Here is a 57,671-nt window from a genome sequence, read left to right on the forward strand (position 1 = left end):
TCCAAATGATGTTTCTTTTTGTAACCCTTCTGGTCCTTTTACTTGTGATCCACAGTCAAAACATCTTTCTGGTACCCGTTTCAATTTTACGACAGGGGTTTTCATTATTAACGAACTGCAATACCATTTGAACCCAGCACCAGCGGATAAAAAAAATGATAGTAAATCTTATGGCTACCCTGGAACTTATAAATTAGGCGCTTATTTTGATAGTGCTGGCTTTCCTGATCAAAGATATAATGCACAAAGATTATTATTAGCCGCATCAGATACAGATCAGACAAAATATATGCATAATAACAGCTGGTCTGTTTACGGAATCGCAGATCAAATGATTTGGCGTAACCATGATAAAAAACACTCTATAGGTTTGTTTGGGCGTATTCAAACCTCACCAGGAGATCGAAGCCCAGTTAACCTTGGTGGTGACGGAGGTATTGTTTATAAAGGTATTTTTGGCAGAGAAGACGATTCTCTTGGTTTAGGGTGGGGATTTGGTCGAATGAGTGACCGTGCAAGACAATATGACAGAGATTATCGCCGTTTAAATGACCCAACCTGGCGCATACGAAAAACTGAGCATCACATAGAGCTTGCCTGGCAAATCCAAGCAACTCCTTGGTGGGAAATAAAACCTGACTTTCAATATATTTTCAACCCTGGTGGAGGTTTAAATCTAGAGGAAGGATCATATAAACGTATCCAAAATGAAGCCGTTTTCGGATTAAGATCAACGATTAATTTTTAAACAAAATCTTCTATGTTTTTTCAGAAGAAGAATTTTTTATATATAAAAAATTACTTTATTTTAATAGACTACACCATCAGTAATTTTTTTTGTTTGTAAGAAATACAAAATTTCATAAAAAACCGTGCTTTTCAGTAAAAGAGCACGGTTTTTAACTTATAAATTAATATTTTACCTAAAAATTAATTCATCTTTGATTCAAGGCTGTCAGCTAACTGAGTAACCAATAAACAACATGAAGCTGCACCAGCATCTAGCACGCCTTTAGAGCGCTCACCTAAACGGCTAGCACGACCAATCTTAGCAACAAGATCCTTAGTTGAATCACGACCTTTGGCGGCGGCATTTTTCATAATAGTTAATGCTTCTTTAAAGCTTTTACCATCTTTGACAGCTTGTTCAAAACTTTCAACGGCAGGAAAAAGTGTATCAACCAAACATTTATCACCTTTTTGAGCTGGGCTGATATCTTGTAACTCACTTATTCCATTAGCCAACATAGCTTGAACATCTTCTTTGGTTAGCTCAGTTTTACCTTGAATGCTATCTGACCAACCCGTAAAGATACAGCCATATAAAGGCCCCATAGAACCACCAATTCCTTCCATTAAGGAATCACTTAGTTCTGCCAAAGCTTCAGATAATGTTAATTCTTTGCCATCAATACGTTTCTTACAAATATTGAATCCTTTAGCCATATTAATTCCATGATCTCCGTCCCCAATAGCACCATCGATCTCACTTAAGTAATCACGATTACTAACAATTACATTGATCAAATCATCAACAATATCAACACCATTTTTAATAACAACAACTTCAGACATTTTATTAACCTTGAACCATACCAAGAGAATGAACAGGAGCATCAACAAGTTTCTTCAACTCGTCATCTAGTTTCATCATAGAAAGCGTAACACCCATCATTTCAAGGGAGGTGAAATAATTTCCAACATAACTACGATGAACTTTTACGCCTTTTTCTTTTAAAATACGATCAACTTCAGCATAATAAATATAAAGTTCCATTGTAGGGGTCGCACCCAAACCAGAAACTAATACTACAACTTCAGAACCTGCTTCAAAAATACCTTCTTTTAAAATAGGCTCTAACATTGTATGAGCCATTTCTTTAGCAGGTTGTAATGGAACAACATTAATTCCTGGTTCGCCATGATGCCCAATTCCAACTTCCATCATACCGTTATCAATATTGAAGTTTGGATGACCCACAGCAGGAATAATACAAGAACTTAAGCCAACACCAATAGAACGACAATTATCAATTGCTTTTTGTGCTGCAGCAATAACACCGTCAAGATCATAGCCAGCCGCAGCAGCTGCACCGCCTACTTTCCACATGAGGATTTCGCCAGCAACACCGCGACGTTTCTCTCTTTCCGTAATCGGAGCAGAAGCAACATCATCATTTGCAACAACGGTTTTAACCGTAATACCAGCAGCAGCAGCTTTTTTAACTGCCATTTTAACATTCATGTTATCGCCAGCATAGTTTCCATAAAGACAGGCAACACCTGCACCACCATCAGACGCTTTCATTGCTTCAAGGAAAGCACCTGCTGTTGGTGAAGAAAAAATTTCACCAATAGCCACAGCATCGACCATGTTTTTACCAACGTAACCCAAGAATGCTGGTTCATGACCCGAACCACCCCCTGTTACAATCCCAACTTTTCCTTTTTGAGGGATGGTAGGGTATTTCAATACTCTTTCGTGATCTGTTTTTACAAAAAGCTCTGGATGAGCCGCAACATATCCCTCAATAGCATCTTCTACGACTAAATCTGGATTATTAATTATTCTATTTAACTTCATTTCATTCACTCTGGCTTAATTAACAGATATATGATCTTACTGAACTGTAAAACCACCATCAATGACTAAATTGGCACCGTTAATAATAGATGCCTCGCTGCTGGCAAGATAAACGGCTGCTGCTGCGATTTGTTCTGGTTCAGCAAAACGACGAGATGGGATTTTTGCTTTAAATTCATCCCCAATTTTTCCTGCCCATGCTTTTTTTCCAAGCTCGGTTAAAACAACAGTAGGAGAAATAGAATTCACATTAATATTTGATGGCCCCCATTCTAATGATAATACTTGGGTAAGACCAATAACTCCAGCTTTGCTCGCACAATATGCAATATGATTAGGCAATGCAACGACACCTGCCTGAGAAGCAAGATTGATAATAGAGCCATGTTTTTGTTTTAACATTACATTACCAACAGCTTGACATACCAAAAATGTTCCTTTTAAATTAATATTAAGTGTTGCATCCCACATTTCTTCACTGATATTTTCAGCTGCATCTAATAATGCAACCCCAGCACAATTAACCAAAATATCAATGCGACCATAATGATCAACAACCGCTTTGATTGCTTTGTTAATATGATCTTTACTTGTGACATCAGTTTGAATACCAATTGCTTTATCAGCACCAAAATCTTTGGCTATTTGCGCGATATTATCCGCACGATCTAACAACGCAACTTTAACACCTTTTTCAAGATATGCTTTGGCAATTTCATTACCAATTCCAGCACCACCACCCGTAATTACAGCATTTTTTCCAGATAAATCAAACATTTTTAAGACACTCCTTATTAAATATAAACGTAATCACAGCGCTTCTTTAATTGCCAATGATGCTTCGTGATCCACAGTATCTTTGCTGGGTTGTTTGACATTAACAAAAATCATCAAGACAGCCGCAACAAAATAAAGGCCAGTATAAATATAAATCACACCAGCATTATCAACATAATCAATAAATAAAGTTACGATGAAATAACCGAAGAAATAGCTCATTCCTGCACCAAAGTTAAGAATAGACATTGCAGCCCCTTTATCATTAGGTGCTAACATTGGCATAATTGCAGATAAAGGAACGAATGCAGCAAGGAAACAACCATATACACTTGCAATCAACGTAATGGTTAAAACAGAAGCATGCGATGTAATTGCGTAATAGAAAAGGAAAGTTGTAATACCACAACCAACACAACCAAACCACATCACAACATTACGCCACCCCAATTTATCTCCAATAATACCCCATAATAAGTTGAATATAACATTCACTGTCCATAACCAAAAAACAACTGATAACCAAACATGCTTGTCATAATGTTCAGCAATTAACAGGGCTGGAATAAATACAGGAAAACCATATGCTGCACTGGTATTAATCATACGAACAATACCACCCATTGCAACTTTTGGTTTTTTAACAAGAATAGTTAACCCATTTAATAAATATGAAAAAGAAGCATGATTAGATTTCGTACTTTTGCTATCTCCACCACTAAGAGCAAGCGCGATAACTGCACCCAAAGTAACGAAAATAAGTGCTGTCCACAAAAGATGTAAATGTTCCATGTGGAAAGTATTCAACATAAGATCTGAATATCCCGTTCCAATAACCGCAACACCACCTGAATACATAAACCAGAAAATTCCAACTGCAGAACCAAGTTTTTCAGCAGGAGCTTCATAAGCAACCCAAACTAAAAACCCATAAGCAAATAACGGATAAGCTAAACCACGAATAGCATAAGTAGGAATAATCCAGTATAAACTATGACTGGGCATCCCAAATACTAAAAATAAAAATGAACCAATATAAAATAAAATTAGCCCGATAAACATGACACGTCTGACGCCATAAATCTCTGCCATAACACCAGAAAACCAAGATGAAATCGCAACCATCAGTCCATAAACGGTATAAATCAGTCCTGTTTCCGCTTTGGTCATATGACCATATTGTTGTAAATATTCTGGCAGCCAGTTTAATTCTAAACCTTCACCTGCCATGAAAATCAAGACCCCAAAATAACCAAGCATTAATTTTGGTGAAACAAAAATTTTATTAATTATATTGCCCATACACTTTGACCTTTATCTGCAAAAGCCCAGCCATAAGCCAGGCTTTGCATCCACCAAAACAATTATTTTAAATTAGGATCCAAAACAACTTTTAACGATCCAACACCTTTTTTCATGATGTCAAAAGCTTCCATATATTTTTCTAGTGGGAAAACATGAGTAACCACACCTTCGGTTGGGAAGTCACCATTTTGAATACCTTTGATCGTCATCGGATAGCAATATGGGCCTAAGTGAGATCCCAATACGTCTAACTCTTTACGATCACTGATGATGCTCCAATCCACAGCAACAGGATCTTTAAACACAGAAAATTCAACGAAACGACCCAATTTACGGATCATTGCCAATCCTTGCTCTACCGATTTACCTGCACCAGTTGCCTCAATATAAATGTCACAACCATAACCTTCGGTCATATCTTTAATTTTTTGAACAACATCTTCTTTGGCTGGATTCATTACAATATCAGCACCGAATTGTTTCGCAATTGCAAGACGTTCTTCACTTAGATCAAGCACAACTAATTTATCAGGGCCTGACTTCTTAATCGCACCAATCATACCTAAACCAAGAGTTCCTGCGCCAGAAAGAACCACAAAATCTCCTAGTTTTACGTTAGCACGTTGCACAGCATGTAATGAACAAGCATAAGGCTCGATCAAAATAGCTTTTTTCATTGGAATATCATCAGGAACATGAAAGTTAATGGCCTCTTTAGGTAATTTGATATATTCAGCCATACCGCCATTAACATTATTTTGGAAGCCGTAAAGGTCATGTTTTTCACACATCCAATACTCACCGCGGTTACAAAAACGACAATCCCAACAAGGAACAATTTGTTCAGAAATAATACGATCATTTAACTTAAAGTCTTTGATACCTTCGCCATATGCGACAACATGACCAATAAATTCATGACCAGGTATCATTGGTGCTTTGATATAAGCGGGTTGTTTTTCATCCCCCCAAAAACTTGGAGCACCTTCAAACGATTTAACGTCACCAGCACAAATACCACATGCTTCGACTTTAACTAATATTTCATTAGGCCCGATTTCTGGTACAGGCACTTCTTCAAAACGATAATCATGAGGGGCATAAGCAACAATTGCACGCATTGTTTTAGGGATGTTGTCCAATTTAGCTACTGGGCCAATTTTACTTTCTGTCATCGCTATTACTCTTTCTTGAACGATTTTAACTTTAATTCCAACTTTGCATCATTGAGTAATTTAGTTTTTAATACAAATAAAATACATGTGATTTGACTTTTAAGACTATTGGAACAACAAGGGTAAATAGGAGATGTTTTCATTGACTTAAGATATTGATTACGTAAAATTCCTATATTTTCTATGTGTTATATTTAAATTCTTCGTGATAATTTTTGAAAACGCGTTTAAACATTTTAACTTGTTAAAACTTTTAACCTAAGGAAAAAAAAAATGTTACCTATTGCAATTGGTTGTGATGACGCTGCAGTTAGTTTAAAAAATACTTTGGTAGAATGGTTAGAATCTATCGGTATAAAAGTTGTAGATTACAGCACTGATGCAAGTCGTGAATCTAATTTATATCCTGATATTGCATGGTCTGTTGGACAAGCTATCAAAGAGGGCAAACATGAACGTGGAATTTTAGTCTGTGGAACAGGCATTGGCATGGCAATTACAGCGAATAAAATTCCTGGCATTCGTGCGGCACAATGCCATGATACATTTTCCGCCGAACGAGCAAGAAAAAGCAATAATGCACAAATTATTACATTAGGGGAAAGAGTTGTAGGTCCTGAATTAGCAAAAATGGTAGTTAAAGCATGGTTGGATTCTGAATTCTCTGGTGGTAGCTCTGCACCAAAAGTAGACCGTATTAATTATTACGAAAAAAAAGCAATATCTTCATAATTTAATTTTCTTCATAGTCAATCCTTAGCCATTCTTATTTAAGTTTAAGAATGGCTAAGATATTTTCATTATCAAGAATCTTCTTTTGCATAAAAAGAAAGCTGGCATCGTATATCATTACTATATGCCGCAATACGATGATATTGCTTTGGCTTGATCAAAGGGGGCTGTTGTAGAGTAGAGTATTTAATACGATTCGTAACAGTTCCATCCCCTAACATAAATTCCATTGTTAAATCGCCTGACAAGATCTGTAACTTAGCCCACGTTCCAGATTTAGTATTATGTCGATTTTTGAAGGCTTCTGGTAAGGTATCTGCTGTCCAAACAGAAAGCATTTTATAACATACTAAATTTTCATCTTGATTACTCATCATTAGCCCCTATTAAAAATGAATATCACGTCATTTTGACCACTATTTTCAAAAGAATAATTGTTCCTCTTTCTGAAAATGTTATAGTAAACTTAACAGATCTATACGATATATAAATCCGTTATTGTTCTTTTTAAAGAATATATAAATATCAAGACTATCCAGAAAGATTGTTGAACACGAAATAAACTATATACACATAGAGCTATGTTGAAAAATTAAATATAGTCAATTTGTTAGGGTAATAACCTAATAATTATCATAGGAGGCGGGAATGCATATTCTCAAACTTAAAAACTGGTTAAAAGTTTGTGCGATTAGTGCAGTAATGATTTTAATAAAACCAATGCTGGACGACCCCGAATTCTTGATTAATTTGTTTATGACTTGGGAATAATTGAAGTTAATTTACAAACATAGGCAAAACATAATGTATTACATAGTTTTAAAAGTTAAAATAAATTATGAAATAATTTGTGCATATATGTTTTGAAAGCAAGAATTATTTTACCATACATAACCACTATGAAAAATCTCTTAAATTTATTGAATATAAATAACTGATAAAACTAATTTTAAATATCGATTATCTTTTTGCTTGGAAATAATCACTTTTTTGTGATTGTTCAATAAATATAGATGGTGCTATCGCTAGAACATAGATATTTTTCTCTTCTTTTAGGAGGTTTTTATGGCAAAAGCTCTTGTTTTAGAAAGCAAAGGCAACCTAAGTATTCGTGACATTGATTTGCCCAGCCACGTTGGGCCTAATGATGTTAAAATCAAAATTAATACTGTTGGTGTATGTGGCAGTGATGTTCATTATTATACACATGGTAAAATTGGGCCTTTTGTTGTTAATGAACCTATGGTACTTGGTCATGAAGCTTCGGGAACAATTATTGAGATTGGTAAAAATGTTACCACTCTTAAAATTGGCGACCGTGTATGTATGGAACCTGGTATTCCCAATCCTTTGTCAAAAGCTGCAAAATTAGGCATATATAATGTTGATCCAGATGTATCTTTTTGGGCGACCCCTCCTATTCATGGATGTTTAACAGAAACTGTTGTTCATCCAGCCGCATTTACTTTTAAACTACCAGACAATGTTTCTTTTGAAGAAGGTGCTTTTGTAGAACCTTTTGCAATTGGTGTTCATGCTTGTGTTAAGGCTAAAATTAAACCTGGTGACATTTGTTTAGTTGTTGGGTGTGGACCTATTGGAATTTTAACCGCAATAGGCGCGCTCGCTTCTGGTGCTAGCAAAGTATTTATTTCAGACGTTGCAGCGCCTAAACTTGAAATTGCTGGACAGTATGAGGGAATTATCCCTGTTAATATTACTAAAGAATCTTTGGAAGATAAAATCACTGCTGAATGTGGTAAAGGTTGGGGTGTTGATGTGACTTTTGAAGCATCAGGCCACCCATCAGCATACGATACCGTTCTTGCTTGCACCAGACCTGGCGGAACCATTGTATTTGTTGGTATGCCTGTAGATAAAGTTCCTTTTGATTTCGTTACTGCACAAAGTAAAGAAATTCATATGGAAACAATATTCCGTTATGCACATGTTTATGATCGTGCAGTCAATTTGATTGCATCTGGAAAAGTAAACTTAAAACCACTTATGTCTGGTATTTACCCATTATCAAAAGCAATTGAAGCCTTTGAACGTGCAGCATCTGCACAACCAACTGATGTCAAGTTGATGATCAAAGTTGCTGAATAAGTAACTTTCTCTTTTGCTTCGATAAACAGCCCGTTATAATTTTATTATACGGGCTTTTTCCTCCCTTTTTACCCAATATTTTTTGTGGACATCACAAATGAGCAATTCCCAAGCAAAATCCCGTATGGTCATCGGCATGCCTGTTTCCCTTTTTTGGGGATATATTGCCGTTGCCCTATTTATGGCTGGAGATGGCTTTGAACAAAGTTTCTTGGCCCATTATATTCATCATGACTTAGGTGTGGCTGAAGATAAGGGCAGCTTAATCTTTTCTATTTATGGATTAACAGCAGCTATTTCCAGTTGGTTATCAGGGGTTTTTGCAGAAACCTTTGGTGCTAAAAGAATCATGGTTATCGGCGTGATCATGTGGATTGTTCTGCATGCTGCCTTTATGCAGTTTGGTATTGTTCCTCAAAACTATTATGCTATTTTTATTTTTTATGGACTTAGAGGATTTGCTTATCCTTTATTCTTTTATGGTTTCTTTTATTGGGTAGTCAAAGAAACACCTGATAATCAACTTGCATCTGCCGTAGGTTGGATTTGGTCAATGTTTACAATTGGCTATGGAATTATAGGATATGGTATTCCTTATTTCTTTGTTGAAAAGATGGGAGCTGAGTTTACTCTTTGGCAAGCATTAATTTGGGCTTCTGCTGGTGCTGCAATTACAATTTTCTTTTTAAAAACGCCACCAGAAAATAAAACTGAGGTTCAACACACAGTAAAGCCATCTCTTGGCGAACGAATGAGTGATATTGTCAGTGATTTAACACTTGTTTTCCGCAGTAGAGATCTGGCTATTGCATTAGTAATCAGAGCCATCTGTAACTTCTCTTTATTTGGTGTCTTAACAGTAGTATTACCAAACTTTATGACCGCAAATGATGGTGGACAATTTACCTTACATCAATGGCAATTAATCAGTATTTTCATTTATCCTTTGCAACCTTTTAGTAACGTTTTATGGGGCATTATCGGGGATCGTATTGGTTGGTTAAAGCAAATGCGCTGGGCGGGTTTTGTTGGATGTGGAACCGCGACAATTCTACTATACTATATCCCCACATTATTCCCAGGTAATATTTATGCCAGTATTGCCGCAATGCTTTTCTTTGCACTTACTATTACCTCCTTTGTTCCTATGGGAGCCATTTTTCCAATGTTAGCCCCTGAAAGAAAAGGCGCTGCTGTTTCTATTCAAAATCTTGGAGGAGGGCTTAGCCAATTCCTGGGTAATGCGTTGGTATCTGTCATTTACTTTATTGGTTTTGGTAATTATGGTGTTTTCATTATCTATGGGCTTTTATATTATTTTGCCGCCATATTGACCTATTTCATCCGTTTGAAACAACCGGGTATTGATTACAAAATGACTTAAAACTTAAAAGGTTATTTATAGAAATATAAATAACCTTTTTTAATGATAAATTTGAATATGATTAATTAAAAATCACACTTGAGTAATTTTACGATACAGATGATGATTATATTTGATTCTTTTTTGCTTTATAGGTAACAATAGCACCAATAATAAAGGGGTAGGAATATCTTTATGGAAAACACTAAAATCGTTGCTTGTATTGATCAATCTACCTATTCTGCCTATGTTACAGATTATGCAGCTTGGATTGCTAATTCAATAAAGCAACCCTTGGAATTGCTGCATATTGGCGATTGCCCTGTACCGTCAAGTCAGATTGATGTTAATAAAAAAACACCTCGTAGAGTGCTTTTAAACACTTATTATGAACGTGCTTTGGCAACAGGAATAGACCCTTCCCTTGTCGAGATTCACGAGGAATATGGATATTTTAAAGATAAAATTATTGAGTATGAAGCCAATATAGAATTACTAATTCTGGGTCGCCGTGGAGAAGACACGCAAAAACATCAAGAGATTATTGGAAATAGTTTAACACAAATTATCCGCACACTTCACAAGCCCATTTTGACAATTGCTGAAGAATTTAAAGCACCACAAAATAGCATGTTGGCTTTTAGTGGCAGTAATATTTCTAAACGTTTGGTTCAATATTTAGCAGAAAAAAAACTGTTTTCATCTATTCCGTTGTATTTGGTTATGTCAGGAAAGCAAACTGAAGGACGCCAAGAAGAGCTCAACTGGGCACATAAAACCTTAGAACAAGCTGGATATAAAGTGATTTCCTCTTTTATCTTAGGAGGGGGAAATATTGAAGATACTGTTATTCGTACCGTACAAGAACAATGTATTGATATTTTATTTATGGGTGCATTTGAAAATCACTCTTTATATAATATGATTTTTGGCAGTAAAACAGTTGATTTACTAAAATATTTAAATATTCCTATCCTTCATATGCATTAAAGCTATATTTATCATGTTGCGTATTACTTAATAAGCAAACCACTTCTATAGTAATTCGCAACATGTTTAATAAAATCTTCCATATCTTTATTCTCTTGAACCAAACGATTAATAGAACGCCAGTCTGGTTTTTCTTTAAAATGAGCAGGAATTAAAATACTGCTTTCTGACGGATTTTCTGTAATTAAATTAATCACACCAATCCCATGCAAAGAACATAACATCCGTAATTCTTCCTCTGTATCTTTCCCCTCAATAGCAGCACAAACTAAATATCCATAATTTGCCCAACTAGAGTTACTAACACTTTGAAAAAAATCCGCTCTGAGTGTTGACATTGTAATTGTCTTTTTTACTTCAAACGCCCAAAGATGCAGCATATCTCCACCCCCTGCTTGCACACAGCTTTGAACAAAATAATCCCATTGATCAGGGATAGGTTGCATTGCCACAATATCAGGATGTAACCATTTATTCGCATGCTTTCCTTTACTATTCTTAGATCTTTTTTCATCTAAACGTTTGGTAATTAATCCCATTTGCTCCAAATATTGACACAACAAAGAGTACATTTCTTTTTCAGATAATATTACCGTTTTTGATTGTAACTCCTCCTCTTGTTCTTCAACATCTTGTTCAGGAAGAGTAAATTCAACATCCGTTAAACCAAAAGAAAACCAATACTTCCTTGGTCTTGGCTGATTTTGGATTTCTATTACTGGATATTTCGACAGCATTGTTGTTGCACGAGATCCAATTTCAGCAACAATTTGATTTACGAAAGCCGCATCTGTCACAAATTTTTGGCGGCTATTTTGACGTTTCAACGTATAAAATTCAGGATATTGTGCAATTAATGCTTCGGCGATTTCTCTGGCCGTAAAACGTTGATTAGGATGTGATTTTAAGAAAGTAACAATTTTTCTAACCTGAGAAGAATTTTCCATACCTAAATCTCACCTAATTATTTACAGCTATATTTGTTGAACCATACTCATTTTTTTATCTTCAAGACAAGTAATAAAATTACTTATTTTACCAATCAAAGCTACCGTAAAAAAGAACAACAGCACCAATTTTTTATATCAAATATTAGAATACTTTTTTTGTTAAACCACCATCAATTACTAAATTCGACCCTGTAATAAATTCAGCTTGTTGGCTGGCCAAGAATAAAACACTGGACGCAACGCTTTCTGCTGTAACCATTTTACCCATAGGATTTTTCTTTAAGCACTTTTGGAAAAATTCTGGGTTTTCTGTTTCAATTTTATTCCAAATTCCACCTTTGAAATAAACATTCCCAGGGGAAACCATATTCACACGCACATTGTCATTTGCTAATCTCAACGCCAGAGATTTTCCGTAATGATTTAATGCGGCTTTTAATGAACCATAAGGTTCAGAGAACCCATCTATTTCAACCGCAGAAACCGTAGAAATAATAATAATATTTCCACTTTTCTGTTTAGTTAGATAAGGAACGGTCGCATTCATCAAAGCAATATTACCAAACAAATCAATATCAGCAGCTTTTTTCCAAGTTTCCAAGTCAGGACCAGAGGCAAGAGCGCTGACATTAGAAACAACAATATCAATACCGCCCATTTCTTTATGCGCTTGATCAATCCAAGTTTTGATTTGCTTAGGGTCAGATATATCAACGACTGCTCCACGTGCTTTGTTACCCAAAGCCGCAACCGCTTCATCAATTCCTTTTTGTTGGCGTGCGCAAATATAAACTTCGGCACCCTCAGCAATAAATTGTTGTGCAATCGCAAACCCAATGCCTTTGGATCCACCGCTAATAACTGTTTTTTTATTTTTTAAACCTAGATCCACAATAAATATCCTTACTTATTTATTTAAACACACAAAATAAAATATTTTCATTAAATACACTTTAAAAACAAAGCGTTTTTCTTTACAAATAATATAACTCAAGAAAAATAACTTTTCTATTTGTCATTTAAAGCTTTTATCAATGTTCACACCCATTCATGTTGCACAAACTTTACTGAAAATCCGTCAAAACAACCCTTTGATTCATAATATTACCAATATGGTTGTTATGCAGTTCACCGCGAATATATTACTATCGCTGGGGGCTTCTCCTGCAATGATTAATGCCAAGGAAGAAGTGCAAGAGTTTGTGCAGAAGGCCAAAGCATTGGTTATCAATCTTGGAACCATATCGGCTCCACAAGCCCAAGCCATATTACTTGCAGTTAAAACAGCATCTGAACATCAGATTCCATGGGTCATGGACCCTGTTGGTGTTGGGGCTTGTACATATCGTTCACAAATAGCTGTCGAACTCCTAAACTACCACCCTACGACTATTCGTGGCAATGCTTCAGAAATTATTGCTTTGTATCATTATTATACAAAACAAGTAACACATCATACTGGACATGGAGTGGATAGTAAAGACCAGCCTGAGCACGCTTTAGATGCCGCTAAAAAACTAGCATTATCCTGTCAAACCATAGTATCCATCAGTGGACAAACAGATTATATCACCAACGGTCATCAAACGATTCAAGTTAAAAATGGTCACGTCATGCTGACCAAAGTCACTGGTGTTGGATGTAGTGCTTCGGCCATTACCGCTGCCTGTTTGGCAATAGAGCCTGATGCGCTGGCGGCCTCTGCACATGCCATGGTTTTAATTGGCACAGCAGGGGATATCGCCATGAAACAAGCCAAAGGACCAGGAAGTTTGCAAATCGCTTTACTTGATACGCTTTATCTTTTAAATGAAGAGCAACTGCTACATTATGCAAAAATTCAACTCGCAAAAGAAGGCTAATCTTCTTTACATTCACAAAGCGGTCAAATGTTATTTAGCACCCAAGCATTTTTAATCTTATTTTTACCATTGGTTTTGATTGCTTTTTATAATTGTGTAAAAATCAAAATTTTAAGGCAGTTGGTGTTAATTTCAGCTTCATTACTCTTTTATGGAATATGGAACTGGCATTTTGTACCTTTTCTAGTTTTGCTTACTTTTGTCAACTGGATTATTGCCTGTCAATATGGCAAGAATATACAAAAAGGCTGGCTAACGGGTGGGGTAATTTTAAACCTTGCGATGTTGGGATTCTTTAAATACGCCAATTTCTTTGCTGAAAATATCGATGATCTCTTTGGTATTCACCATACCACTTGGAATATCATCATGCCTTTAGGGATTTCCTTTTTTGTTTTTCAAAAAATTTCCTATTTAGTCGACCTTAGGCGTGGCGATAAGCATATTTATAATCTTATTGATTTTTTTGAATTTGTTACTTTCTTTCCTCAACTGATTTCTGGTCCTATCGTTCGTCATAACGAAATTATTCCTCAGTTTGAAAAGAATCCTATTAATCCTCAACTGTGGGAAAATATCAGTAAAGGTCTTTGCTTAATCCTGATTGGTTTGGTCAAAAAAGCAGGAATTGCCGAGAGTATTGCCATGACCTGCAATCCTTTATTTGATCAGGCAGCTTCGGGGCAAATCTTGAACATGACCGAAGGGTGGGTTGCAGCGATCGCTTATAGTTTACAAATCTTTTTTGATTTTTCAGGCTATTCCGATATGGCAATTGGCACCGCATTATTATTCGGATTGCAACTTCCTTATAATTTCAATGCCCCCTATCAATCACATAATTTACAAGAATTCTGGCGGCGTTGGCATATGACTTTATCACGTTTCCTAAGAGATTATCTTTATATTCCATTAGGGGGAAACCGATGTGGTCCTATTCGACAAAGTGCTAATCTTATTACCACGATGTTACTTGCTGGATTATGGCATGGTGCTGGGTGGAGTTTTGTCGCATGGGGAGGTATGCACGGCATTGGATTAACTATCAACCATGCATGGAAAAAAGTAGTACCTTTCAGTTTCCCTCGACACATTTCATGGATTATTACACTATTATTCTTATCATTTAGTTGGGTGCTCTTTCGTGCAGAAAATTTTTCAACAGCGTCCCATATCTGGCAATCTATGATTGGTATGAATGGATTTGGTACCTATAATATCCGTCATAATATCGTCTTTTATCTTGCTATCCTACTCGTATTATTTTGTCCCTCTAGTCAGAATTTAATCAATAATTACTTACGCCCTTCTAAATGGATTGCCATTATCGGAGGTATTGCTTCGGCTTATTTTATTCTTTTGATTGGGGGACGCATTCCTGATGCCTTCATCTACTTCCGTTTTTAATTCTTGGCGAAAATTTGCTTTGTTTTTCTTAGGTTTTACAATAGGGCCTATCTTTTTAATCTGGTTATTTATCATTATCGTTGATCCATGGGGGATGTTACCCTTTTCTCCTCCATTTCATCGAATTCCAATCTCAACCAATGCAAGATATAGCTTTCCTGCACTAGCAATAAACCAGGAATTTGATTCCGCAATTATTGGCACCTCTACCAGTCGCCCTTTACAACCTCAAATTCTTGATAAAGCTTTTAATACACATTTCGTCAATTTATCCATGAATGCCTCTACACCATGGGAGCAAGAAAAGATTTATAATCTTTTTTTAATGCATCATTCCCATCCAAAAATGGTTATATTTAATACTGACAATATTTGGTGTTTTGGAGATCCAGAATATGCAAGCAGGCCTTTGCCTCTTTGGATGTATGAAGGCTCACCATGGATAGGCTATTTAAAAATGGCTAACCAATACGCGCTTCAAGAAGCAGCTAATCAATTTGCTTGGCTTATTGGTTTTAAAAAACAACGTTATGGGTCAGATGGATATACCCCTTTATTACCAGCATCTTTTGTTTACGATCCTCAAAAAGTCAATAAAACCTTTTCTGAATGGGTTCAAGCTGACAACTCTTTACCTAATGGGAGGACCCCTGTTCAGCCTGCTTTGCCCAGATTACAACATATGATCAATAAACTTCCCAAAGAAACTGCTAAAATCATTATTATCCCTCCTTTCTCTGAAGAGTTTTACGGAAATTCAGGTGGATGGACAGATGTTAGTTGGAAAGCATGTAAAGCAAATTTAGGCAATCTTGCCAAAAAAACACCCAATATGATCGCTATAGATTTTGCCTTACCCAATCATTTTACACAAAAACGCACCAGCTTTTGGGATCCTATCCATTATCGTGACTTTACTGCAGAAATGGTCATGAATGGAATTCTTCAAGCCGTTTTACATCACCAAGAGCTTCCTAATAATGAAAGCAAAATTTTGGGACAGAGCCAACCCTAGTGATTTAACGCATCCAGCATATCAGGGATAGAAATAATATGTGATCCCCATGCTGGTGGCTTATTTTCAGCTTCAGAATTACTGCGTGTAATCACGCATTCATAAGATAAATCTGCAACCATAGCAATTTGTCGATAACACCATCTTAACAATGTATGAGGCATTAATTCTATAATTTTTGTACCTGGCTTACAAAAAACTGTATTCGCAAGGCCTGCACCATGAGCACCAATAATATATTCTGCATGAGCAAATAATAAGGCCTGTTCATCAAATGATAAATATTCTAACTGAATAATTGCAAAACCATTTTGTTCTAAAAAAGAAACAAGTTCATCTTCATTATGCAACTTACGATTACAAGCTTCCCTGCGATCAATATAAAAACGTTTTGGAAAAGAAATACCCTCTGTGTATAACGAAGAGGAAATTTCTCGAAAAAAAGAAATCACACCAGAATGCGTATATCCAGCAAATACACTCACCGCTTTCCAAGGGAAAATGACTTTTTCCACCTCAAAGGACTGTCCCCATTGTACTCTGACAATATCAATATTCCGATCCCCAAAAACTTGGTTAATCGCAAGCTTAAATGCACGGGATTCAACATCTGTTAAATGATAAGGGATCAGAATGCCATCCATCATTTCCGCTTCTGAGGAATTAATTTGAAAAAGCTTTCCTATATTCATAATCAAACAATGATAATAATTATCTTGATTAGAAGATAATAAGGACAGCCAACACCCTAACAACTTTTTTTTAGGTTTTAAAATCGCAATCTCTCTTTGTTTATTGGCGTATTTAAACAAGTCCAAGGCTGATTGCGCATGGTCAAAACTGTCCGCAACCATCCGTCCACTTTTCGTTTGCAATAGTCCGCTTTCAGAACTAATAACAGCATCTTTAAACAAAAAATTATAAGCGATATGTTTGCAGGGAAATTCGTTATCCCACTCATCTGGTAGCGAAAATTGTTGTAAACGACGATATGAAAACGAAAAATCTGGTTTTACCCATTCTTTATCATCATGAATTTCTCTGATCACTGTCACCTCTGAATCAAAATGAGGTGGATTCAATCGAAATATAGGTGAAAAAGGCAAGTAATCAGTCATATCATCGTCCAAAATTTAAATCCTAAATCAGACCTTCAGCTTTAAACGCTGCAATGACGCCTGAATCTTTTTCCATTCTCTCTTCAAATTTTTGCAAATTTGTCAAAGCCGATAAATCTATTTTCAAACGTTTCGCCCACGTTAATGTCATGAATAAATAAGGGTCAGCAACACTGCGAAAACCTGCAATCCACTCTTTACCATTTAATTGATCGTTCGCTTGTGTATATAATTTTTGTAAACGTGTACGTGCACCTTTATCCAAAGCAGCGATCACCGTCTCGTCAGAACTATATTTTTTTCCACCAAAAATCAGCGCAAAAGCAGGATGCACATCAGCATTTACAAATGCAAGCCAGCGCAGAGCTTCAGCTTTTTGTTTTAAACTGCCATCTCCTAATAATTTAGCTTCAGGAAAAGATTCCGCAATATAGCTTAAAATAGCAACATTTTGCGTTAAAACAAAATCTCCATCAACCAGAACGGGAATTTGCCCCATAGGATTCAACTTTAAAAATTCTGGATCTTGTAACAGTTCTGGGGTAACATTTTCAGCTTCAAATTTTGCTTTAGCCCAATATAAAGCAATATGACCAGAAGTAGAACATGCACCAGGTTTGGTATATAATTTCATTATCAGTTTTTCCTTTTTAAAAAAAGCCATCCCATCACTATAAAAAGGAATCTAACGGATTAACAAGTCATTTTTCTTGGAAAACGAACGCTTCATCAAAAATACACCTAAACCCGCAGAGGCTATAAATAAAATCGCACTCATAACAATTTGCCCTATATGGCCAATTCTGACCCCACCACCAAGCAACACGAAAACAATCGTTTGTGGCATACTTCCTAAAAAAGTTGCCCCTAAAAAAGGAAGCCAACCAATTCCAACTACACCCGCAGTAGTATTTAAAACAACAGACGAGCCAATAGGCATTAAACGACACATAAGCACCGCATTAAATGGGTTTTTACGAATAAAATTATTTATTTTTTTTAATTTAGAATGTGCCAAATATTTTGCGCCCCAATCTTTACCCAGCCACAAAGCCCAACTGTATGTTGTTATCGCCCCCACAATCGTAGCAATCGTAGCATATAAAAAACCCAGCCAAAATCCATAGACAACCCCAGCTGTTAAGCACACAACTTGCCGTGGAAACCCTATTGCACACATCAAAATCGCAATCAGCAAGAATATAATCTGTCCCTTGGCACCTCTTTGCAGCATATGATGGTCACTAAGAAAAAAATCCAACCCATGAAAATATCGTGCAAAAAAAGCAACCAGAGCAATTCCAACCACCATTAATACAGGTTTATAAAATTGTTTGATCAATGAAAGCTGTTTTGTTGACTGTAATTGACTATTCATGACCTATCTTTAAATTATTATTTAAAAAAGCTCGACTTGCTAAAAATTGTTTATAAGACTAAAAATCAAATAAGGATATTTTTTTATATAAACGATCTCTTATAACCCTTATGAAGATAATTCTCTAGCCATGCAATACAATAAATCCATATCAAACTGGTTATTTTTTATTTGTTTCATGCTGCTTTGCATGATTGCCCTTGGAGGATATACCCGTCTTACAGGATCAGGATTATCCATCATGGATTGGAAACCTGTTACGGGGATGTTGCCTCCATTAAGCCATTCTGAATGGGTAAGGCAATTTGAGCTCTATAAAACCATTCCGCAATATCAAATCCTAAATAATGGTTTTGGTCTAGATGGATTTAAACAGATTTTTTGGGCAGAATGGAGCCACCGTTTCCTGGGTAGGCTCATTGGATTTGTTATTCTTATCCCTTTGATTTACTTTATTATCAAAGGTGCAATCACTAAAAAACTAGCTCTATTAATGTGTCTTTTCATTGTTTTGGGTGGATTACAAGGGGGAATTGGTTGGTTTATGGTGCATTCTGGATTTGAAGCAAATAGCACCGCCGTTGAACCCGTTCGACTTGTATTACATTTATCCTGTGCTATTGCGCTATATATCGCTATTTTATGGACAGGTTTAAACGTAAGAAATCCAGAACCAGACCAAAGTCTAGATAAAATTACAACAAAATCTATTCGAACCTTATTATGGATTGATATCGTTTTAATTTGCTTCACAATTGTTGCTGGTGGATTTACCGCTGGAACACATGCTGGGCATTCTTTTAATACATTTCCACTAATGAATGGCCATCTGGTTCCAACTGATTATGCCTCTCTATCTCCATTTTTAGTTAATTTTATAGAGAATATTGCGGCTATTCAATTTAATCATCGCCTATTGGCAACGATAACTGTGATCATGATCTTTGTAACTTTGTTTATTGGCCTAAAGTCAGGATCTTCAAAATCTATTAAAGACTCGATTATGATGATGGGTTGGGCGGTTCTTATTCAATATGCTTTGGGTGTTACAACATTATTACTGGTTGTGCCTGTATGGGCGGGAACTGTACATCAAGCATTTGCAGTTATTCTATTGACAACCTTAATTATCGCCCTACATCGAACACGAGTATCAAAACAAATCTCGGCCTAATCACTCTATTCTTTTATCATAAAGGTAATCTTCATGACTGACCCTATTAATGCGCTTGCTATGACAGATGAGTTATTTTTCAATGGTTCATCCAGCCAACTGGATCGTGAGCAAACTGAAAAATCTGTTCATGACACATTAAACGGTATGGATGATGGGGAGTTATTTCTGGAATATTGTGAAAGTGAGATGATCTCTATTGATGATGGGACTATTCGCACGGCAACGACCGATATTACCTCAGGTTTTGGATTACGATCAGTTCTAGAGACAGAAACAGGCTTTGCACATTCAAATGAGCTTAATGATCAAGCCTTAAAACGTGCAGGTGAAACCGTCAGTCAACTTAAAATGGGACGCAGTGGCACAATGTCGGAAAATCCTATTGCAACAAACCAGCGTCTTTATCATCCAGAAAATCCTTTGCAACAAGGAAGCTTTTCTGCCAGAGCACATTTACTTCACGAAATTGATAATTATGCACGCAGCAAAGATAACCGTGTTGTGCAAGTCAGCGCCTCTATTTCTGGGGAATGGCAGGCTATTCAAATTATCCGTGCCAATCAATTTAGAACAGCTGATATTCGTCCGTTGGTGCGTTTAAATGTATCTGTAATTACCGAAGAAGATGGACGTAGAGAAATTGGCTCTTATGGGTGTGGTGGGCGTTATGGATATGATGATATTACTCAAGAATCCCTCTGGAAAGCAGCGGTTGATGAGGCTTTACGTCAATCCTTAGTTAATCAACAAAGCAAACCTGCCCCTGCTGGGGAAATGGACGTGGTTTTAGGCGCAGGATGGCCTGGTATTTTACTTCATGAAGCCATTGGTCATGGACTGGAAGGTGATTTTAACCGCAAAGGAACCTCTGCGTTTGCTGGTCTGATGGGACAACGGATTGCTGCTCCTGGTGTAACCGTTATTGATGATGGTACAATTAATCAACGTCGTGGTAGCCTCAGCATTGATGATGAAGGCACCCCAACCCAACGCACAACCTTGATCGAGGATGGTATTTTAACAGGTTTTATTTATGATCGTTTAAATGCTCGATTAATGAATAAACAATCTACTGGAAATGGTCGCAGGCAATCTTTTGCCTATACCCCTATTCCTCGAATGACAAATACATTTATGCTGGCTGGTGATGCATCACTTGATGATATGATTTCTAACACAAAACGTGGTATTTATGCGGTTAATTTTGGTGGTGGGCAAGTCGATATTACCTCTGGTAAATTTGTGTTCTCTACATCAGAAGCCTATCTCATCGAAAATGGTAAGGTAACTCATCCCGTTAAAGGGGCAACCTTGATTGGTAATGGCCCTGATGCCTTAACTAAAATTACCATGATTGGGAATAAGATGGAACTCGATAGAGGGGTTGGTACTTGTGGTAAAGCAGGACAAGGCGTTCCTGTTGGTGTTGGTCAACCTGCATTGAAAATGTCTGGCCTAACCGTTGGTGGAACTGATCTTTAACCGTCTTCTATAATCACAGCCTGTCCCCGTGTAAGGTCTAAAACACGATCATATAATGCTACATAAGTATCTTCGGGGACAGTAATTTTCATTTCTACTTCTGCACCAAACTCTTCACTAATAATTTGGGCATCATATTCGACTATCCGCGCTTTGAGTAAAGCATGATCGGAAAAAGAACATAAAATGCTTGCTGTTTTTTGTGGAATATATTCTGCACGGGGTGCTTGCCGCAAACATTCCGCCGCTGTGCCACCATAAGCACGAATTAATCCCCCAGCCCCCAGTTTTATCCCACCAAACCATCGAATCACTAAAATCAAAACCTGATCAAAATTTTGTTTTTCAATAATTTGTAAAATAGGACGACCTGCTGTTCCAGAGGGCTCTCCATCATCATCACTGCGATATTTCTGTCCAATTCGATATGCCCAACAATTATGTGTTGCCTCTGGCACCCTCAACTTTTGCAACCACTCCTGTGCTTGTTCTTCAGACGCAACAGGAACTACATGAGCAAGAAAGATACTTTTTTTAATCTCTTGCTCATATTGATAAGGTTCAATCAATCGATAAATCGTATTATCACTCATAATAATTTAGTAACATAGAACAAAGCAAAATAAAATGCGCTATGATATATCTATAAACTAGCTATGTCCTATGAATTGATAATATTTTTTAGTAGCTTTTCCCCAGCCAAAACATCACCTGGATATAATTGTGCATTATAAAAAGCTTGGCAAATCAGTTGATCAAAAAACTTTATACTTTCTTCTTCAGAGTGTTCTTGAGCATATATTCTTTTCATAAAGAGCTTTAATGTTTCTAACAGAATTGTATTTTCAGCTAAAGACTGATCTGCACTTTCTGCCCAAAATTCTGTCCTGCCTCACTCTCAGGGCTAGGTCCAAACAACCCACCGCCTCGTTCTTGTTGTTCATTAGTATATTGAGCAAGCTCTGTAATTTTAGTAAATTGTTTCATCTGACTTTCTATATATAGTTATATTATTGTCTATATAATACTAAATATAGATATTATTGTCTATATAGTAAAATTAAACTATAATATCAATTTTACAAAAATATACCTCTCTATTTAGTTATTTTATTAATGAACATTCCTTCAAATACCCCCACTTTTAAACAACTCATCCAATATCCAGGTCTGTTAGCAGCTATTTTTGGTCGTACTTTTTCCTCTCTTGCTTTGCAAACCTTATCCGTTGCTATGGGATGGCAAATCTATGACCTGACCCACAGTGCCGCCGCCCTTGGATTCGTTGGATTGGCAATGTTTTTTCCTTTGCTGATCTTGGTTTTACCAGCAGGACATATGTCGGATCGGTTTAATCGTAAAAATATTGTCGTGATCTGCCTCATTATCGAGGCACTCTGTGCCATAATTTTAGCATGGCAGTCTTTTCATAATAAATTAACCCCGACTTTAATGTATATAATCTTGATTTTATTTGGTTGTGCACGGTCTTTTGAAATGCCGTGTCAGAAAACATTTTTAGTTAATATTGTTCCAACAAATTATTTCCCTCAAGCCACAGCTCTTTCGTCCTCTTTATTTCAAACCGCTTCGATCTTAGGCCCAGCGGTTGGAGGGATTTTATATGGATTTGGTGCTGATCTGACTTATATCGTTTGCACAGTCAGTTTTTTATTAGCTGCCATCGCAACATTTACCATTCAATTTAAACCCACCCAAAAAACACCCATGCCTTTATCTATTGAAAATCTTTTTGGAGGTATTCGTTTTATTTTTTCTCGACCTCGCGTATTAGGCGCTATCTCACTAGATTTATTTGCAGTTTTATTAGGTGGAGCCACCGCTATGCTGCCTATTTATGCCAAAGACATCCTTCATTGTGGGCCTGTTGGATTGGGGATTTTAAAAGGATCCTCTGCAATTGGTGCTTTGTTAATTGCCACTTATTTAACCAAATACCCAATCCAACGTAATGCAGGTAAAAAAATGTTTGTTGCTGTTTTTATCTTTGGCATAGCTACGATTATTTTTGGTCTTTCAACTAATTTAACTTTATCTGTTATCTGTCTAGCCGCTTTGGGGGGGGCGGATGTCATCAGCGTTGTTGTGCGTAGCACGTTAATTCAACTTTTAACCCCTAATGATATGTTAGGACGTGTTTCTGCGGTTAATATGGTCTTTATTGGATCTTCTAATCAATTAGGCGAATTTGAAAGTGGAATGCTTGCTGAAGTTGTAGGCCCAGTCAATAGCGTTGTTATAGGTGGAATAGGCACCATTATCATTGCCTGTTTATGGATAGCCTTATTTCCTTCTTTACGCAAAGTTGATCGGTTGGATAATTTAAAATCTGATTAATCTTTGAACAAATATCACAAACAAGCTTGATTTTTTACTCAGATAATTTATGGTTTTTGTAACAAGAGTTAAAAGACCATTTAAATAACTGCAGTCATTTTCAATTAAATTTTATATTAACTCATACAAATACCTTTTTTCTTTTCCTATCAGAAAGCATATTCATGAAGCTGATTATACGTTCTTTTTTGATTATTTCGGTTATGTTGGGTATCACTAGTTTGAATTCCAGCTATGCTCAGAACACTGCAACAGATACAACAACAAAAAATTCTTCTGCTGCTACTCCTTCTATTTTTGTTAATACTCCTGATACCACCACACAACCCCAACTCGACGCAATGACCAAAAAGCTTAGAAATATCAGCAAAACATTGCAGTCTATGGGAAAATCAGAAGATCGTAATGCGTTTAAAAATCTTTTAAGCCAAGTCCAAGATATTTCAATTACAGCAAGCGATCTGATTAAAATGTTACAACCTCGCTTGGCTGGATATACTCAAGCTCTTCAAACGTTAAAATCTACAAATGATTCAACAACAGATGCAACCACTCCTAAACCAGATGATAAAAAAAAACCTGTTGATAACGACAACTTAGAAGTTAACAACTATCAACAATCCTTAGTTAAAAACCGCCATGACTTGCAATCAAAAATTCAACAAGCAACCATTATTCAACTCGAAGCAAATAGCCAAATTTCTCAAATACAACAATCCATAGAAAATATTCAACAAGTCCAACTTTTTACACATCTTCCGTCCCCACTATCTGGCGATTTTTGGCATCAAATAGGTCTGTATCATCAAGCTGATCAATCACGCATCTCTAATATATATACAGATTTTAGCAGTTTATTTTCCCAAACATGGAGTAATGGAACATCAAGTCGTTTACAAATGTTTGGAGGGATTTTAGGGGCATTACTCATTATCTTTTTGGCTCGCCCTCTTACCGAAAAGTTAATCACAAAACTTGTGGAAAAAATAATACCCCCTACACGCCTCAGGCGCAGTTTGATGACATTATGTGCTGCTATATTATCTTCTATTACCGCAGGTGTGTCTGCCACTGTTATTTTTACATCATTAGGGTATCAAGATAGTGTCAATCATTCTGCCTTTGAATTTTCACAGCATATTATTCATCAACTTTATTTTTGTGGATTTATTTTAGGATTATATCGTGGTTTTTTAGCTGTCAAAAGCCCTCAATGGAGATTATTGCCTATTGGCGATAAAACTGCAAAAGCCATTAATATCTTACCAATCATATATGCAGCAATCGTGTTCATGTTAGGCGTTGTTAATTATATTAATACTACCAGTGGAGTTAGTGTTTTTGCACAACAATTATGTAATGGGTTTTTCACAATTACTGCTGCATTATTATTCTTAGCTATTCCAATTAAATTGCGCCAAATAGGCTCTGAACGATTAACTACAGGAGCTAGTCCTGGGTTGGGATTTTTCTTTGTTGCTATTGCTCTGCCTATTTTTTGTATTATTTGTGTCATTACAGTACTTACAGGCTACATCTATCTTGGTTTTTCAATGGCTGTCTGGTTAAACTGGGTTGCTCTTGTATTCAGCACCTTAACCCTATTAAAAATTCTGCTCATTGATATCACGAACTTATTTTTTGATCCTGATCGTTGGGTTGGACAAAAAATACGATTATTAGGTATTAAGCCTCAAAGTATGGAGCAACTTGCAACAGTAATCACCGGGGCAATTACAGTCTTAACAGTGTTACTGATTATTGCATCATTCGTATCACCTGGAAACTTTGACCTTGTCTTATTTGCCCAACATTTATCTCTTATTTTACAAACACAACAAATAGGAAATATAACAATTTCCTTTGGCTCTATCGCTCAGGCATTTGTTATATTTATAGTAAGTATTTACTGTATTCGTCTTATCCGGAACTGGCTTAATGAGAAATTATTTCCTAAAACAACCCTAGATCATGCAACACGTAATTCAATTGATACTATTTTTAATTATTGCTGCTGGATTATTGTTGCTGTTGTTATTTTATCTACCCTAGGGGTAACAACACAAAATATTACATGGATTGTCAGTGCATTATCCGTTGGTATTGGTTTTGGTTTACAAGCTATTGTTCAAAACTTTGTTTCTGGCTTAATTTTATTAGCAGAGCGACCTGTCCGCCTTGGGGATACGGTTACCGTTGGAGGAGTTAAGGGAACGGTTAAAAGTATTAAAGTTCGTGCAACAGAAATACAACTTAGTGACTTTTCAACCCTAATTGTTCCAAATTCTCAACTTATTACAACATCAGTTCAAAATTCAACACGAAGCCGCCATATGGGGCTAATTTCAATCAAACTACCTGTTATTGCCCCAAAACAGATGGAACAAGCCAAAGTACTTATTTTAGATATTATGAATAATCATCCTGAAGTCGTTGAAACCCCCAAACCTAGCGTATTGGTTGACAGTATTACTGAAATTGCTTTGGTTATTTCTATTACCTGTTATGTTAATCCAACCAGCAGTACAGATGGGGTAAAAAGCGATATTTTATCAGAGTATCTAAATGAAATAAGCAAAATTACCACAAAAGATCCCGTGGAGAAACCCGCACCCGAAGAATCCCTTGCATCTGAAAAAAAGTGATCTATAAGAGAAAATATTCAAGAACAACATGGAAAAATATAACCAAATAATATTTTTCCATTTTATGACATCAAAGTAAAATTATGCATCTTACTGAATCTCTTCCCTTATTACATACTTTTACAAGCGTTTCTGGCAGTTTTTTATTTGCATTTCTTGCATTAATTCCTATTGCTGATCCGCTTGGCTCTTGTCTCATTTTTTATCAAGTCACTGAAGAACGAGAGGATGCAGAACGTCGACTTTTAGCCAAAAAAATTGCAATCTATGCCTTTATGATATTAGCATTTTCAATATTTATTGGTGAATTTGCGCTTCGTTTTTTTGGAATTAGTCTTCACGCAGTTCGTATTGCTGGGGGATTAGTCATTGCAGTCCGAGCATGGTCATTACTCAATGCGCCTGAACAAAATGCTGATCGTAAACAAAAAGAAGCTGAACAGGGTGGACGTACGATGGCGTTACCTAATGGATTAGATGCGGCATTCTTTCCATTGACCATGCCTTTTACAATTGGCCCAGGCTGTATCGCAGTCGCTATTTCACTAAGCTCTTACAGACCTGCTGAAAATATTACCAAAATATTTAACTTTTACAGTGGATTACTTTTGGCGGTTATCTTTGTATGTCTTATTATTCTTTTAGCATATACATTTTGTGATAAAATCATGAAAGTACTTGGAAAATCCAGAGCACGTATTTTATCACGATTAGCTGCACTTGTTTTACTGTGTATTGGTGTACAAATTGTTGGTACTGGCATACAAGGGTTCTTAATGCCTATTTTCCATCAACCGTAGATTCTTAAAAATGATTATCTTACAAAATTTACTATATGTATTTTTTGTAAGATAATGCTTTTACTTTAATATTTCTTTTACTTTCTGCCTCAGCGCAAACAAAACATCTTCCTGAAAATATGGATTTTTTTTTGCCCAAGCCAATGTTCTCCACGAAGGGTGAGGCAGAGGGAAAAAATCAGGTAAATAATTTTTATAATTCTTAACTCGATCAGTTACCGTGCCCTTTCCAAAAATATAATTTTGTGCATAAGAACCAACCAATAATGTTAATTTCAACTCTGGTAATTGTTGAAGTATTTTATCCCTCCATCTTGGTGCACACTCTTTTCGTGGAGGTAAATCGCCACCATTTTTGCCTTTTCCAGGATAACAAAACCCCATCGGAACAATTGCAATCAAAGCATCATTATAAAACATTTGACGATCAATCTGTAACCACTCTCTTAACCGATCTCCAGAAGGATCATTAAATGTAATGCCACTTTCATGCGCCAGTGTTCCTGGAGCTTGACCAGCAATCAATAAACGTGCTTTAGAAGATCCAACTTGAAGAATAGGTTTTGGCCCCAAAGGTAACCCTTCACAAAAATGGCAAGCTCTTACCTCTTGTAATAACTTTTCTAATGCACTCATTTACTTATCTCCCGTTAGATTTCATCCTTTAAAACTTGATCTACAAATTGTGGTACAAGTTGTGTTGCAGGCCCCAACTTACTTTCATTAAAACATGTTGTTCCTGCCGAAGGTTCTAGGTTTAATTCTACTGTTTTTGCATGCCCCGAAGAAGCCATTTGTACAAAACCAGCCGCTGGATAGACAACCCCCGAGGTTCCAATCGATACGAAAAGATCACATGATAATAAGGCTGATTGAATTTCATCCATGTCGTAAGGCATTTCCCCAAACCATACGATATCAGGACGCAATTTATGCTGACCACAATGTGGGCAAGGCGTATCTATAAAACAATCGTGTTGCCACTTGATTTTGGCATCACATCCTCGGCACCATAATTTATATAATTCACCATGCATATGATATAATTTTTTACTACCCGCCCTTTCATGCAAATCATCAATATTTTGTGTAATGATGATTAACTCTGCATCCATTTTCTTTTGCTCAATGGCTTTTTCTAATTCTGCCAAAGCAATATGAGCAGCATTAGGCTGCACATTGGACAAATCATTACGTAATTTATTATAAAATTCATGTAATTTTTGAGGGTTTCTTTTAAATCCTTCTGGCGTGCAAACTTCCTCCATACTATACTTGGCCCAAATTCCATTTGCATCTCGAAAAGTGTCCAAACCAGATTCTTTACTGACCCCAGCACCTGTTAAAATAACTATTTTTTTCATCATTTCCTCCACGAAAATGTCATATAATGTTATTATAATCATTTACAGATACTTAAAAAACACATTAAATAGCTTTTTAACAATTGCTGTAGCAAATAGATTTTTACTAGGACTGAGATTTGTCAAATGCGCTTTAAATTTTTTAAACGTTCAAAAAAAGTTGCCATTATAACAGGCGCAACAGGTGGTTTGGGCAAAGACCTAGTCAAGCATTTGTCGAATGAACACTATCGGATCATTATGGTCGCAAGAAATATCAAACAACTTGAACAAATTTCATTGCACTATGGTAAAGAATTTACAGGTTGTCTATGCGATATTTCACATAATAATGAAATTGCCTATTTATGTAATGATATTCGTTCTCGTTTTGGACAAATTGATGTCTTAATCCATAGTGCTGGAACCATTTGTCCAGGCCCTCTTGAAATGCAAACCGATCAAATGATTGCTGATCAAATTCAAGTTAATCTGACAGGAGCCATTCTCATTACCAAAGGGTTGCTACCTTTAATGAAACGCAATAGCTCAATTATTTTTATTAATTCTCTAGGGGGAATATTACCCCTCAAACATAGCACTTTATATTCTGCTAGTAAATTTGGCCTGCGAGGATTTGCTTTGGCTTTGTCAATGGAGCTAAGGCCCAAACGTATTTATGTGTCCTCTATTTTCCCTGGGGCAATTGAAACACAAATGCTACATCGCGAAATGAAATGTGGTGGCTCTATACTCAACTTCTGCTCTCCCCCTCTTTCAACCGAGGCTGTTTGCTTAACTGTCCTGAAAGCTATTCGGCAAAAAAAATTAGAATATTTCCTTCCAAAATGGAGTGGACTGCAAATAAAACCTTTAATGATGCAACCTTCTTTACTTAAATTTATAATGCCTTTATTAGAGAGAATTGGTCGAAAAGGTCAAAAAGCATGGCAAGAGCAACAACTTATCTCTCCTCCCAAAAAGTAAGTCTTTGTAAAAACTGATTGCGCAATTGGGGTGAACCTTTTACATGTAAAGTTTCATCCTTATTATTTTTCTAATCAAGAACGATCTTTAAAAATGAACGATACACAGCAAGAATCATTTAATCCCCCTCAAATCGATTTAAAAAAATATATTCGCTCTATTCCTGACTATCCAAAAAAAGGAATATTATTTTATGATATTTCAACATTATTAAGAAATGCAGATGCATGGCAAATTGCTGCTGCACGTATGGCCAACGGTGTTGCTAAATGGAATCCAGATTTAGTCGCTGGCATTGAATCCAGAGGATTCGTTAGTGCTTCTCCATTGGCATCTGCTCTTGGATGTGGCATGATTATGATTCGTAAACCAGGCAAACTTCCTGGAAAAACAATCTCTTTGAATTATGACTTAGAATATGGGCAAAACTGCCTTCATATCCAAGAAGATGCTGTTAAACCAGGCCAACGAGTTGTAGTTGTTGATGATTTATTAGCGACAGGTGGTACTTTACAGGCCTCTATTGAGCTATTACGCAAAGTCGGTGCCGAGGTTGTTGGTGCAGCTGCGTTAATTGAATTAAAAGGATTAAAGGGACGCGAAAAAATTGACGTCCCTTTACATTCTGTAATTATCTATAAATAATGAAGCGTAATAAGAAAGTGTTTATACTTTCTTATTTTTTTCAATAAAGTTTTCCAACCAATGAATTGTATATTCACCAGCTTGGAATTCTTTATCTGCAAGAATTCTTTGCTGTAACGGAATAGTTGTCTTTACCCCATCAATCGCAATTTCACCCAGAGCACGTTGCATACGTGCAATTGCAGAAGGGCGATCTGGAGCATGAACAATTAATTTAGCAATCATACTGTCATAATATGGTGGAATCGAATATCCAACATATAAAGCACTATCTAAACGCACCCCGAGCCCGCCAGGAGCATGAAAAACAGCAATCTTACCTGGGTTAGGTGCAAATGTTTCAGGATCCTCTGCATTAATACGACACTCAATAGAGTGCCCTTGCAATTTAATATCCTCTTGCTTCACACTCAACTTTTCACCCGCAGCAACCCGAATTTGTTCTGCCACGAGATCAACGCCAGAAATAAATTCGGTAACAGGGTGCTCTACTTGCAAACGTGTATTCATTTCAATAAAGCAAAAATGACCATCTTGGTATAAAAATTCCAAGGTTCCCGCGTTACAATATCCAAGTTCACGCATTGCATTGGCAGAAATTTCTCCAATAGATTTGCGTTGTTCATCGTTTAACGCGGGAGAAGTTGCCTCTTCTAATACTTTTTGATGTCGACGTTGTAAGGAACAATCACGCTCACCTAGATAAACAACATTACCATGTTTATCAGCCATGATTTGAATTTCAATATGACGCGGTTTATCGAGATATTTCTCCATATAAACCTCATCATTACCAAATGCCATTTTAGCTTCTGTTCGAGCAACCTGCCATGCTTCTTCCAGTTCGGCTGCAGTATGGGCAACTTTCATCCCACGTCCACCACCACCAGCTGTTGCTTTAATCAACACAGGATAGCAAATTTCTTCAGCAATATTTTTTGCCTCAGCAATATTTTTTAATGCACCAGGAGACCCAGGAACTAATGGAACATTAAATTGCTTCATCGTTGTTTTAGCTTGAATTTTATCGCCCATCGTCCGGATATGTTGTGAAGAGGGACCAATAAAAACCAACCCATGTTCTTCTACAAGCTCTGCAAAATCAGCATTTTCCGACAAAAAACCATACCCGGGGTGGATGGCTTCTGCGCCCGTTACCATTGCAGCAGACAAAATAGCGGCTTTATTTAGATAGCTTTCGCTAAGCGCAGGCGGTCCAATACAAACACTTTCATCAGCAAGACGAACATGCATTGCATCTGCATCTGCTGTTGAATGAACAGCCACTGTTTTAATACCCATCTCTCGACAGGCTCTTAAAACACGAAGCGCAATTTCACCACGATTGGCGATTAAAATTTTTGAAAACATTATTTTATTCAATTACTGCCAAAGCTTCACCATACTCAACAGGATCACCTGATGAAACAAGAATATTTGTAATCTTACCTGTTTTATGGGCTCTGATCTGATTAAATGTTTTCATTGCTTCAATTAACAAAATGACTTGTCCTGACTGCACGTGCTGGCCAACAGTCACAAAAGGAGGGGCTGATGGGTCAGGTGTTAAATACGCAACACCAATCATTGGACTTAGAACTGCACCAGGATCTTTAGATAAATCCTGAGGTTGTTGTAATGATTGTGCTGGAACATCCCCAGCGACAGATACTGCGCCAACTGGAGCAACAACAGTGTTGCCACTCAAGTTTCTTGCAACACGAATCCTTTGATCCTTTTCTGCAATTTCAATTTCACTTAAACCGGTTTCGGTTAAAATATCAGCTAGAGCACGAATAACTTCGGCATCGACGAGCAGCTTGCTCATTAATTGTCCTCTTCTAGAATAAGATCAGCCATCGCAGCCAAGGCCAGGGCATATCCTTGCAGACCTAGTCCACAGATAATTCCTGTTGCTGCATGCGAAACATAAGAATGATGTCGAAAGGATTCTCGACGATAGATATTTGAAATATGTACCTCTATAACTGGTAATTCAACAGATAGTAACGCGTCCAAAACTGCAATAGAAGTATGGCTATATGCTCCGGCATTAATAATAATCCCTTTTGCTTTACCCCTACACTCTTGTATCCAAGATACTAGCTCTCCCTCGTCGTTCGTTTGACGAAAATCAATTGCAATCTCAAGCTGCTCTGCATTTTGAATACAAATTTGCTCTACATCATCCAAGGTTGCGTTCCCATATATTTTAGGTTGGCGCATTCCCAGCATATTCAAATTTGGTCCGTTCAAAACATATACAAGCGGTAATTCCATCACCAGTTACACTTTCAGATAAATTATATCCTCACTAAATATAACGACTTCATTTAATAGGCAACTGTTAAGATTACACCAAATTAAACTTTGGTTAAACTCTATATTTTACTTTGTTTCATTATTTTTCTAACATTTTTGTAAGCTTTGATGCTGCGTTCTTTTAACAGCTTATTTATCACACTTCATAAGAACCCCCTTAACAATTCATTTTTTTGCCACTATATTGTTGTTTTATGATATAATTATAACTTTAATAAATGAATATAACAGTTTAGAAAGTTTTACTGATATAATCCTCAATAGGATTTATAAAGGTAAACAGAGAGAAAAATGCGACGACATTGTACAAAATTATTAGGTCTTTGCTTAATGACTGGAATTGGATTCCAGGCTGCACAACCGGCGCAGGCACATACAGAAAATAAACTTACCAACAAAAGTGCCTTTCGTAAAATTATTAAGCACCCGAAGAAAAAAGCTAAGACACACCGTATTCGCCATTATCAAGTTTCATCTCAAAATGATGCAAATGCTGAACCAGAATCTCAAAATAATACCTATCATTTAGATGATACTCAAGCCGAGACCGGCACTGCCAGCTGGTATGGAGGGCGTCATAACAAAACAAGAACAGCCTCCGGCAGACAATTTAATAGCAAACAAATGACCGCAGCACACCCGACACTGCCATTGGGAACCAAAGTATTAGTTCGCTCTGACGATAGTGGTAATGCCGTTGTCGTAACGATTAATGATAGAGGCCCTTATAAAGGCAATCGTATCATTGATTTATCCAAAGCGGCCGCAGCTAAAATTGGAATGGTTCATAAAGGAACTGCGCACGTAACCATAACCCCACTTGACAATACAGAAGTTGCAATGGCTCCCGAATAACCAACAATCTTACTTATAAGTATTATTGCCTTTTTTAAAACAGTCTCACCTAGTTTCCCTTAGGTTGAGGCTTTTTTAATGACATATTCCTCTATTTTTGAATTAAACTGCGCACCAAGCAAAATAACATAGCAAGAAACCCAGAACCACATCATAATAGCAGCAATAGTGCCCAAAGGACCATAAGTACTGGTAAAATTAGCTAGATGTGCAACGTAAAAAGAAAAACCAAAAGCAGATAACAACCATAAAAGAGTTGATAATATTGCCCCTGGCAAAATCCATCTCCAAAAAACCAATTTGCGACAAGGTCCAAAACGATAAAATAATGAAAATGTCCAAATTACGAAAAATATAACAACAATATTACTAACTGTTCTTGCGATATTGATTACTGGAAAATAATCATCAAGATTAGGAAAATAATTCATAATATCGTAAAAAACATTCAACGGTAATAATTTCACAATAGCTGGGACCGCAACGACAATAGCCAAAGTCAAAGACGTTCCCAGAATCGCACAAAAGGTCAAAGATAATGCTAGAATTTGAAATTTAAAAAAATTTCTTGCCTCTTTTTGATCATAAGCCACATTTAATCCTGTAATTAACCCTTTAGTTCCTACAGCAGAGGCCCACAAAGCCAATAGAATTGAAATGCCTAATTGTATCGTTAATGTAGAATCTGTTTGATCAACAATATTATGAATCATTTGCTGTAAAAAATTATAAACTGATGGTGGCAAAAAATGTTGTAAAAACTCTAATTGTGGCTCAACGGTTTGTGGGTCAAAAACTAACCCATACATTGATATCAAACTACTAATTGTGGGAAACAATGAAAGCGTTGAAAAAAATGCACATCCTGCCGCAACCAACATAGATGGACCGTTAATCAATGTCTTAATTGTATTCACTATAATCGTATACCAACCGCGAAAAGAAATTTTCCAAGGAGAATATTGCTTTTCCCTTAGAATTTCCTCTGCTAGCGGTTTATTAAGTTCATCCATTACTTTTATTTTCCAAACTCTTAATTATCGATAAAGTGAATAACTATTAAAAATTTAATATGCAATAATTTTACACGGTTTTTCTTTTACAAACAATATCTCATAAAATAAGTATCATAGTGCAACAACAAAGATAGTAATCTTATTGCTTTATATTTTGTTTTAAATCAAATTAATTAATTAAGTAAACAGATATACAAAACACTTAGACTTATTATTGAATAAGAAAAAATTATATTTAAAATATCCTATTAAAACCAATTGCACGCTTTAATAGAGCGTCATATATGTTTAATGATAAACCCTTTTAAATCACATCGTTAATTATGCTAAAGATGATTATGATATATTTGTTTCAATATAAAAAATATATACTATATGCCCTCATGGGGTGTATTTTGTGCCTATCTTACACCTCCTCTTATGGTCAAGTTACAGAAAAATTATATATTGGAAAAAGCCCAACAGGATCAATAGGGTATCTATTTATTCAAACGCGCCCAATCAATCAAATTTATACAGTTCTAAATATAAAAAATATTCAATGCAGCAATTTTGTCCAAGGCTATACAGAGCGACAAGCAAACAGATTTATTCTTCGTACAGACATTCCTGATCCTAGAAAAGATGATCAACATCAATGTCAGGTTACCTTTATACAAAAGAATCAAAACCTACTTGTTACAAATGAACAAAATTGCTTTAAATTACAAGAGGCAGGATGTAGCTTTACCTCAATGAGGTTTTCTCCAACTCCCCTATCGGGTCAATAAAAATAAAGCTTGCTCGCCGAAAAAGTTAGCCAACTTAACATAACGTCGCCACGGTGCACGCTCTCCTTGTTCATCAATGGCCATCCAACGTTCAATCCGATGCCCTTCGACTTCACATAAATGCACAAAATCTGTCATAGTACATGGATGAATATTAGGGGTTTCGTACCAGTATTTCCCCCAGACTGTTGTCATTGGCATCCGCCCTTTTAACAAAAGCTGCAACCTTAATGTCCAATGTCCAAAATTAGGAAAAGAAATGATCGCATGCCGACCAATCCGTAGCATTTGCTGTAAAACTTCCTTGGGATGATTCACCGCTTGTAACGTTCTGGATAACACCACATAATCAAAACCATTTGTTGGGTAATGTTGCAAATCAAAATCAGCATTCCCTTGAATAACAGGTAACCCTTTGGCAACTGTCTTAGTCACATAAGACATATCGAGCTCTATGCCCCTGGCATCGCATTGATGATGACGACATAAATAATCAATCAAAGAACCATCGCCACAACCAATATCTAATACTTTTGATTGTGGCTTAATCATATCGACTATACAGCGTTGATCAAGACGCATAATTTTCTAACCGCCTTTGCTCTTCAATCCCTGATAAAAATCCTTGGATAGTTATATCCAAATCAGGCTCTTCTAATAAAAACGCATCATGACCTTTATCCGTTGCAATTTCAACAAAAGAAACTTTTGCACCTACACGATTAAGAGCTTGAACAATAGCTCTTGATCTTGAGGTCGGAAATAACCAATCCGATGATAAAGAAATCACACAAAATCTCGATTTGACATGTGCAACAGCTTTTACTAAATCCCCGTCATGCGTCTGGGATAAATCAAACCAATCCATAGCCTGGGTAATCGTCACATAAGAATTAGCATCAAAGCGCCTAACAAAATTAGAACCTTGATACTGTAGATAACTTTGAACCTGAAACATCTCCCCAAAAATTGGAGCAGAAGAATCTTTTAAACTTTCTTGCAACCTACGACCGAATTTACGACTTAATGCATCCTCGGATAAGTAGGTAATATGCGCCATCATTCTGGCAACTGCTAACCCACGATAAGGAGATACTCCATAACGCCAATACTCTCCATCCCTCCAATCGGGATCTGAGAAAATAGCCTGCCTTCCCACTTCATTAAATGCAATATTTTGCGCGGAGTGAAAAGAAGAGGTAGCAATAGGTATCACCGCATAAACTTGATCTGGGTAACTGACTGCCCATTGCAAGACCTGCATTCCCCCCATCGACCCACCAATAACTGCAAATAAACGCTCAATTCCCCACGAATCAACAAGTATCTTTTGCGTATTCACCATATCTTTGATTGTAATTGCAGGAAAATCAGAACCCCAACGCCGTGCCTGGGTTATATCCTCTCTAATAGAACGCGGTCCTGTTGTTCCTAAACAGCTTCCTAAAACATTAGTGCAAATAACAAAATATTTATTCGTATCAATAGGCAGCCCAGGCCCTACCATTTTGCTCCACCAACCTAGCTTTTTCGTAATTGGATGAACGCCAGCAACATATTGATCGCCTGTCAACGCATGACAGATTAAAATAGCGTTATCTTTTGCTTGAGAAAGCTGACCATAAGTCTGATAAGCAATTTCTAAAGGAGCTATTTTTTGTCCATTTTCTAATAATATACCTTCTGGAAATACCATTTTTTGAATCAATTCATCTTGATTCGTTTTGCTTCCCGCCTCTTGTTTCTCTGATATAACCATAAATATTAACGATTATCCCCCTAATAACAATCAAGATAAAATGACTTTTAAAACATCATAAACTGATGACTTTATATCTTTATTTCTTGATAGAATATACATGTTAAGATAATTTATCAAAGTTAGAAACGATTTGAACCTTAATATTTCGATATTCTGTAATATTTATAAAACTTTACTGTAAATCCACGTATATTAAAGAAGTGTCGATATTTTTTAGAATGAAACATACCATGAAACACCATCGATATGCGCCTTACTCTAAATTCTTCCACTATCTTGTAATGTTTTTAGTTTCAGGATTTATATTTTCTGCTTCTGCACAAGCTGTTACCCATCATCATAAGAAAAAAACCAGCACACAACATGCACAAAAAGCACCTTTAGGCAAAGTTAAATTAACTTCTCAACCAGGAACAGCCCTAGAAAATACCGCACGGTTATTAAATCAATCAGATATGAATTTTGCTATTCAACGCAACGAACAACCTTTGTTATTAATTGGCAGTCTAAATTTATCCAGCACTAAAAAGCCCAAAACGATTTTATTCACACAGATTCAGACCGCCAGTCTGTGTGGTTCAGGGGGCTGTTCTACTACAGGATATATTAAAAGAAATAATCAATGGGTTAAAGTGTTAGATGCTGTCACTGGCGATATTACAGTTGAAAAAGCAACGCACAAAGGAATGCATGATCTCTCTGTCAGTGCTTCTGATGTATGGAGATGGAATGGAAAGACTTATATTGAAACACAAAAAGGCCCGAACTTAAAAGGTCTTAAACAATCCATTGAAAAACACCAAAAGAGCAATAATTCATTGTAAAAATGTATATTTGTTTTTCTTGATAAATATGCACATAAACGACAAAGTAATGATGTTGAATTTTGTATAATCCCAGAATTCTACAATCATAAGATATATTTCTACTGCTAAGAATATTCTTTGTTTTGGAGTTTTCTTAAAACTGTTGGGGATTTTAACAAAGCTTGTAATGTTATATTACAAAAAAAGGGATTATTCCTGCTATTCTGGGATAAATCCCCGCCAACAAGTTAATTGAGTATATTGATACCTACACGAATATGATGCAACTGGCAAAAAAATAACTTATATTTACTTGTGACAAATATAAGTTATTTTATATTCTAATAATAAAAAATTAAACTTTCCCAATAACTTTTTCAATTTCCTCGGGTTTATCGTGAGTACCAAAACGATCAATAATCGTCGCACTGGCTTCATTTATTCCTTTTATTTCAACAGGAATACCAACCTTTCTAAATTGAATAATAACTTTGTCCAACGCCTCAACCGAGCTAATATCCCAAAAATGCGCATGGGTTACATCAATCACAATATTTTTAATATTCTCTTTATAATCAAAACTATCGATAAAACGCTTTGCACAAGCAAAGAAAACCTGTCCATTCACAAAATAGATCCGTGTTGTACCAGACAAGTCTGAACGCACCATCATAAAATGAGAAACTTTATTTGCGAATGTAAGAGATGCAACTAAAACCCCAGCAAACACGCCATATGCCAAATTTCCTGTAGCTACAACAATAACAACCGTTAATATCATGATAAAACTGGTTGATAAGGGATGCGTGCGTAAATCCAATAAAGACTGCCAAGAAAACGTACTGACTGAAACCATTATCATCACAGCAACCAAAGCTGCCATTGGAATCTTTGCAACCCAATCTTTTAAAAATACAACCAGAATTAATAAGAAAACCCCAGCAACCATTGTTGATAAACGGCCACGACCACCTGATTTAATATTAATTACTGACTGGCCAATCATCGCACACCCAGCCATACCACCAAAAAAACTGGTGATAATATTGGCAATACCTTGACCTTTACACTCACGATTTTTATCGCTGCCCGTTTCTGTAAATTCATCAACAATCGTTGCTGTCATCATCGTTTCTAGCAGCCCAACCGCAGCCAAGCCAAAAGAATAGGGTAAAATAATCCATAAAGTATCTAAGTTAAAAGGAACATTGGGAAGCAATAAAGCTGGCAATCCATCTGGCAAATGCCCTTTACTGCCCACAGTTGGAACATGCCATCCCAAACCAATTGCAATACCAGTAATAATTAAAATACAGATCAAAGGTGATGGAATCACTTTTGTTATATATGGAAACAAATAAACGATGGCTAGTCCACCAAGGGTCAATGCATAAACATGCCAACCACCACCCATAATTTCTCTCATTTGTGCCATGAAAATTAAAATAGCTAACGCATTTACAAAACCTGTCACAACAGAATGTGATACAAAACGCATTAAATTTCCAAGCTTTAAATATCCAGCGATAATTTGAAAGATCCCTGCTAAAATACCAGCAACGAGCAAATAATTAAGTCCATGATCATGAACCAATCCCCCCATCAACAATGCCATTGACCCCGTCGAGGAAGAAATCATTGCTGGCCTACCACCAAACAAGGCTAAGACACAGGGAATACAAAACGCAGAATATAGCCCAACACTGGGGTCTACCCCAGCAAAAATAGAAAAAGCAATTGATTCAGGAATCAACGCAAGAGCAACAACAATCCCAGCCAAAACATCCGCACGAATGTTGCCCAGCCAGTCCTGTCGAGTTGAGGACAATAGCATACAAGAACCCTATATAATATTCTAAATAACCTTTTTAACAGGCTACTTTATTGGAAAAAATTTAAGTAAATACCCTCTCTCTTTTCACATAACAAAAAGAGATTATTTAATTTCGACAAAAGTCTAAATTATCTTATAAAAATCAATTTTATAATCAGGGTGGTGTAATACACATACAAATTCTAATTTCTGCGTTAAAAATAAAAGCTACTTAACAACTTTTATAATCCATAGATGTTTTTTTATAGTAACCTATTCAACAAATATCAAGATAAATCGCGATCTTATTCATTTTATTCGCATAAAAAAGGCACCCTTTGATCTCAAGGGTGCCTCTTAATCATTCAAATGATATGAACTTACTATTTCTTTATGACAGGAGATTGAACCGTATTTTGTGCCGTTGTAGAATTCTGGAATGCATCTTCTGCACTCCAACCTCCACCCAAGGTCCGATATAATGTTGAAAGACTTTGCATATACTGCAAACGAGATTGAATAGCTGTTACTTTAGCATTTAACAAGGTTCTTTGTGCGACCAAAGTCGGTAGGAAACTATCAATGCCATTTTTATACCGTGCCAAAGAAATATTGTAATCTTTTTGACTGGCTCTAACAGCTTCCAATTCTGCTTGCCATTTTTGCTTTAATGTTGTTCTAGCAGCAAGAGAATCTGCAACCTCTTTAAATGCCACTTGAACAACAGATTGATAATGAGCAGCTGCTGCACGTGTTTTTGCTTTTGCAGCTCTTAATTGAGCTATATTTTTACCCCAGTCCAACAAAGGTACAGTTACTGTTGGCATGACGCTCCAAGCAGCAGAAAAAGGTCCAAACATTTGTGCGAATGTAGATCCTGCAGTTCCTCCTGATGTAGTTAACTGAATAGAAGGGAAAAATGCAGAACGTGCAAAACCAACATTGGCATTCGCTTCTTTAAGCTGATGCTCTGCTAAACGAATATCAGGGCGACGTTCTAACAAATCAGAAGGCATACCCGAACCGACCTCTGGCATTGAAACAAAACGATCCAAAGAAGGATTAGGACCAGCTTGTTGTAACAAAGATTGCGGAATAGGCTGCCCAACTAATTGTGTTAAGCTGTTCATATCATTCGCAGCTGTCTTTAAATAAGTCTGCTCTTGACTTTTTGCTTCTTGCAACAACTCTACTGCCTGAGCAACAGCCTGAGCATTTTGTTGCCCATATCGATTCATTCCTTGAACTAAAGCAAGGTTTTTCTCACGATTACGAACACTTTCCTGAATGGTCTGCAAACTATTCATATCTGCAAGCCAAGCCATATAGTTATTTGCAACTTCACTAACCAAAGAAATTTGAACGGAAATCGTAGTTTCTTGTTGTGCTAAATATTGTTCTCTAGCAGCACGCGTTAAACTACGAATACGATCAAACAAGTCAATTTCATAGTTTGAAATTCCAAACCCTGTTGAAAGCTGATTGGCATGTAAATAACCACGGCCTCCACCAAAACCTGTAGTACCACCAGGAGTTGTTTGATACGAAGCACCAGCATTAGCATTAACTTGGGGGAATAACTCCCCTCTTTGTTGAATGTAACTGGCATGCGTTGCGGTAATATTTTCAATTGCTTCACGCAAATCACGGTTATTTGTCAAAGCCATAGAAATTAACTGACTTAATACAGGATCTTTAAAGAAGACTTTCCACCCAACATTATACGCCTGTGGTAATCTTGCCCCATCCATCAAAGGCGCACCATAAGCAGGCCCAATGGGCCATTCTTGCGCAACAGAAGAAGCTGGACGTTTATATTCTGGACTCAAAGTACACGCAGTAACAGAGAGCAGCATTAGCGAGGCTGCTGCTCCTTGCAAAGATCGCTTCCAAGTTTTTTTATTTTTCACGACCATTGTCCTATTCCTCTGTTTTATTCGCAGTAACAGCCTGAGGAGCTGCAGCATTGTTTTTATGAATTAAATGTGGTTTTACTCTAAAGAGCTTTAACACAACAATAAAGAAAATAGGCACAAAATATAAAGCCAATACTGTTGCAGTAATAACCCCACCAACCACAGCCACACCAATGGCAACGTGACTAGATGCACCAGCACCTGTAGCGATAGCTAAAGGGATTACCCCAAGCACAAATGCTAAAGACGTCATCAAAATAGGGCGAATACGTTCTTGCGCCGAAAGAAGTGCCGATTCCACCAATGATTTTCCGCTATCATAATGTTCCTTAGCAAATTCAACAATTAAAATAGCATTCTTTGCCGCCAAGCCAACTGTAGTTAATAATCCAACTTGAAAGTAAATATCATTATCTAACCCATGTAAATAAGTCGCTGTCGCAGCACCAATAACACCTAAAGGTACCACTAACAATACTGCAAATGGAATAGCCCAACTTTCATACAACGCCGCCAAAGACAAGAACACTGCTAAGATCGACAAAGCGTATAACTTTCCAGCTTGTCCAGAAGATTTAACCTGCTCGTAAGACATCCCTGTCCATTCATAGTCAATTCCATGAATCTCTTTGGCAATTTCGTTGGTATAACCCTCTATAATTTGCATGGCAGTACCATTACTAACGCCACGAGCACCTTGTCCCATAATTTCAAAGGAAGGATACCCATTATAGGTTTCAACTTTTTGAGGCGTGCTTTTCCATTGACCTGTAATGAAAGACGTTAAAGGTACCATTTCCCCATTATTATTACGAACAAACCAACGGCGCAAATCGTCTGGTGTCATACGTGATTTCATATTTCCTTGAACAAATACATGTTTAACACGATTACGTAAGTTAAATAATCCAGCATCACCAGATCCTAAAGCAATAGATAATGTTTGATTAATTGAATCAATACTAACACCTTGCGTATGGGCTTTATCACGATCAATATTAAAATAGTATTGAGGGGCTTCTGGCAAACCATTTAAACGGACAGCCACTAAACGTTTATCTGCTTTAGCTTTCGCTAAAAGCATATCTCTGGCTTTTCCAAAGGTAGCATTATCTAAATGTCCACGATTTAATAACTCAAAGTCAAATCCTGTTGCTGACCCCAAATCCATCACAGGAGGAGGAAGAACAGCCAACACATTTGCACCAGGGATACCCGATAATGCCTTCATTGCACGTGCAGCTATTGCCTGTGCAGAGGCTTCATAACTTCCACTACGCTGATTAAAATCTTTTAACCTAGCAACACCAAAAGACGCGCTTTGCGCTTGCCCACCAAAGTTAAATCCAATCGCAGTATAAACAAACTGAACATATTTTTTTTCATGCTTTAAAAAATACTCCGTCAGCTGTTTATTTACACCCGCCGTCATCGCAGCAGATGAACCTGGACTCAGTGATGCTTGTGTAAATATGACCCCTTGATCCTCATCAGGAAGAAACCCTTCAGGCAAAATATGAAACATTGCTAATGCTCCACCTGTTAGACCAAGATATACAATCATAACTATACGAGTATGACGAATCATTCCTTTGACACCCGCAATATACCCTGCAACCATCTTTTCAAAAGTTCTGTTAAACCATCTAAAAAACCGCCCTTTCTTGGCATTCGGATCATGAGGTTTTAACATTGTTGCACATAATGCGGGGGTAAATATCAATGCAACCACAACAGACAACGTCATTGCGGCAACGATAGAAATAGAAAATTGTCGATAAACAACACCAGCTGAGCCACTGAAAAATGCCATTGGAATAAACACAACTGATAAAACCAAAGCAATACCTACCAAGGCACCACTAATTTGATCCATTGATTTTTGTGTTGCCGTCTTTGGATCACAATGATCCTCTTCCATCACACGCTCGACATTTTCAACAACAACGATCGCATCATCCACCAACAACCCAATCGCCAATACCATCGCCAACATTGTCAATGTATTAATAGAAAAACCTGCCATTTCTAAAATCGCAAATGTCCCTAATAACACTACGGGCACAGCAATAGTCGGTACAAAGGTTGCTCTGAAGTTTTGTAAGAAAACGTACATCACAACAATGACCAGAATAATTGCTTCTACCAAAGTGTGAACGACTTCTTCCATTGATTCAATAACATAAGTCGATGTATCCAACGGATATAAATACTCTGTATTAGATGGAAAATACTTAGAAAGCTCTTGAATTTTATTATGAATTGCATCAGATAGTGCTAACTGATTAAACCCAGGAGATAATTTAACACCAAATGCGGCAACAGGTTGGTTATCTAACAGCCCAACCGGCGAGTATGACATAGGTCCTAATCCAACATCTGCAACGTCTTTTAAACGAATACGCGCACCATTTGTTTGAGTTTTAATAACAATGTTGGAAAATTCTTCTGGTGTTACTAGACGTCTAATCCCTCCAGTATAAATATCAAATCGTTGATCAGCAAGAGCAGGTAACTTACCAAATTCACCTAAAGGTTGTTCAGAGTTCTGAGCAGCAATCTCATTCATAACATCAGTTGGATTTAATTGATAATTATGAAGTTTATCAGGATCCAACCATACACGCATCGCATATTCAGACGAAAACGCTGTATAATCCCCCAAACCATTTAAACGCGTCACAGGGTTTTGCACATCACTTGCCAAATAATCCCCTAGCGCCCCTTCAGTCAAAGAATTATCTGATGTTTTAATTGCAAAGATCATCATAAAACTTTTATTTGATTTAGAAATACGAATTCCTTGCAAAGCAACAGTAGAAGGTAATAAAGAACGCGCCACATCAACACGATTCAATACTTGAACCTGTGCAACATCAGGATTTGTTCCTTGACCAAAAGTCAACGTAATTGTTGCAGTACCATCAGCATTAGCAACTGTTGACAAATACTCTAAATGATCCACCCCATACAAGTTCTGACTAACTGGATCAACAACCGTACGTTGCACCGTATCAGCCGTTGCGCCAGGATATGTAAAAGTTAACGTAATCGGCGGTGGAGCAATATTTGGCCACTGTGCAATAGGTAAAGTAACAATAGCAATCATTCCCATAAGCGAGATAAGAATTGCAATTACCCAAGCAAAAATCGGCCTATCAATAAAAAAACGAGATAAAGACATATAAATATTCCAAATTTTACTTTTTATTCAGGCACTTCACCAACAGGAGTACGACCTTCTTCTGATTGTACTTTTTGCCCCGGTCGGTAGGATGTGGGATTACTCACTAAGATTTTTTCACCGGCATTTATCCCTTTGGTTGTAACCCAAAAAGTTTCTTGCATTCGTTGAGTCTCAATATCACGGCGTTCTACTACATTATCTTTATTAATAATATATAAGTATGGTTTCTCATCTAAACCACGCATAACGGCTTCTTGAGGAATTAAGAATCCCTTTTCCATACCTTCATGCATCACTGCACGAACATACATTCCAGAAAGTAAGAGTTTATCCGGATTACGCACAATAGCACGCTGAATAACAGAACCCGTTTCCTGATTGCTGACAACTTCTGTAAATAACAAATTAGCCTGCAAAGGATAACGTGAGTTATCCTCTAAAATTAAATCAACAGGCACATGAGCAGCACCACGCAAGGTCTCTAATTTTCCATTAGCCATACGGTTGCGCAAACGCAGTTGTTCTGCAGTAGGTTGAATAATATCGACAAAGACTGGATCTAATTGTGTGATAATCGCAACAGGATTCGTTTGGTTCGTTGCCATTAATGCGCCCTGTGTTTGTATAGAGCGACTGATACGACCTGAAATCGTAGCATTAATCCCTGTATATTCCAGGTTTAACTGTGCTTGTCGAACATTTGCACGGTCACTTTCTATGATGGCTTTTGTTGCTTCTTGAGCAGCTAGTGTGTCGTCATAGTCTTGACGACTAACTGCATCCATATTTTTCAAAGGCCCGTAACGTTTTAATTTTAAGGTTTGAGTTCTTAATGTTGCAAGATCACTATTTAACTTGCCTTGGGCATTATCTAATGCGGCTTGATAAGGACGAGGATCAACTTGATAAAGCTGTTGATCTTTTGTGACATCCGTTCCCTCTTCAAACAATCTTTTATAAAGATAACCATTAACCTGAGGGCGTACTTCGGATACGCGCATTGGAGTAATACGACCTGTCAGATCGACCAATAACTCTACATCCTGAGGATGTGCCAATATGAAATTAGCCTTAGCTGCTGGCTTTGGAGCCTGCTTTTGTTCTTTACACGCAGTAAGTGGTAACAATAAAACACAAAATGCGGCACATCCTTTATGCCATTTAGTAAAGAAAGAATCTGTTATTGTCACTTCTCTTCCCTATTTCCCTTAAATATATAGACAAATCTTTGCTTACAAAAACAACAAATGCTATAATAAATTAACTATTTTTGATCTTGTAAAAGAGACAGTTAAGACTCTTTATTAACGTATCATATAAATACATACACTACTGATACGCAATAGATATTTTTTTTTTTTGAAATATGTTCAATATTTATACAATAAATTTCAACATAATAAAAAGCTAATTATTCATATTAATTATAAAATCAAATAGTTTTCATGTTTTTATCTCAATATAGATATGAATTGATTTCATATATTATTTTTGATCAAAATTATTATTATTCTATTAATTTCTGTATCTATTGATATCGTTTAAAATCAATATAAATAAAGAATTGTCTAATAAGTCCCTTTTCTTATATAAAGATCAATCAGCAAGATTGATACAAGGAAAAATATTATGCTTGAGTTATATAAACTCTTAAATTCATTACTAGAGCTCTATATGCTCATCTTACTCGCTTATTGTATCTTTAGCTTTTTACTAAGTTTTGGTGTAGTAAACCCCAGCAGCAATATCGTCCGAGGAATATATATGTTCCTTAGCCGAGCATGTGATCCTGTTCTCAATGTAATCAGACAAGCCCTTCCATCTCTTGGCACGCTAGATATAAGCCCAATTGTCGTGTTCCTAGCCATTAATTACCTAATACGACCTTTACTATTTTCCCTCCTAGTTGCACATTAAATACACTTGTTTAAGGCTTAAAACGAAAAGGCGCCCTAAAGCGCCTTTTTATTATAATTTGTCTATTGAATTACTTTGTATAAACCTAAATTAAGCTGTTTGCCATTCGAATAATTTAGGCCATGGACTCGTCCCAACTCTTTTACGGTTAAACCATCCTTGTCTAAAAAATCCATAAATTTCTTTTGATCACGTTGATCAACAAGCGCTAAACCACAAGTTTGATTTTCTTTTAAAAATTGTGCTGTAAGCTCTACATTAATCAGCTTTGTCTCTTTTCCAACCAAGAATACTAAACTTGGCTCTGAATAAGAAGCCGATGCAACAACACTATTTTCACAAGGTTTTAAAAGATTAACTGTTTGCGCTACTTTCCCACTTAACCATTCCGAACTAAGCCCAGGAATCAAAATAACAAAAAGCTCTAAATAAACAATAATTGCAGCACCAATCGCAACTAACGAAGCGCGCTGCATATTATATTTTAAAATACAAACAACGGTGTAGCCTATTAAAAGTAATACACCCACAGCACCAATAATTGCTGCCCAAAACAACATACCTGTCATATAATATGCATATATAATACCACCCACAGCCAATAAAACACCAATAACAATCCAAAGCACCATATAGATATAAAACAGGCAACGCCCCCACTTGGAAGTTGGTCCATCCCATGTCTTTGAAATATTCCAAAGCGCGGCTGATGTTAAAATTGCAATTGCAGGATATGTTGGTAATACATAATGAGGCAACTTTGTTGCTATCAACTCAAAAACTAACCAATGAGGGATAATCCAACATAATAAGAAGCAAACAGATTCTGCTTTACGTTCTTTCCAAATAAAAGGTAAAGCCCAAGCGGTAAATAAAGATCCCGGCCAAAACGTAATTAAGAAAATACCCAAATATAAGCCTGGAGGAGCTCCATGTGCCTCTTTCCCCGAGGCAACTTTACCAAGGAAATTTGTTCCAATAGCATCTGTAAAAAATTTACCATCGCTAATAACCCAAATTGCTACACACCAAGGAATTACAATCAAAAGGGCTAGAACCCACCCCCATTTAGGATGCAAATGTTTCCACCAAGTCTTGTCTTTTTTTACCCAAGCCAAAATAATCGGAGGTAATAAAGTCGGAATTAGCACAACAGGACCTTTTAACATCAGCCCACAACCTATTGCCACCCAATAAATAATCCCAACAGACACAGGTAGTTTTTCAGAAGTTAACCTAACCATCCAAGATCGAGCTAAACTGCTCTGAGCAAGAAGTATGAAAAATAATAAGGTCGTATCAATCGTAGCCATCCGACCTTCACCCATCAACAAAACAGATACAGCTAAAAATAATCCTGCGAGTAGCCCGATATACGAATCAAATAATATACTACCAATTAAAACAGTTAATAAAACAGAGCCAACTGCTGCTAACAAAGAAGGAATTCTATATGCCCATACCGCTTTATCATGCAATGTTCCCGTTGCTTTAACAGCCACAGCCTCCAGCCAATAAATACCAGCAGGCTGTAAATAGCGAGGCTTGTCTTGAAAACGAACATCAATATAGTTTTGACTTTCAATCATTTGAGAAGTCGCTTGCATATATCGTGCCTCATCACGATCAAGAGGGGGTAACGTCGCACGGCCTGGTAAAAACAACATAAAAACAAACAAGGCAAGCCATGTATATTGACTTGCCTTCATACGAAAAGACTTTTCAGGAAAAGAAGAAAGGGTCATTTTATCCCTTTGTAATGATTAATATTTTGTAATTTTTTTAGGTAGACGAATTCGGTTAAGCAGCCATATAACGCCCAGCATATCACGAATACCAACAAGAGCTCTGTTGAAATTAGTATATTTAGAAACCCCGTGCAACCTTTGTCTATGATGAACCTCATGACAAACCAAAGGAACCCCATGATGTGCTAGTAAAGCGGGCAAAAAACGATGTAATCCCTCGAAATGAGGCAATTTCATAAAATCATCTCTAAGAAATAACTTCATCGGAGCACCTGTATCGACACAACCATCTTTGAGTAAATAACGGCGCAACCCATTCGCAAAAGTCGTTGCAAAACGACGAGAAAAATTATCATTTCTCTTTAAACGAACCCCAACCACCAACGGCTCACGCCCATTATACTGTTGGGATAACTTCCACATTGAAATTATTTCTTTGGGATCATCTTGCCCATCCCCATCCATGGTTGCAATCCAAGAGCCTTGTGCCGCAGCAATAGCTGTCAATAAAGCACTGGATTTTCCACAACAATGATTATGAGATAAAATAACCAAAGAAGGTAAAAAATTCTTTTTTACCTCTAATAATTGATTTAACGTTTGATCTTTACTGCCATCATCAACAAAAATAACTTCACACTCAGGTAGCAGAGGAATGACCGCTGCAATTTCGCGGCAGACAGGAATAATATTTTCCGCCTCGTTTAAAACCGTAACAACAATAGAGATTACACTGGCCATTGGACCCTAACGAGACGAAAAAATTTAAGCGACGTGACGATCAGCAGCAAGAGCTTTTGGTAAGTCAGCAATTGCATTATCAATCAAAGGAGTATCTTTTTCTTCGGTTAACACAGAAGAAATCACTTCATAGGCAGCTTTAACCGCTATATCTGCTGCCTCACGGCGAACCATATTGACGGCCTCTTGCTCAGAAGCTGCTAAACGAAGGCGAACCAACTCTTCATGACGATGAGCAGCGGCATCAGCTTCTTTTTTAGCATTTTCAGCAATTCGCTCTGCAGCCTCTTTAGAGGCAGCTAACATTTTTTCAGCTTCGAACTTTGCTGCTTCATGTTCTTTTTGAGCGGCTGTATAAATCTCTTCAGCCTCACGACGTAAACGACTTGCTTCTTCAAGCTCCTGTCTTACTTGGTTTGTTCGATTATCCATCGCCGCAGCCAATGGACGCCAAAGCTTTTTACCAAAAAAAACAAAAAATAGAACAAAAGCAACCGCAGACCAAAAATGAGGTTCTTGTAATAAATGCATTTTTCTCTCTGCCTACTAAGACTTCACCGACAAGATTTGTTGAACTTTATTATCAATAATTTCGTCTTTAACGTCCTCATTTAACAATTGTTTCACCAAACTTTGCGCGACATCTTTCGCCATTTGATCAACTTGTTTCAATGCACTATTACGTGCTTGAACAATACGAGTTTCTGCTTCACGTGTTTCATTGTCAAGACGAGCTTGCAACTCTTGCATTTGCTTTGCAGAAGAAACTCTCGTTTCTTGAATGATTGTATCAATTTTTGCTTGTGCTTCTGCTGCAGCTTCACTGCGTGTTTTATTTAACGCTTCCACAGCTTTATCTGCTTGAGCTTTCGCTTGTCTAGCAGAATCCATATCTCCATCAATTTTTGAACGGCGATTATGAATAACTTGCTCAACTTGTGGAATAGAAAAATATTTTACAGCAAGATACAAACAAAAAAAGATGACTAAAACCCAGCCAATCTGAGCAATAACCAGTGGGTTTTTAAAATCCATCTGTGGCATGCCAGCAGCCATGGCATTCGTAGACAAGGCAGGCGCCAACAATATGCTAAGCGCCACCCCACCCACGAGAGACGCCACCAGACGGGGAAAACGGACTGAAAAGCGTCTCACGTAAAGACCCCCCTTACATAAAGAGAATAAGGAAAGCGATAAGAAGAGCGTAAAGCGCTACAGCTTCCGTGAGAGCAAATCCCAACATACCCAAACCAAATACATGTGGGCGAGAAGCAGGATTGCGTGCAATGCTGCTAACTAATGTTGCAAAAATATTACCAATACCGATACCAACACCAGACAATGCGATAACAGCAAGACCAGCACCAATTTGTTTTGCAGCTGTAATAAGGGTAAGATCCATTTGATTTCTTTCCTTGGATACTAGAAAATAAAGTTAATACGAAACTGAAGTTAATGCTCTATTGCTTCTTGTAAATACATACAAGTCAAAATTGCAAAAACATAGGCTTGAAGCGCACCAACCAAAAGTTCAAGTGCAACCAAAGCCATATTCAACAAAATAGGGAGAATCCCCAATGGGCCACCCAATGCCAACCCTAAGCCTGAGACTAACAAAATTGTAAAGCCTGCAAACATTTCTAACATCACATGTCCAGCAACCATATTCGCAAACAAACGAATTGAAAGGCTGATCGGTCTGGATAAGTAAGATAGAATTTCAATAGGAACAAGCAAAGGTGCCATCGCTATCGGCGCCCCTGCAGGCATAAAGTGAGCAAAAAACTTCAACCCTTGATTTTTTAACGAAACAAGAATTGATAATAAAAACACCAATAAAGCTAATGTTACAGTCACCACAATATGACTGGTAAAAGCAAATGAGAACGGCAAAAGCCCCAGATAGTTACCTGTTAATATAAAAAAGAACAATGCAAATATAAATGGGAAAAAGGCTTTGCCTTTGATCCCCATCGTCCCCATAGCCATGCCATGAATAAATTCATAACACATCTCTGTTGCGCTCTGATAACGACCAGGCACAACAGCCTTATGACGCATTCCGAAATAAATCGCAACGGGAACAATAATTGCTGCAATAACCATCATTAATTCGGACTGAGTAAAATAAATACCCAAACCTCCGAACACTGGATGCAATTCAAATTGACCGAGTGCGTCTATCTTGTGACCGGCCACTACTTTTCTCCCAACACCAAATCGAATCTTTTACGACGAAACAAAATCATTCTGATCTTATATCACCTGGTTTAACAATACGCCAGACATTAAGCACGCCCGCACCCATTCCTAACGCAGAAAATATGATAATAAATAACGGACGAGTTAACAGCCAATAATCCAATCCATACCCTATCATAACCCCAACTAGAAACGCCGAGAACAGCTCTACTCCTGACCTTAAGACAAACTTCCATAAATCATTATCGCCCCCAGTTAACTGAGAGTGATCTTGTTTTTTCGAAGGATTCAATCGCGATTCAAAATCTTGTAATTTCTTGTCAAAAGAATCGAGCTGTTTCTTTTTTGCATCTTTTTCCAAAGATACCCCCTCTTCTTCATCTGATCCATACAAGCTAACTAAGTTCGTAAAAAAGACTATTTACGCAAGAAAGGCAATATTTTTTTTATTTTTTAGCAAAGCTAATTCTTTACTTTGGCAAATAGGCAACTAATTTAGATAGCTTACAACAAAATATTATTACATAATAATTACAATTTACTTAAAATTTCTATACAAAAACACCATTTTTTAAAGATTATCCGAATAATCTTTCTTAAACAAAGAAATACCATAAAATTTAACCCAAACTATAATCGTAAAAATTGGGGTTATAAAACATTAGCTATTGTGGGATATAATCATAAGCAGGACTGCCAGCAGGTGCACCAAAAGGTGGGGCATTAATTTGTAACAACTCTATCATATGATTTTGTGTCTGACCAATTAACCGAGCTTGCAACGCTTTCCCCATAGACGTAGAACTGCCCATTCCCCGAACATACAAAGAGACACCTGGTTGCAACTCAAACCCCAATTTACCAATATCAGATGGACGGATATATACCACCGTGCCATCTTTAAGCACAACACCCATCACTTGGCCTTGCAAATTATGTAATAATTGCGCAATTTGTCCTTGTACAAACAAGTCTGGTCCAGTAATTGGCACAGGAGAGAACCCCGCCTCTGGGCTGTCTTCTTCGATTTTTCGGCCATTTTTATTCTCAATTAAAAAAGCCTGCAACAACGGCAATTTACGCGCTTTTAACCCTCGAATAGTAACCTCTTGCCCGGGACGAACAAATGATTTTACTGCTTCACCAAACATTGTGGAAAACATAACTTGAGTGCCATCATTAAATAATAACCCTCCTAAATTTCCATAAGGTGTGGGTAAATACTGCTTTACGCTCCCTTTAACTGCTGGCAACACAGACAAATCCATAACACCAACAGAAGCGTTTTGATTATCATCATACGCAACAGCAGAAGCTGGAGCTTTTTTTTGTGTTTTAGCAGACGCATTACTGATATGCGACGTCACAAACGTTATCACCATTAAAAAATAGGCAGCACCTTGTAACCATTTATTTTTTTCTATATTAGAAAACATCTTCATCATCATAAAACTAAAAAAACTTCAAAATACTATAGTAATTCTATATTAATCTATTCATACGATATAGCTACGAATATTTAAACAAATTTATAATTGAATATTTTTCATCGTAATAAATTATTCACTTTGACTTAGGCAAATATTGTGACGACATCCCCTTCCATTAAAAAGAAAAATAGTGCTTTTTCTGTTGTCTTATTCATTGAGCTTTGGGAGCGCTTTGGTTATTACGGCATGCAAAGTATTTTAGCTTTGTTCCTTAGCCAACATATGAAATTTAGTGATTATGATGCCAATCTTTTAATCGCAGCCTTTGGCACAATGACCTATGCTGCCCCAGCTCTTGGGGGATGGATTGGCGATAAAATCTTAGGGAATCAAAGGGCTATGTTGTTTGGCAGTATTATCTTGGCCCTTGGTTACTTACTGTTGGCCTCTGCCATGCATTATACGGGTGGCATCTACATAACCATGGCGATTATCAGCACGGGAAATGGTTTATTCAAACCCAATGCGGCCACCTTGGTTCGTCGTATTTATGAAGATAATGACAGTCAACTTGATATTGCATTTACACTATATTATATGGCCGTCAATGTAGGGTCTACAGTCTCAATGCTGTTATGCCCGTATCTGAAAGATCATTACGGATGGGATGCCGCTTTTATTGCCTGTTTTGTTGGGTTAGTGTTGGGTATTATTAACTATTCACTGACGAAAAAAAGGCTTACCCCTTACGTCTCTCAAAAAGATCAATTACCAATACCTAAATTTGTTTCAAGTTGTATTTTCTTAGGCATCATCGCCTCTGTCACTTTGATTACCGTAATCCTAACATTTCCAGTGGTTGCAAAATGGTGTGTCGTTGGAGCAGTAATCTTAGTTCTAGGTTTATGGATACAAATGTATGTTAAAATGGATTTTGCCTATCGCTCTGGTTTGAAAATCGTTTATTTACTGACCTTCGAAGGCATGCTGTATTTTGTTTTTTACCAACAAATGTCGACTTCGTTAACATTTTTTGCCCTACGTAATGTAGATTTATCATTTTCAATTGGTTCATATCATCTCTTTGATTGGTCACCAGGGCAATTTCAGGCATTAAATCCTATTTGGATTATGATCCTAAGCCCTTTACTGGCCAAACTTTATGCTAGTCTTGGGCGTAAACAGAAAGATTTTTCTATCGCAACCAAATTTATTACAGGATTTTTCTTTGTCAGTATCGGATTTTTTGTGTGGTGGGCCGCCTGTTTTTACAGTAGCACCCCTTATGTATCGTCATGGGTAATGGTTAGTGGATATTTCTTTTTATCATTAGGAGAGCTGCTTACCAGTGGTCTAGGCTTGGCCGTTATCGCACGGTATGTTCCATCGTCCATGAACGGATTTATGACGGGATCTTATTTAATGGCATCTGGTACTGCTATGTATCTGGGAGGGGTTGTTGCCAATATTGCCGCACGTCCAGATATGAATCACTTTAGCCCAGATAAAACACTTGTCATTTATCAAGGGTTATTCCTGAATCTGGTCTGTTTAGCTGGTATTACATTCGTTATTTTAATGTTATTTTTACCGCTTCTTCATAAATGGAACAAAAAATACAAACAAGACATGCTTGCTTTAAAATAAAGCAAAACATTGCTTTTATTATATTGGTCTGTCCATTCGAATATTTTTGATCACAAAGAATGCGCAACAGACCGCCATAATTCCAAATGGAACAACGCCTAAAGCTTGGCCTATTAATACTCCTTGTGGGCCATAAGACATCCCAATAGACACAAAAGGGATTGTTCCCAAGGTTGCACGTCCCCAATTAAAGAATGTGGCAAACAAAGGATATCCCAAATTATTAAAAGCTGTATTAGAAACGAATAACATTCCTAAAAACAAATTATTAATAATCACCCAATGGCAGAAAAGACGCATCAATGCTTCGCCTTCTGCTTTCAGAGAAAACATCCTGACAAATAAATCTTGGCTTAAAAAGAAAATGACCCAAGCACATAAAACACATAAACAGACTAACTTCAAAGAAACGATCAGTGTTTCTTGCATCCTTTCTCTGAGCCCTGCACCGTAATTTTGAGAAATAATAGGACCTACTGATCCCGTTAACGCAAATACAAACGCAAAAGCCACAGGAATAATACGATCAATCGCAGTTTGACCAGAAATCGCATCACTACTAAAATTGGACATTGTATGAATAACAAACAACCCACCAACAGGAGTTGCTAAATTCGTTAAAATCGCTGGAAAAGAGATTTTTAAAATCTTTAACGAGTCAGGAATAAAAAAATTCCATTGTGGTTTTTCTAATAATTCATAGCGCCTTAAACTGTAAAAACCTAGTAATGCAACCCCTAATCGAGAACAAACAGTACTGATTGCTGCCCCTTCTAACCCTAGATGAAAAACAAGAATAAATATAGGATCTAAAATGCCAGCAATCAACGCACCGATTATAGTCACATTCATTGAGCGTTTCGCATCTCCCATCGCTCGTAACAGGCCAGATAATACCATTCCCAAACCAATCAGGAATAAAAAAGGCGAAACAATTACTATAAAGTGACTGGCCTGATTTAAAACAATACCTCTGGCACCCAAAAGATATAAAATTTCTCGATTAAAAAATGCAACGGTTAAACCAATAAGAATCATTATAATCGTGGTAAATATTACAAAAGATGAAACCATCCGTTTGGCACGCTCATACTGACCAGCACCGATTAGGCGTGCGGTGACTACCACCGTGCCAATAGACATACCAATACAAATACCCATTTGTAGGAAACCAATAGCATTTGAAAAGCCAATAGCCGCTGTAAAATGGGAATTCCCCAGTCTTGAAATATAAAAAAGATTTAGGAAATCAACAAGAAATACAGCCATTAATCCAACCGTACCTGTTCCAGCCATTACAATCACATGCCGCATGATTGAGCCTTCACAAAAACGCGGTTTGTGAATGGCTTTTGTATCAGCAGACTTTTTCATCTTTATCCAACAATTTTATTCAATCACATAAATAATAAATTCGAGCCGACTGTATCAGCTTTTATCATTTTTTATGATCTTTTTTTGCAAATAAGGTAAATAAAGCCGTTCCAACAACCTGACAGGCAATAAATCAATTACTCTGGCCAAGATTATCATCCATACAGGAAAAATAACTCTTCTTTTATTATCAAGCACTCCTTGAACGATCAGCTTTGCTGCTTTGTCAGAGCTCATTAGCCCTGGCATAACAAACTTATGCTTGGCAGTCATGGGAGTACGAATAAATCCACAACAAATACTAGACAAATAAATGCCTAATCTTTCCAAACCTCCACCGCTGGAAACCATAAAACGATCGACTGCTGCCTTGGATGCACAATAAGAAGGTGCCCAAGCTGAATTTACCAACCCCGCGACCGAAGCAATCGCTGCAATACGACCTCGTATATTTTCCCCGTTTCGATTCTGCTGTTTCATCACCTCAATTGCAGGTAAAACTGTATTTAAAACCCCATCAATATTCGTTTGCATAATTTGGCGTACACGATAAGCACTTTCGGGTAAATTATGCTCGGCAGATTGATCTGTTGTACCAATCGATACGCCAGCACTAGCAAGAACAAAATCAAGCTGACCTACGGAATAAACCCACTCTTCCATTTCTTGCTGGTCACAAACGTCCAAAGTTTTGGTTTCTACAACAGCCCCTCTGCGAATACATTCATCTGCCACCTGCATAAGTGCATTTTGGTTTCGGCCTCCTAAATATAAACGCACTCTGGGTGCGGCAAGATATAAAGCCACAGCACGCCCTATTCCCGACGATGCTCCTGTAATCAAAATCGAGTTTAATTCGGTATAACGCATCATTTCTGCTTTAAATCAATTGTTTACTATAGAAGATATTTTCAGATTCATAATCACTTAAACTATATTTCGTATAATTTAACTCTCGATAGGTTCGAACATATAAATGCCCTCTTTCTAAATCAGAAAGACTGGTCCATTCCGTATATTCTGTTTTACCATTTAGGCCGACCGTCATATTTTTGGGTCGATCGAATTTATTCATAATGTGAGATAGTTCGATAATTGCCATATCAGAACTTTGTGCTTTTAAAGCATAAGAAGTATAAAATACCCCCCTGACGAAACGTCCAACCGATGTATCATCTGCAGGGAGTCCAGCTGTTGCATTTCCTATATCAGGCTCTTGTAAGGACAAGCTTCCCAGTTCAGTTGAGGCAATACTGTCTTTATTAGTAAGCATTGTATAATTATGCATATTGGTTAAGTGCCAAGAAAATTCTGGCGCATTGGTCAAAACCCCAGTGGGATTATCATAAATATGCAACTCACCTTTGGTATATTCCACGACAATTGACTTTCCAGTCTTGTCGTAAAAAATAAAATGAAAAGGACATTGACTATTTTCAAATAAAGGCAAAGCAGGAGACCATACAGGTTGGTTTAGCAAAGCTTGCTTAACCTCATTCACAGACTGAAAGAGTGCCAATCCCCAGCTTCCTATTTTAACCAAAGGAAGAGCTTGTTTATATTCCTCTTGTTTTAATGGCGGAGTTTGAGAAAGCGCATACATATTCGCGGAAAATGAAAGCCCTGCATTATTCATCCCTTCTATGACAGAGCGATCCTCTGATGAAAATGCAGGCATCGTAATACATAAAATATTATATTTCGCAGTATATTGAAGCCCCTGCAAACCATCCGGATCTATATTATTAAACACAGACCCTTTGGGATAATAAGTTAAATAAGAGGGATAATCCACCATAAATTCCAAAGTGCGACCATGATAAATCCGTTGATCAGCATCTTTTATTATCAGAGACGTACAAGCAAACGACATCTTTTTTTCCTTTAGGTTGCTTACTAATAATCACAATCACTTCATTATTACGTATTAAAAAAAAACTAGCATAGTTGTGATTTGCTGCAA

The 57,671-nt window shown here is 37.0% G+C and carries 59 protein-coding genes; 21 read left to right on the forward strand and 38 right to left on the reverse strand.

The window, feature by feature from the left end; genetic code table 11:
- The coding region (locus QMN76_RS05245; RefSeq protein ID WP_282065807.1) for a carbohydrate porin at positions 1-748 on the forward strand (748 nt) is incomplete at its 5' end.
- 182 nt (positions 749-930) lie between these two features.
- Here QMN76_RS05245 and dhaL read toward each other — a convergent pair.
- The 5 genes from dhaL to QMN76_RS05270 all read right to left on the reverse strand — a co-directional run bounded on the left by dhaL (position 931) and on the right by QMN76_RS05270 (position 5,841).
- Positions 931-1,575 carry a dihydroxyacetone kinase subunit DhaL gene (gene dhaL, locus QMN76_RS05250; RefSeq protein WP_034339993.1) on the reverse strand — a complete coding sequence of 215 codons (645 nt, stop codon included), beginning with the start codon at positions 1,573-1,575 and terminating at the stop codon, positions 931-933.
- 4 nt (positions 1,576-1,579) lie between these two features.
- Entirely contained in the window at positions 1,580-2,584 is a 1,005-nt protein-coding gene (locus tag QMN76_RS05255) for a dihydroxyacetone kinase subunit DhaK (RefSeq protein WP_282024277.1), read from the reverse strand.
- A 36-nt stretch (positions 2,585-2,620) separates the two neighbouring features.
- Positions 2,621-3,361 (reverse strand): SDR family oxidoreductase, encoded by a 741-nt coding sequence (locus QMN76_RS05260; protein WP_282024275.1) that lies wholly within the window; start codon positions 3,359-3,361, stop codon positions 2,621-2,623.
- Positions 3,362-3,394: 33 nt separating this feature from the next.
- Entirely contained in the window at positions 3,395-4,663 is a 1,269-nt protein-coding gene (locus QMN76_RS05265) for an MFS transporter (RefSeq protein ID WP_282024273.1), read from the reverse strand.
- Between the two features lie 62 nt (positions 4,664-4,725).
- Positions 4,726-5,841, reverse strand: a complete 1,116-nt coding sequence (locus QMN76_RS05270; RefSeq protein WP_282024272.1) for an MDR/zinc-dependent alcohol dehydrogenase-like family protein — start codon at positions 5,839-5,841, stop codon at positions 4,726-4,728.
- A 273-nt stretch (positions 5,842-6,114) separates the two neighbouring features.
- Between QMN76_RS05270 and rpiB the strand changes: the two genes are divergently transcribed.
- Positions 6,115-6,573 (forward strand): ribose 5-phosphate isomerase B, encoded by a 459-nt coding sequence (gene rpiB, locus QMN76_RS05275; protein WP_034339978.1) that lies wholly within the window; start codon positions 6,115-6,117, stop codon positions 6,571-6,573.
- 71 nt (positions 6,574-6,644) lie between these two features.
- Here rpiB and QMN76_RS05280 read toward each other — a convergent pair whose 3' ends face one another.
- The gene (locus tag QMN76_RS05280) at positions 6,645-6,947 is read right to left on the reverse strand and encodes a TehB family protein (RefSeq protein ID WP_282024271.1); all 303 of its coding nucleotides are present in this window, start codon (positions 6,945-6,947) and stop codon (positions 6,645-6,647) included.
- A gap of 274 nt (positions 6,948-7,221) precedes the next feature.
- Between QMN76_RS05280 and QMN76_RS05285 the strand changes: the two genes are divergently transcribed.
- The 4 genes from QMN76_RS05285 to QMN76_RS05300 all read left to right on the forward strand — a co-directional run bounded on the left by QMN76_RS05285 (position 7,222) and on the right by QMN76_RS05300 (position 11,035).
- Positions 7,222-7,344: a hypothetical protein gene (locus QMN76_RS05285; RefSeq protein ID WP_255343290.1), complete on the forward strand. Its 123-nt coding sequence runs from the start codon at positions 7,222-7,224 to the stop codon at positions 7,342-7,344.
- Between the two features lie 294 nt (positions 7,345-7,638).
- Positions 7,639-8,682 (forward strand): NAD(P)-dependent alcohol dehydrogenase, encoded by a 1,044-nt coding sequence (locus QMN76_RS05290; RefSeq protein WP_282024270.1) that lies wholly within the window; start codon positions 7,639-7,641, stop codon positions 8,680-8,682.
- 97 nt (positions 8,683-8,779) lie between these two features.
- Positions 8,780-10,066: an MFS transporter gene (locus tag QMN76_RS05295; RefSeq protein WP_034339969.1), complete on the forward strand. Its 1,287-nt coding sequence runs from the start codon at positions 8,780-8,782 to the stop codon at positions 10,064-10,066.
- 174 nt (positions 10,067-10,240) lie between these two features.
- Complete coding sequence (locus tag QMN76_RS05300) at positions 10,241-11,035, forward strand: universal stress protein (protein ID WP_034339966.1); 795 nt, start codon at positions 10,241-10,243, stop codon at positions 11,033-11,035.
- 23 nt (positions 11,036-11,058) lie between these two features.
- On the opposite strand, the gene QMN76_RS05305 is transcribed toward QMN76_RS05300, so the two are convergent.
- Both QMN76_RS05305 and QMN76_RS05310 read right to left on the reverse strand, forming a co-directional pair.
- The gene (locus QMN76_RS05305; RefSeq protein ID WP_282065808.1) at positions 11,059-11,982 is read right to left on the reverse strand and encodes a COG2958 family protein; all 924 of its coding nucleotides are present in this window, start codon (positions 11,980-11,982) and stop codon (positions 11,059-11,061) included.
- A 145-nt stretch (positions 11,983-12,127) separates the two neighbouring features.
- Complete coding sequence (locus QMN76_RS05310; RefSeq protein ID WP_282065810.1) at positions 12,128-12,877, reverse strand: SDR family NAD(P)-dependent oxidoreductase; 750 nt, start codon at positions 12,875-12,877, stop codon at positions 12,128-12,130.
- Between the two features lie 142 nt (positions 12,878-13,019).
- Between QMN76_RS05310 and thiM the strand changes: the two genes are divergently transcribed.
- From thiM to QMN76_RS05325, 3 genes are read left to right on the forward strand one after another with little or no spacing between them, the layout of a single operon-like run.
- Positions 13,020-13,847, forward strand: a complete 828-nt coding sequence (gene thiM / locus QMN76_RS05315) for a hydroxyethylthiazole kinase (protein ID WP_282065812.1) — start codon at positions 13,020-13,022, stop codon at positions 13,845-13,847.
- Between the two features lie 27 nt (positions 13,848-13,874).
- The gene (locus QMN76_RS05320; protein WP_282024266.1) at positions 13,875-15,254 is read left to right on the forward strand and encodes an MBOAT family O-acyltransferase; all 1,380 of its coding nucleotides are present in this window, start codon (positions 13,875-13,877) and stop codon (positions 15,252-15,254) included.
- The gene (locus tag QMN76_RS05325) at positions 15,229-16,269 is read left to right on the forward strand and encodes a hypothetical protein (RefSeq protein ID WP_034339951.1); all 1,041 of its coding nucleotides are present in this window, start codon (positions 15,229-15,231) and stop codon (positions 16,267-16,269) included. The genes QMN76_RS05320 and QMN76_RS05325 overlap by 26 nt, the downstream gene beginning before the upstream one ends.
- On the opposite strand, the gene QMN76_RS05330 is transcribed toward QMN76_RS05325, so the two are convergent.
- The 4 genes from QMN76_RS05330 to QMN76_RS05345 form a co-directional block, all read right to left on the reverse strand.
- A complete protein-coding gene (locus tag QMN76_RS05330; protein ID WP_152534198.1) occupies positions 16,266-17,387 on the reverse strand; it encodes a glycosyltransferase family 61 protein in 1,122 nt (373 codons plus the stop codon). The two genes, QMN76_RS05325 and QMN76_RS05330, sit on opposite strands and share 4 nt — an antisense overlap.
- Before the next feature lie 22 nt (positions 17,388-17,409).
- Positions 17,410-18,021: a glutathione S-transferase family protein gene (locus tag QMN76_RS05335; RefSeq protein WP_034339944.1), complete on the reverse strand. Its 612-nt coding sequence runs from the start codon at positions 18,019-18,021 to the stop codon at positions 17,410-17,412.
- Between the two features lie 51 nt (positions 18,022-18,072).
- Positions 18,073-18,765, reverse strand: a complete 693-nt coding sequence (locus QMN76_RS05340; protein ID WP_282024262.1) for a TVP38/TMEM64 family protein — start codon at positions 18,763-18,765, stop codon at positions 18,073-18,075.
- Between the two features lie 108 nt (positions 18,766-18,873).
- Entirely contained in the window at positions 18,874-19,008 is a 135-nt protein-coding gene (locus tag QMN76_RS05345; RefSeq protein WP_255343292.1) for a hypothetical protein, read from the reverse strand.
- Here QMN76_RS05345 and QMN76_RS05350 point away from each other — a divergent pair.
- Complete coding sequence (locus QMN76_RS05350) at positions 18,944-19,939, forward strand: COX15/CtaA family protein (protein WP_235176848.1); 996 nt, start codon at positions 18,944-18,946, stop codon at positions 19,937-19,939. The genes QMN76_RS05345 and QMN76_RS05350 overlap by 65 nt on opposite strands.
- Positions 19,940-19,972: 33 nt before the next feature.
- Positions 19,973-21,424, forward strand: coding sequence for a metalloprotease TldD (tldD, locus tag QMN76_RS05355; RefSeq protein WP_282024260.1), 1,452 nt, complete (start codon positions 19,973-19,975; stop codon positions 21,422-21,424).
- Here the strand turns inward: tldD and QMN76_RS05360 are convergent.
- From QMN76_RS05360 to QMN76_RS05370, 3 genes are all read right to left on the reverse strand, one after another.
- Complete coding sequence (locus QMN76_RS05360) at positions 21,421-22,017, reverse strand: IMPACT family protein (RefSeq protein WP_282024259.1); 597 nt, start codon at positions 22,015-22,017, stop codon at positions 21,421-21,423. The genes tldD and QMN76_RS05360 overlap by 4 nt on opposite strands.
- Before the next feature lie 68 nt (positions 22,018-22,085).
- The gene (locus QMN76_RS05365; RefSeq protein ID WP_282024257.1) at positions 22,086-22,235 is read right to left on the reverse strand and encodes a hypothetical protein; all 150 of its coding nucleotides are present in this window, start codon (positions 22,233-22,235) and stop codon (positions 22,086-22,088) included.
- Positions 22,236-22,273: 38 nt separating this feature from the next.
- The gene (locus tag QMN76_RS05370) at positions 22,274-22,411 is read right to left on the reverse strand and encodes a hypothetical protein (protein ID WP_282024255.1); all 138 of its coding nucleotides are present in this window, start codon (positions 22,409-22,411) and stop codon (positions 22,274-22,276) included.
- Between the two features lie 129 nt (positions 22,412-22,540).
- On the opposite strand from QMN76_RS05370, the gene QMN76_RS05375 reads away from it, so the two are divergent.
- From QMN76_RS05375 to QMN76_RS05385, 3 genes are all read left to right on the forward strand, one after another.
- Positions 22,541-23,782, forward strand: a complete 1,242-nt coding sequence (locus QMN76_RS05375; protein WP_282024253.1) for an MFS transporter — start codon at positions 22,541-22,543, stop codon at positions 23,780-23,782.
- Between the two features lie 164 nt (positions 23,783-23,946).
- Complete coding sequence (locus QMN76_RS05380; RefSeq protein ID WP_282024251.1) at positions 23,947-26,427, forward strand: mechanosensitive ion channel domain-containing protein; 2,481 nt, start codon at positions 23,947-23,949, stop codon at positions 26,425-26,427.
- Positions 26,428-26,510: 83 nt separating this feature from the next.
- On the forward strand, positions 26,511-27,227 hold the full coding sequence (locus QMN76_RS05385; RefSeq protein ID WP_034339927.1) for a MarC family protein: 717 nt from the start codon (positions 26,511-26,513) through the stop codon (positions 27,225-27,227).
- 60 nt (positions 27,228-27,287) lie between these two features.
- Here the strand turns inward: QMN76_RS05385 and QMN76_RS05390 are convergent, their stop codons facing one another.
- Together QMN76_RS05390 and QMN76_RS05395 are read right to left on the reverse strand one after the other, a co-directional pair.
- Positions 27,288-27,863 (reverse strand): uracil-DNA glycosylase family protein, encoded by a 576-nt coding sequence (locus QMN76_RS05390; protein WP_282024249.1) that lies wholly within the window; start codon positions 27,861-27,863, stop codon positions 27,288-27,290.
- 14 nt (positions 27,864-27,877) lie between these two features.
- Positions 27,878-28,591, reverse strand: a complete 714-nt coding sequence (locus QMN76_RS05395; protein WP_282024394.1) for an NAD-dependent deacylase — start codon at positions 28,589-28,591, stop codon at positions 27,878-27,880.
- Between the two features lie 126 nt (positions 28,592-28,717).
- On the opposite strand from QMN76_RS05395, the gene QMN76_RS05400 reads away from it, so the two are divergent.
- Both QMN76_RS05400 and QMN76_RS05405 read left to right on the forward strand, forming a co-directional pair.
- Entirely contained in the window at positions 28,718-29,557 is an 840-nt protein-coding gene (locus tag QMN76_RS05400; RefSeq protein ID WP_282065814.1) for an SDR family NAD(P)-dependent oxidoreductase, read from the forward strand.
- A 93-nt stretch (positions 29,558-29,650) separates the two neighbouring features.
- The gene (locus QMN76_RS05405) at positions 29,651-30,202 is read left to right on the forward strand and encodes an adenine phosphoribosyltransferase (RefSeq protein WP_282024248.1); all 552 of its coding nucleotides are present in this window, start codon (positions 29,651-29,653) and stop codon (positions 30,200-30,202) included.
- Between the two features lie 21 nt (positions 30,203-30,223).
- Here QMN76_RS05405 and accC read toward each other — a convergent pair whose 3' ends face one another.
- The 3 genes from accC to aroQ are packed head-to-tail and all read right to left on the reverse strand — an operon-like array spanning position 30,224 to position 32,482.
- Positions 30,224-31,573 carry an acetyl-CoA carboxylase biotin carboxylase subunit gene (gene accC, locus QMN76_RS05410; RefSeq protein WP_282024247.1) on the reverse strand — a complete coding sequence of 450 codons (1,350 nt, stop codon included), beginning with the start codon at positions 31,571-31,573 and terminating at the stop codon, positions 30,224-30,226.
- A gap of 4 nt (positions 31,574-31,577) precedes the next feature.
- Entirely contained in the window at positions 31,578-32,030 is a 453-nt protein-coding gene (locus QMN76_RS05415) for an acetyl-CoA carboxylase biotin carboxyl carrier protein (protein ID WP_034339916.1), read from the reverse strand.
- On the reverse strand, positions 32,030-32,482 hold the full coding sequence (gene aroQ / locus QMN76_RS05420) for a type II 3-dehydroquinate dehydratase (protein WP_034339913.1): 453 nt from the start codon (positions 32,480-32,482) through the stop codon (positions 32,030-32,032). Before aroQ ends, QMN76_RS05415 begins: the two co-directional genes overlap by 1 nt.
- Positions 32,483-32,815: 333 nt before the next feature.
- Between aroQ and QMN76_RS05425 the strand changes: the two genes are divergently transcribed.
- Complete coding sequence (locus tag QMN76_RS05425) at positions 32,816-33,379, forward strand: septal ring lytic transglycosylase RlpA family protein (protein WP_235176839.1); 564 nt, start codon at positions 32,816-32,818, stop codon at positions 33,377-33,379.
- A 59-nt stretch (positions 33,380-33,438) separates the two neighbouring features.
- On the opposite strand, the gene QMN76_RS05430 is transcribed toward QMN76_RS05425, so the two are convergent.
- A complete protein-coding gene (locus QMN76_RS05430) occupies positions 33,439-34,392 on the reverse strand; it encodes a YihY/virulence factor BrkB family protein (protein WP_034339912.1) in 954 nt (317 codons plus the stop codon).
- A gap of 398 nt (positions 34,393-34,790) precedes the next feature.
- Here QMN76_RS05430 and QMN76_RS05435 point away from each other — a divergent pair, with 398 nt between their 5' ends.
- Positions 34,791-35,165, forward strand: a complete 375-nt coding sequence (locus QMN76_RS05435; protein ID WP_282024246.1) for a hypothetical protein — start codon at positions 34,791-34,793, stop codon at positions 35,163-35,165.
- On the opposite strand, the gene metW is transcribed toward QMN76_RS05435, so the two are convergent.
- Together metW and metX are read right to left on the reverse strand one after the other, a co-directional pair.
- Complete coding sequence (metW, locus tag QMN76_RS05440) at positions 35,151-35,747, reverse strand: methionine biosynthesis protein MetW (RefSeq protein WP_282024245.1); 597 nt, start codon at positions 35,745-35,747, stop codon at positions 35,151-35,153. The two genes, QMN76_RS05435 and metW, sit on opposite strands and share 15 nt — an antisense overlap.
- A complete protein-coding gene (gene metX / locus QMN76_RS05445; protein ID WP_282024244.1) occupies positions 35,737-36,924 on the reverse strand; it encodes a homoserine O-acetyltransferase MetX in 1,188 nt (395 codons plus the stop codon). Before metX ends, metW begins: the two co-directional genes overlap by 11 nt.
- 233 nt (positions 36,925-37,157) lie before the next feature.
- Between metX and QMN76_RS05450 the strand changes: the two genes are divergently transcribed.
- On the forward strand, positions 37,158-37,751 hold the full coding sequence (locus QMN76_RS05450) for a hypothetical protein (protein WP_152534196.1): 594 nt from the start codon (positions 37,158-37,160) through the stop codon (positions 37,749-37,751).
- 337 nt (positions 37,752-38,088) lie between these two features.
- Here the strand turns inward: QMN76_RS05450 and QMN76_RS05455 are convergent, their stop codons facing one another.
- The 4 genes from QMN76_RS05455 to QMN76_RS05470 all read right to left on the reverse strand — a co-directional run bounded on the left by QMN76_RS05455 (position 38,089) and on the right by QMN76_RS05470 (position 45,839).
- Positions 38,089-39,567 carry a SulP family inorganic anion transporter gene (locus QMN76_RS05455; protein ID WP_282024243.1) on the reverse strand — a complete coding sequence of 493 codons (1,479 nt, stop codon included), beginning with the start codon at positions 39,565-39,567 and terminating at the stop codon, positions 38,089-38,091.
- A gap of 362 nt (positions 39,568-39,929) precedes the next feature.
- Entirely contained in the window at positions 39,930-41,456 is a 1,527-nt protein-coding gene (locus tag QMN76_RS05460) for an efflux transporter outer membrane subunit (RefSeq protein ID WP_282024242.1), read from the reverse strand.
- A gap of 10 nt (positions 41,457-41,466) precedes the next feature.
- Positions 41,467-44,646, reverse strand: coding sequence for an efflux RND transporter permease subunit (locus QMN76_RS05465; protein WP_084051577.1), 3,180 nt, complete (start codon positions 44,644-44,646; stop codon positions 41,467-41,469).
- Positions 44,647-44,669: 23 nt separating this feature from the next.
- Positions 44,670-45,839 (reverse strand): efflux RND transporter periplasmic adaptor subunit, encoded by a 1,170-nt coding sequence (locus QMN76_RS05470; protein WP_282024241.1) that lies wholly within the window; start codon positions 45,837-45,839, stop codon positions 44,670-44,672.
- A 439-nt stretch (positions 45,840-46,278) separates the two neighbouring features.
- On the opposite strand from QMN76_RS05470, the gene QMN76_RS05475 reads away from it, so the two are divergent.
- Positions 46,279-46,566: a YggT family protein gene (locus QMN76_RS05475; RefSeq protein WP_084051576.1), complete on the forward strand. Its 288-nt coding sequence runs from the start codon at positions 46,279-46,281 to the stop codon at positions 46,564-46,566.
- Between the two features lie 62 nt (positions 46,567-46,628).
- On the opposite strand, the gene QMN76_RS05480 is transcribed toward QMN76_RS05475, so the two are convergent.
- The 8 genes from QMN76_RS05480 to QMN76_RS05515 all read right to left on the reverse strand — a co-directional run bounded on the left by QMN76_RS05480 (position 46,629) and on the right by QMN76_RS05515 (position 52,693).
- Entirely contained in the window at positions 46,629-48,311 is a 1,683-nt protein-coding gene (locus tag QMN76_RS05480; RefSeq protein WP_282024240.1) for an ArnT family glycosyltransferase, read from the reverse strand.
- 18 nt (positions 48,312-48,329) lie between these two features.
- A complete protein-coding gene (locus QMN76_RS05485) occupies positions 48,330-49,055 on the reverse strand; it encodes a glycosyltransferase family 2 protein (RefSeq protein WP_034339899.1) in 726 nt (241 codons plus the stop codon).
- A gap of 24 nt (positions 49,056-49,079) precedes the next feature.
- Entirely contained in the window at positions 49,080-49,586 is a 507-nt protein-coding gene (gene atpF / locus QMN76_RS05490) for a F0F1 ATP synthase subunit B (protein WP_034339896.1), read from the reverse strand.
- Positions 49,587-49,601: 15 nt separating this feature from the next.
- Entirely contained in the window at positions 49,602-50,210 is a 609-nt protein-coding gene (locus QMN76_RS05495; protein WP_282024239.1) for a F0F1 ATP synthase subunit B family protein, read from the reverse strand.
- 13 nt (positions 50,211-50,223) lie between these two features.
- The gene (locus tag QMN76_RS05500) at positions 50,224-50,457 is read right to left on the reverse strand and encodes an ATP synthase subunit C family protein (protein ID WP_034339894.1); all 234 of its coding nucleotides are present in this window, start codon (positions 50,455-50,457) and stop codon (positions 50,224-50,226) included.
- 50 nt (positions 50,458-50,507) lie between these two features.
- Positions 50,508-51,254, reverse strand: coding sequence for a F0F1 ATP synthase subunit A (locus QMN76_RS05505; protein ID WP_200867629.1), 747 nt, complete (start codon positions 51,252-51,254; stop codon positions 50,508-50,510).
- A gap of 46 nt (positions 51,255-51,300) precedes the next feature.
- Entirely contained in the window at positions 51,301-51,651 is a 351-nt protein-coding gene (locus tag QMN76_RS05510) for an AtpZ/AtpI family protein (protein WP_282065816.1), read from the reverse strand.
- A gap of 271 nt (positions 51,652-51,922) precedes the next feature.
- On the reverse strand, positions 51,923-52,693 hold the full coding sequence (locus QMN76_RS05515) for a hypothetical protein (RefSeq protein WP_282024238.1): 771 nt from the start codon (positions 52,691-52,693) through the stop codon (positions 51,923-51,925).
- 150 nt (positions 52,694-52,843) lie between these two features.
- On the opposite strand from QMN76_RS05515, the gene QMN76_RS05520 reads away from it, so the two are divergent.
- Positions 52,844-54,334: a peptide MFS transporter gene (locus tag QMN76_RS05520; protein ID WP_282024237.1), complete on the forward strand. Its 1,491-nt coding sequence runs from the start codon at positions 52,844-52,846 to the stop codon at positions 54,332-54,334.
- 18 nt (positions 54,335-54,352) lie between these two features.
- Here QMN76_RS05520 and QMN76_RS05525 read toward each other — a convergent pair whose 3' ends face one another.
- The 3 genes from QMN76_RS05525 to QMN76_RS05535 are packed head-to-tail and all read right to left on the reverse strand — an operon-like array spanning position 54,353 to position 57,581.
- Positions 54,353-55,708: an MATE family efflux transporter gene (locus QMN76_RS05525; protein WP_282024236.1), complete on the reverse strand. Its 1,356-nt coding sequence runs from the start codon at positions 55,706-55,708 to the stop codon at positions 54,353-54,355.
- 54 nt (positions 55,709-55,762) lie between these two features.
- The gene (locus QMN76_RS05530) at positions 55,763-56,581 is read right to left on the reverse strand and encodes an SDR family NAD(P)-dependent oxidoreductase (protein WP_282065818.1); all 819 of its coding nucleotides are present in this window, start codon (positions 56,579-56,581) and stop codon (positions 55,763-55,765) included.
- 7 nt (positions 56,582-56,588) lie between these two features.
- The gene (locus tag QMN76_RS05535; protein ID WP_282024232.1) at positions 56,589-57,581 is read right to left on the reverse strand and encodes a linear amide C-N hydrolase; all 993 of its coding nucleotides are present in this window, start codon (positions 57,579-57,581) and stop codon (positions 56,589-56,591) included.
- Between the last annotated feature and the right edge of the window lie 90 nt (positions 57,582-57,671).

This window comes from Commensalibacter papalotli (ex Botero et al. 2024) (genome assembly GCF_947179115.1).
In the GTDB taxonomy this organism is placed as follows: domain Bacteria; phylum Pseudomonadota; class Alphaproteobacteria; order Acetobacterales; family Acetobacteraceae; genus Commensalibacter; species Commensalibacter papalotli.

Bases quoted from the DNA above. Each gene is read 5' to 3' on its own strand.
- dhaL (WP_034339993.1), bottom strand. From the start codon at position 1,575: ATGTCTGAAGTTGTTGTTATTAAAAATGGTGTTGATATTGTTGATGAT.
- QMN76_RS05270 (WP_282024272.1), bottom strand. From the start codon at position 5,841: ATGACAGAAAGTAAAATTGGCCCAGTAGCTAAATTGGACAACATCCCT.
- QMN76_RS05325 (WP_034339951.1), top strand. From the start codon at position 15,229: ATGCCTTCATCTACTTCCGTTTTTAATTCTTGGCGAAAATTTGCTTTG.
- QMN76_RS05390 (WP_282024249.1), bottom strand. From the start codon at position 27,863: ATGAGTGCATTAGAAAAGTTATTACAAGAGGTAAGAGCTTGCCATTTT.
- QMN76_RS05305 (WP_282065808.1), bottom strand. From the start codon at position 11,982: ATGGAAAATTCTTCTCAGGTTAGAAAAATTGTTACTTTCTTAAAATCA.
- QMN76_RS05290 (WP_282024270.1), top strand. From the start codon at position 7,639: ATGGCAAAAGCTCTTGTTTTAGAAAGCAAAGGCAACCTAAGTATTCGT.
- QMN76_RS05430 (WP_034339912.1), bottom strand. From the start codon at position 34,392: ATGGATGAACTTAATAAACCGCTAGCAGAGGAAATTCTAAGGGAAAAG.
- QMN76_RS05280 (WP_282024271.1), bottom strand. From the start codon at position 6,947: ATGAGTAATCAAGATGAAAATTTAGTATGTTATAAAATGCTTTCTGTT.
- tldD (WP_282024260.1), top strand. From the start codon at position 19,973: ATGACTGACCCTATTAATGCGCTTGCTATGACAGATGAGTTATTTTTC.
- QMN76_RS05535 (WP_282024232.1), bottom strand. From the start codon at position 57,581: ATGTCGTTTGCTTGTACGTCTCTGATAATAAAAGATGCTGATCAACGG.
- metX (WP_282024244.1), bottom strand. From the start codon at position 36,924: ATGGTTATATCAGAGAAACAAGAGGCGGGAAGCAAAACGAATCAAGAT.
- QMN76_RS05375 (WP_282024253.1), top strand. From the start codon at position 22,541: ATGAACATTCCTTCAAATACCCCCACTTTTAAACAACTCATCCAATAT.
- QMN76_RS05255 (WP_282024277.1), bottom strand. From the start codon at position 2,584: ATGAAGTTAAATAGAATAATTAATAATCCAGATTTAGTCGTAGAAGAT.
- thiM (WP_282065812.1), top strand. From the start codon at position 13,020: ATGTTCACACCCATTCATGTTGCACAAACTTTACTGAAAATCCGTCAA.
- QMN76_RS05335 (WP_034339944.1), bottom strand. From the start codon at position 18,021: ATGAAATTATATACCAAACCTGGTGCATGTTCTACTTCTGGTCATATT.
- QMN76_RS05480 (WP_282024240.1), bottom strand. From the start codon at position 48,311: ATGACCCTTTCTTCTTTTCCTGAAAAGTCTTTTCGTATGAAGGCAAGT.
- QMN76_RS05345 (WP_255343292.1), bottom strand. From the start codon at position 19,008: ATGATGGATAATCCTGATCCTGTAAGACGGGTATATCCTCCAAGGGCA.
- atpF (WP_034339896.1), bottom strand. From the start codon at position 49,586: ATGCATTTATTACAAGAACCTCATTTTTGGTCTGCGGTTGCTTTTGTT.
- QMN76_RS05425 (WP_235176839.1), top strand. From the start codon at position 32,816: ATGCGACGACATTGTACAAAATTATTAGGTCTTTGCTTAATGACTGGA.
- QMN76_RS05475 (WP_084051576.1), top strand. From the start codon at position 46,279: ATGCTTGAGTTATATAAACTCTTAAATTCATTACTAGAGCTCTATATG.
- QMN76_RS05530 (WP_282065818.1), bottom strand. From the start codon at position 56,581: ATGATGCGTTATACCGAATTAAACTCGATTTTGATTACAGGAGCATCG.
- QMN76_RS05450 (WP_152534196.1), top strand. From the start codon at position 37,158: ATGAAACACCATCGATATGCGCCTTACTCTAAATTCTTCCACTATCTT.
- QMN76_RS05260 (WP_282024275.1), bottom strand. From the start codon at position 3,361: ATGTTTGATTTATCTGGAAAAAATGCTGTAATTACGGGTGGTGGTGCT.
- QMN76_RS05330 (WP_152534198.1), bottom strand. From the start codon at position 17,387: ATGACTGATTACTTGCCTTTTTCACCTATATTTCGATTGAATCCACCT.
- QMN76_RS05320 (WP_282024266.1), top strand. From the start codon at position 13,875: ATGTTATTTAGCACCCAAGCATTTTTAATCTTATTTTTACCATTGGTT.
- QMN76_RS05265 (WP_282024273.1), bottom strand. From the start codon at position 4,663: ATGGGCAATATAATTAATAAAATTTTTGTTTCACCAAAATTAATGCTT.
- rpiB (WP_034339978.1), top strand. From the start codon at position 6,115: ATGTTACCTATTGCAATTGGTTGTGATGACGCTGCAGTTAGTTTAAAA.
- QMN76_RS05340 (WP_282024262.1), bottom strand. From the start codon at position 18,765: ATGAATAGTCAATTACAGTCAACAAAACAGCTTTCATTGATCAAACAA.
- QMN76_RS05365 (WP_282024257.1), bottom strand. From the start codon at position 22,235: ATGAAAAGAATATATGCTCAAGAACACTCTGAAGAAGAAAGTATAAAG.
- QMN76_RS05295 (WP_034339969.1), top strand. From the start codon at position 8,780: ATGAGCAATTCCCAAGCAAAATCCCGTATGGTCATCGGCATGCCTGTT.
- QMN76_RS05455 (WP_282024243.1), bottom strand. From the start codon at position 39,567: ATGCTATTGTCCTCAACTCGACAGGACTGGCTGGGCAACATTCGTGCG.
- QMN76_RS05385 (WP_034339927.1), top strand. From the start codon at position 26,511: ATGCATCTTACTGAATCTCTTCCCTTATTACATACTTTTACAAGCGTT.
- QMN76_RS05515 (WP_282024238.1), bottom strand. From the start codon at position 52,693: ATGTTTTCTAATATAGAAAAAAATAAATGGTTACAAGGTGCTGCCTAT.
- QMN76_RS05350 (WP_235176848.1), top strand. From the start codon at position 18,944: ATGCTGCTTTGCATGATTGCCCTTGGAGGATATACCCGTCTTACAGGA.
- QMN76_RS05500 (WP_034339894.1), bottom strand. From the start codon at position 50,457: ATGGATCTTACCCTTATTACAGCTGCAAAACAAATTGGTGCTGGTCTT.
- QMN76_RS05525 (WP_282024236.1), bottom strand. From the start codon at position 55,708: ATGAAAAAGTCTGCTGATACAAAAGCCATTCACAAACCGCGTTTTTGT.
- metW (WP_282024245.1), bottom strand. From the start codon at position 35,747: ATGCGTCTTGATCAACGCTGTATAGTCGATATGATTAAGCCACAATCA.
- QMN76_RS05405 (WP_282024248.1), top strand. From the start codon at position 29,651: ATGAACGATACACAGCAAGAATCATTTAATCCCCCTCAAATCGATTTA.
- QMN76_RS05380 (WP_282024251.1), top strand. From the start codon at position 23,947: ATGAAGCTGATTATACGTTCTTTTTTGATTATTTCGGTTATGTTGGGT.
- QMN76_RS05395 (WP_282024394.1), bottom strand. From the start codon at position 28,591: ATGAAAAAAATAGTTATTTTAACAGGTGCTGGGGTCAGTAAAGAATCT.
- QMN76_RS05300 (WP_034339966.1), top strand. From the start codon at position 10,241: ATGGAAAACACTAAAATCGTTGCTTGTATTGATCAATCTACCTATTCT.
- aroQ (WP_034339913.1), bottom strand. From the start codon at position 32,482: ATGGAATTACCGCTTGTATATGTTTTGAACGGACCAAATTTGAATATG.
- QMN76_RS05485 (WP_034339899.1), bottom strand. From the start codon at position 49,055: ATGGCCAGTGTAATCTCTATTGTTGTTACGGTTTTAAACGAGGCGGAA.
- QMN76_RS05285 (WP_255343290.1), top strand. From the start codon at position 7,222: ATGCATATTCTCAAACTTAAAAACTGGTTAAAAGTTTGTGCGATTAGT.
- QMN76_RS05360 (WP_282024259.1), bottom strand. From the start codon at position 22,017: ATGAGTGATAATACGATTTATCGATTGATTGAACCTTATCAATATGAG.
- QMN76_RS05370 (WP_282024255.1), bottom strand. From the start codon at position 22,411: ATGAAACAATTTACTAAAATTACAGAGCTTGCTCAATATACTAATGAA.
- QMN76_RS05415 (WP_034339916.1), bottom strand. From the start codon at position 32,030: ATGAGCAAGCTGCTCGTCGATGCCGAAGTTATTCGTGCTCTAGCTGAT.
- accC (WP_282024247.1), bottom strand. From the start codon at position 31,573: ATGTTTTCAAAAATTTTAATCGCCAATCGTGGTGAAATTGCGCTTCGT.
- QMN76_RS05465 (WP_084051577.1), bottom strand. From the start codon at position 44,646: ATGTCTTTATCTCGTTTTTTTATTGATAGGCCGATTTTTGCTTGGGTA.
- QMN76_RS05400 (WP_282065814.1), top strand. From the start codon at position 28,718: ATGCGCTTTAAATTTTTTAAACGTTCAAAAAAAGTTGCCATTATAACA.